The organism is Saprospiraceae bacterium (assembly GCA_016710235.1).
Classification (GTDB): domain Bacteria; phylum Bacteroidota; class Bacteroidia; order Chitinophagales; family Saprospiraceae; genus Vicinibacter.
In genome coordinates this window covers 951,200-1,008,870 of sequence record JADJLG010000001.1, presented here as the reverse complement: position 1 = coordinate 1,008,870, position 57,671 = coordinate 951,200, and the positions used below count along the sequence as shown (strand labels likewise).

The following is a 57,671-nucleotide window of genomic DNA, read 5'->3' as shown; positions in this document are numbered from 1 at the left end:
CGATGTCCATCAGGGAGGATATCGACACTATGAAAAAGTTGTTTTTGATTACCAGAATAATGTAATGCGCTCTTATCTGGGAAAAACAATGGCTACAACGACGCTGAAGGAAATCCCATTTACAGAGACTAATCTTTATGATTTGGTTTCAGTAATGTACTTTCTGCGAACTATAGATATGAATGAATTCCGAAACTCCAAAAGAATAAAATTTAATATGATACTCGATAATGAGAAATACAATCTCGCCATTCAATTTTTAGAAGATGTTCAAAAATTATCTGTCAAGGATTCTGGAAATTTTCGCGCCGTATCCTGCAAAGCAGAGGTTGTAGCCGGGAAAGTGTTCGAGGAAGATGCAGAAATGAAAATATTTATCGGCGATGATGAAAACAAGTATCCGGTGATGATAGAAACGCCAATAGCCGTAGGATCTATCAAGGCTGTACTGAAAGGAGTAGAATGGCCTAAATTCAGACAACACTCTAAATTGTAGATTGATTGCAGAAATTGAAATTCAGCTTAAATAAGCTCAACACCAGGGCAGCTATTAAAATGGGCTGTGATGTTTTAGAATGAAATATAAAATATTAAATAGCACTCAAATTCAAGGGAAGGTTATTTTTGTAAAAATTTGGAACTCGTTTCTCTTATAAAACAAACAGCCGGACTTGAAAATATATATTATCCTATTCGCAATGTTGGTGTCATTTGTAAGTGGATTGTTTGTCTGCAAAATGATGACGCAAAAAAAAAGCAATCAGGTCGTAGAATCGACTGTGATGCTTGAAAAACTCCGCAATGTTTTCAAAATAGCGGTTATTGAATCAGACTACAGTGAACTCATCACAGTCAAAGACCATTTTTGGGTGGACATCAGCCCTTTTCGCAAGCAAGCGATTATCCGTGTGAAAGCTACCGTTATGGCCGGAGTAAATATGGATTCATCTTCTGTCAATATATTTGAAAAGGAAAAGAAAATCGTGCTCAGTTTTCAGAGCATGCCGGATATTTTATCGATAGATCATCAGATAGATTATTATGATTTACAGCAAGGGACTTTCAATCAGTTTACACCAGAAGAAATGACCAAATTACAAACCTTTGCTAAAGACAAGATCCGATCTGCCGCCATCAGCTCGGGTTTACTAAATAAGGCAGAAAAGAGAAGAGATGAAATGTTGCAACAACTAGAACTCCTTTTTAAATCTTCGGGTTGGAAACTGGAAGTCGTTAAAGTACAACCCCAGTATTATAAAGGATAAGGTGAACGTTGGCACTGGTTATTCTATTCGTGCACATACTGCGCTCATTATCGTTGCCGTCATTTATGGTGCGAATTATACCATAGCAAAATGGATTATGGATCCGGGCTACCTGAGTCCAATAGCATTTGTTGCATTAAGGATCTGGTTTGCTGCGACGTTATTCAGCATCTTGTTCTTGAGAAAGTCTTTGCTGGAAAGAAAAGACCTTTTCACCCTTTTCGTTTGTACCCTGACCGGAGTATTGTGCAATCAGTATTTGTTTTTTGAAGGTTTAGCCAATACATCTCCTTTACATGCTGCACTAATAATGGTCACCACGCCACTGATGGTCCTGTGGATCATGGTATTGAGAGGAAAGAAACTGAATAGTTACCAGGTTTGGGGCAGCGTATTGGGTTTCGCCGGAGCGGGCTTGCTTATTTGGAGTCGGGGGAATAGAAGTGACAAATCCTTTACCGTTTGGGGTGATATATTAGTTATGATCAATGCATTCATTTATGCATACTACCTTATTCGCGTACCGGAGCTTATCAAAAAGTATGGCGCATACAAAGTTTTGAGCTGGATGTTTGTGCTTGCAGCCATACTAGTGATACCATTTGGATGGAGAGATATTGTCTCTGTGCAATGGGATAGCTGGGATGCTAAAAGCTGGTTTGCACTAGGATTTGTCTTGCTGTTTACTACAGGAATAGCCTATTTTCTCAATACATATGCATTGTTGCACGCTAGTCCGGCGCTAGTATCCAATTATATCTATCTTCAGCCTGTTTGTGCAATTTCAATATCAATAAGTTTTCAAGGGGATCGACTTGACCTTGTCAAATTGTTGAGTGCGGGGATGATTTTTACAGGAATAGCAATTTCTTCTTACAAAATTCAAAATTCTCTTAACAGGTGAAATAGAAGCGATTATAAAAAATAAATTTTTACATGAGTAAAAATGTTAATTTATAAAATATTCGTTTCTAAAAAATTAAAACAAATAACTGAAATTTTGAATATGAACGCTTAGAAAAAATTTATTTTCATATTGCAGCACCAATTTGAACGAAAGCCTTACTTTTACCATCTATTTAATAATCCCCGCGGTAAACATGTCAAATAAGACGAAGCCAGACCTCATGATTTCAAAACTCATCCAGGAGTTTGAACATGTGAACTCAAACAGAACCAGGATACAGTGGGAAGAAAAAGCACTCTTAAAACTCATCAACCATTACGAACGGATAAATAACTTTGAAAAAGCATTAGAAGTAATTGACTTTGCTTTATTGACATTTACTGTTAAAAGTGAATTTTATTTACATAAAGCTCAAATTCTGATAGCACTTCAAAAACCACTAGCAGCAATTGATATTTTAGAGCAAGCTTTGAAAAATAATCCACAAGACAGCAATCTCATTTTGTATAAAGCGAAAGCCTTCTGCACGATGGGAGAATTTGCGACTGCCTTAAATTTAATCGAAGACATTAAGCGATCCCAGCATAAAGCCGACGACGTCGAAATACTATTAGTAGAAGCGTTTATTCAGGAATCCATGAAAGATTACGATCAAATGTTTTATAAACTTCAAGAAGCTTTAAAACTAAATCCAAACAATACTGAAGCTCTTGAACAAATTTGGATCAGTGTTGAGATATCCAAAAAATTTGAGGAAAGTATCAGATTACATAAAGAATTGATAGATAATAATCCATATTCTTACCTTGCCTGGTATAATCTTGGACATGCATATTCTTGTTTGGGAATGTATCAACAAGCGCTTGAGGCGCTGGATTATTCTTATTTGATCAATCCACACTTCGAACAAGCCTGCATGGATTGTGCGGAATTGGCTTTGCAAGAAAATCTATTCGAAAAAGCACTGGAGTATTTTACTGAAGCCAGTGAAAGATTTGGTGAAGATTCAGATCTCTCCGTAAACATAGTCGAATGTCTGATTAAACTCAAAAGATTTAAAGAGGCAAAATCAAAATTGCACAAGGCAATCACGCAAGATCCATATAATGATGAATTGTTTTATTATTTAGGAGAGTGTTATTCTGAAGAAAAAAACTGGACCAAGGCAATTAAATACTACAAAGAATCTCTCGAAATTGATCCAGAAAGAGAAGAGTTTCATTTTGGAATTGCAAAGGTATTTGAAATGACTGGAAATCTGCGCAAAGCCGAATTTCATTATAGAAGAGCATCATATTGCGGACAAGAGCAAAGCCAATACTGGGCTAGATATATTAGTTTTTTAATCAAGAATAATTTACCGGAAAAAGCACAAAAAGCTTTGTTAAAATCTGACAAAGTAAGTACCGGTGCAGACCTATTATATTGTAAAGCTGCTTTTCATTATTTGCAAGGTGACGAGAAAAAAACGATATCAATTTTGGAAGAAGCATTGGTAGATGATTTTCCTCAACGACATATCTTTGAAGAGTTAGCTCCCGAATTTGCTTCAGGACAACTCTATACTTCTATGTTGAAATATTTCATAGCGGAAATACAGTAGAAGCTAGAGATTTTTTTCACAAATTTCCTTTTTTTCTTTCCAAGATTTAAGTTTTCCTTTACACAAGGAATTCTGAGTAATACTTATTGATTTTGGGAGATAATTTTTTTCCGTACATTGGTAAAATAACATCCCCTCAAATCTTTTCACGATGTGAGACGTTTTGAATTGAACGAAATCAATTTTACATGAACGTTTCATTTATTGGAGTAGGTGATGAGCTTTTGCTGGGTCAAGTGGTAGATACAAATTCAGTAAGAGCAGCAGAGTATTTATTTTCTTTAGGTTTATCCATACAAAAAAAGTATTGTGTACAAGACCGCCAAGAGGAAATTATTAAAGTACTTGCACAAGCTTCTTTAGACTCTGATGTGATTTTGATCAGTGGGGGATTAGGTCCGACCAGAGATGATATTACAAAAGAAGCGTTGGCAGCATTTTTAGCTGTACCACTTGTCTATAGCGATAGATGTGAACTCCATGTCAAACAATATTTGGAAAAGCGTGGAATATCTATGAATGAGATCCAGAAAGTTCAGTGTTATATACCTGAAAACGCTGTATTGCTGGAGAACCCGCTTGGAACAGCTTTAGGAATATTCATAGAGCATGGCGGAAAAGTTTATTGTGCAATGCCGGGTGTACCTTATGAAATGGACTTCATATTACAGAATAGTCTGTCCGAGCACTTGGGCTGGCTAGGTCGTCAGGGTGGCTTATTGCATGAATCAATTCTGATCGGTGGCATGGGAGAAACAGCTATTGCTGAAATCATTGAACCCCTTTTGACAGACTTGCCGGAGGCGATTAAACTGGCATATTTACCTTCTATTGGCACAGTAACGTTGAGATTAACAGGAGATGAAAAGCTTGGGGTTGATTTGAAAGAGAACATCAAGCACTACATGGAGCGGATTAAAACTGCACTGGACAAAAATGTGTTGGCAGACAGTTCATTGCCCTTAGCACTAATATTGGGAAGAAGATTGAAAGCATTAGGATTGACTTTGAGTACGGCGGAGAGCTGTACAGGAGGATTGATTTCTCACAGAATAAGCTCTCACTCCGGATCCTCAGATTATTTTCTTGGCGGAGTAGTTAGCTATAGCAATTTAATGAAGGAAAAAGTACTGTCCGTTCCGGAACAAACAATCGAAGAACGTGGTGTTGTAAGCGAGGAAACAGTGAAAATGATGCTACTTGGTGCATGCAGTGTCTCCGGATCGGATATAGCGATTGCGTCAACAGGAATAGCAGGACCTGGTGGAGGTACAGAAGAAAACCCGGTCGGCACAATCTGGATTGCGGTTGGAAACTCCAAACAAATGAGAGTCAAAAAATTACAACTCAAAAGTGATCGCACCAGAAATATTGAAGCTGCGACAAACCAATCCTTCCTCTTGGCATTGGAGCATCTCCAATACCTCCAATAATCGGTCAAGAGGCCTTCATTTTTGATTACCTTTGCCTCAGAAAAAGCTGAATATGGCAAAGTTGGAGTTGATCATGCCTAAAATGGGAGAAAGCATCATTGAAGCGACTATCCTGAAGTGGCTTAAAAAGGAAGGAGATCCGGTTGAAGCAGAGGAAACAATCCTTGAAATTGCAACGGATAAGGTAGATAGCGAAATACCATCACCCTCAAAAGGAGTCATGGGTAAGTTGCTTTTTGATGAGAATGCTGTGGTTCCGGTTGGTGCAGTCATCGCTCATATATTGACCGGGGATTCAAGTCCTGAAAGTGAAATATCAAGCAAACCTGCTCCGGCAGTAAGCGCTTCGACAACACCCACGCCAGCTCGGTCAATTCAGGTTTCAACAGATCAGCAAGCTCAAATTGAAACAGAGAATAGATTTTATTCACCACTCGTAAAAAGTATTGCCAAACAAGAGAATATCAGCAGGCAGGAATTAGATTCGATTCAAGGTACAGGAGAAGGAGGCCGCGTAACAAAGAGAGATGTGATACATTTTCTGGAAACAGGAAGACCACAGTCGAAACCAAGCGTTCCAACTACTATCATTGAAACAAAATCGAGCAAGAGTATTTCGGCTTCTTCAACACCGACATTCAGTTCATCAGCTTCGATGAGCGGAGCTGTTGAGATCGTTGAGATGGATCGCATGAGGAAGCTGATAGCAGATCACATGGTGATGAGCAAGCAGACTTCGCCCCATGTTACTTCATTCGTAGAAGTAGATGTTACCGGAATGGTCAAGTGGAGAGATAAAGTAAAAGATGAGTTTGCAAAAAAATATGGTCAGAAGATCACCTTTACTCCATTATTCATCGAGGCAGTTTGCAGAGCTATCAAAGATTATCCAATGATCAATGTTTCTGTAGATGGAAACAGGATTTTGGTGAAGAGAGATATCAATATAGGGATGGCAGCAGCTCTACCCAGCGGAAATCTTATTGTTCCGGTGATCAAAAATGCAGACAGACTCAATCTTGCCGGCTTGACTTATCAGGTCAACGATCTAGCCTCTCGAGCTCGAGCCAATAAGCTTAAACCTGAAGAAATTCAAGAGGGCAGTTTTACATTAACCAACGTGGGTACATTTGGAAATGTAATGGGCACACCGATCATTAATCAACCCCAAGTTGCAATTCTAGCAACAGGAACCATAACAAAAAAACCGGCGGTAATCGAGACAGAAGATGGAGACGTCATCGCTATACGGCATATGATGTTCCTATCCCTTTCTTACGACCATCGCGTAGTTGATGGATCACTCGGAGGATCTTTTCTGAAAAGAATCGGAGACTATCTCGAAAAATTTGATACCAAACAAACGATCTAATCTTCAGGATGAAGATCACTTTTAACTTGCAGTTTGTGCTTTTATCGGTTGTAATGTTGACCTCAGCATTTCTTCAGGCGCAGTCATTGAGTAGATTTAAGGAGTTAGCAGAAGAAGCATTCAAGAGGGGGAATTATAACGAAGCTGCGGATTATTACCAGAAATCCTGGCCAAAAGTCACAAAAGACAAAGGAGATATTTTCAAAGCAGGCATCAGTTATTTTGAGGCCAACAGACTTACAGAAGCGATTCAAGCCTTTTCTATCTCCTCAGAGAAAAAGAAGTATAGAAAAGCGAGTTTTCTATACTTAGCAAAAGCATCTGTTCATCAGGGAGACTTTCGTTCAGCGATTCAGTATTACAAGAAGTACTATAAAGATCTTTCAAAAAAAGATCTTGAAGCTAAAAGAGAGATCCAAAATGAGGTGTTGAGATGTTCTAATGGTATAGCCATGCGCAAGAAAGAAGCCGTTGCGCTAATAGAAGCTATTGGAGCCGGTGTAAATACAGTCGAAGATGAATATGCAGTAGTACCAAGTAAATCGCGCCGATCCAGGATCTATTTCAGTGCTGTAAGAGAGGATAACGAAGGTGGAAAAAGAAACGAATCAGGAGAAATAGATCTCAAGGATGGAAAAGACCGGGCAGATATCTTTTTCAGTAGCCTGGAGCAAGGCTCATGGACTAAGCCACAAAAAGCAAATTCGCTGATTCAGAGTTCTAGAAACGATCAGATCATTGACTTGGTGCAAGATGGGCAAACTTTGATTTATTTCAGCGGTTGGTCGGACAATCAGGGACTCATTTTATCAGATACATTTCATGGGGAGAAAATTCAAAATTTACATTATCCAATCCAAATACCGATGTTAGGCGAAATCGGAGATTATTCGGGATGTTTTTTCAAAGATTCTCTATTGGTGTTCAGCAGTAAAAGGATGGGCGGATATGGCGGATATGATCTTTATTTGTCTTTACTTACAGATAAAGGCTGGTCCAGGCCCATTAATTTAGGACCAAAAGTAAATGGTCCTTATCACGAAATATGTCCTTATATCGCGCAGGATGGCAGGACTGTATATTTTTCTAGCAACAATCTGCAAAGCATAGGAGGCTTTGATGTTTTCAAAACGGCATTTTTACCTGAAACCGGGGGTTGGTCTTTTCCAGAGCAGATGCTTATGCCAATAAATTCGGGGGGAGACGATCTGTTCTTCAGACTAGGAGACGATGCCATCACGGCCTTTATGACTTCTGACCGAAAGAATCTGAGTAAAGGCAAGAGGGACGTTTTTTCAGTTTACTTTAAAGAAGAGAGGCCTGAACAACTTTATACTGCGGAGATCTCTGCTTTGCAAGAATGGTACAATCTTTCAGATAGCGCAAGGCTGTCTATCAGCGCCAATCTCACTGTATTTCAAGATGAAAATTTAAACCCGGCCTTGATTAAAACAATAGACTACCAGGTAGATGCGCTTTATTACAAAACAGATAATATTCTGGATGAAAATAAAAATCAATCTCAGCTGGATAAAATTATTGAAATACTCAAGCTCCATCCAGACCTCAAACTACAGATTATAGCCCACTCTTACGATCAAATCCAATCCGCAGTCAATTTGTATTCTTCGCTCAAACGGGCGGAATTGATCAGAGCTGCTCTGATTCAGAAGAGAATTGATGAAAAGCGCTTAACCATAGTAGCTGCAGGTAATTCATACCCAATCGCGGTCTCGGATCGCTCAGATCACGTGAATACTGCACTTTCAGATCGATGGAACAAAAGGATAGAATTTCGTTTTTTTGCTCCGGATTCAAGTCCGGTACGTGTCCATTATACTTTGCCGGCCATGCAGGGAAATGTCAAATATGCGTTCAATTCCGGATATCCGGAGTCGCAATCCGGGATCCGATATTCAATCCTGATTGGTGAATCAGATCAGCTATTTACTCATCCGCTCATTGGGAATAATCTGTATCCTCAATTTGCAATCCAAGAACCCAACCGAAACAAAACACAATATTACATTGGCAATTTCACCAGCTTTCGCGAAGCAGAACAAGTTCGACTCAAAGAACTGGGCGATTCTGAGGCTGTGTCACGACTGGTAGTTTTTTATCAGGGAGAAAAACCGGAAAGAAAGAAACTAATAGATTACGTATTAAAACAACCAGACATTATACTTTACATGGATTATTTGAGACGGAATTAGGATAAAAATGGGAATTTCATTTGTTAGACAAGGATTGAAGCACTTAAAGGAAGTTGGGACTATTACCAGGTCTTCATCATTTGTCAGCAAGATGATGGTAAAGAAAGCACAGATAAAAGATGCAAAATTTATTTTGGAGCTTGGAGCCGGAGACGGAGCAATCACACAACATATTTTGGATGCTATGCAAAAAGATGCAAGATTGATGATATTCGAAGTCAATCCGGAGTTTTGCAAACAATTGAGGAAAATTCCTGACAATCGTTTAATTGTGGTTGAAGATACCGCCGAGAGGCTACAAGAATATATGCAGCAATATCAATTTCCGATAGCAAATAGTGTTGTGTCTGCTATTCCTTTTGTCATGTTGAGTGATCAAGAATGTGAAAAGATATTAAAAAAGTGCCAAGATGTAATGAATTCTGGATCTTATTTTGTTCAAATCCATTACAGTCTCATGAAAAAGAAATTGTATCAAAAAGTTTTCGGGGAGGTTAAAGTCAAATTTCAGCCTTTGAATTTGCCACCTGCATTTATCCTGTGTGCACAGAAGAGTTAGGAAGAACTTTCCGGATTCTAGTCAAAATTAAATTCTCAAAATTTTATCATAAAAACTGAGTGACAATAATCGTCACGGTTTATTAGCTGACAAATTTTCTTGAAAGAAAATAACCGGCAGTGACAGCTATTACGCAAAGGCAAACACTTAAAGCGACATAGGAGAGTAGAAGTGTATATTTTTCCTGCCGAATAAAATGAAATATTTCTGAACTAAAGGTAGAGAACGTGCTCAGACCGCCACAAAATCCTATAATGACCAAGTACAATATCCAACTGCGTTCAGGATGAAGGATAAGTATAGAAGAAAAAATTCCAAGCACAAAACTACTCAGAATATTCGCTGATAATGTAGAAACAAATGGATAAGGAGTGAAAGGCACCCAAAGATTGATCAGGTATCGCAATACGCTTCCAATACCTCCACCCAACATCACTAAAATTATTTTTTGGATCAAATTTTTAATGATTAATTTGTTGTAATGATGTCCTTTTGCGAATGATGGTCCTGAGGACAAAAGTCATCGTCAATCCAAAAGAAAATAAAATGATTAACAATTTCATGTTGCCGAGGTCCCGAAATTGGAGAACAAGGAAAATGCTTAATGCATTTATGCTAACCAAAATTAAACTCGCCTGCATATGGCTACATCCGGCATCCAGCATCATATGATGTACATGAAGTCGGTCTGGATGAAAGGGAGATTTGCCACTGATGATCCTGACTATGAATACGCGTAGCATGTCGTACAAAGGAATGAATAGAATGCCTATCGCGACAGCAGGAGCAGAGATAAATTTATATTCTACGGACGGGATGTCTTTATGCAATTCGATAAAACGAATGGCAAGTATGCCACAGATTAATCCTACCAGCAGCGATCCGGTGTCACCCATAAAGATTTTTGCAGGTGTGACATTGTACTTAAGAAACGCGGTGAGGGAGCCGATCAGAGAAAAACTCAGCATACAAAGTATGATCTGATCAGTGATGTAAAACCAAAGACCAAAAGTCATACAGATTAAAATCCCAAGGCCGGCACTTAGACCATTTATACCATCTATCAGGTTGAAAGAATTGACAATAACAAGTAAAGTGAAGATAGAAAGACTAACAGCAAGCCACTCCGGAATCCAGTAAAATCCAAAAATGCCATACATTCCGGTAAGCCGAATTTTAGCTATAAAAACCAATATGCTGCAGGCAAATAGTTGACCAAGCAATTTTTTGTAAGGAGTGATCGGAATGATGTCGTCCTTGGCGCCAATCAAGAAAATGATAATGAAAGCACAAAGGATGTACTGAAGGTTTCCAAAAACCTGAAAAGGGGTCCAGAGAATAATGGAAAAAATCACACCTGCGAAGATTGCAATTCCGCCTAAGGTAGGAATACTGTTCTGGTGAACCCGACGGCCTCCCGGTTCATCCATTAGACGTTTTTCCTTCGCTATTTTAATGATAGAAGGAATAGCCACATAGGTCAGTATAAAGGAAGTCAGAAAACTAAGGACAATGTGGTACATGGACTTTGAAAGTACTGTGAGAAAAACAAATGTACAAGATTTCACAATATTCGGAGTCGAAGGTCGGAAGACTTTAATAAAATCGTATTTCCAAAGCGAGTCTACTTTCGTAAATTAAGCCTTCCAGAGCAAGATAGAACTATGAGTAAGATTACAATTAGAACATATAAAGTTATTGTTCCATAGGATTTTGAAGCGTTATTCCAATAATTAATCTCAAAATAGATTCAAACTGGCAATGGACCTGAATTCTCTTTATTAATAAAGGAAGCCTAAAATTTTTTATTAATCAAATTTGGAGAAAATATTTTGTATAATTGTATATTAATTTCATAACTTATGAGTGAAGCTAATTATTGCTATCCTATTAAAATTAATAATTTATTGAACAGAATTTAAAATGTTCAAATTTAAATCAATAATAGTTCAATTATTAACACAAATTTAGTAGTACAACATTAATAAGCAATATTGTCATCCAATCCTTGTCCCAATATTTATTTTTTCCAAGTATAAAATTATAAACAATGGATTGATTACAACAAATTTTCATCTCCACACCAGTAGGTATTTGCATTTTTATTATAAGAAACAATTTAATGAACTGCAACAGTTGGAGAGAAGACAGATCCAACAATTCACCATTTACAGTCTTGGATCAAATCTCCAAAAATAATATAACTTTGGGCTATGGACGACCTCAAAAAGCAGATACAGGGTGCCATCCCGAAGCATATTGCTATCATCATGGATGGAAATGGTCGATGGGCAAAACAATCTGGACAGCCTCGGCTATTTGGTCATAAAAACGGAGTAAAATCTGTCAGGGAGATCACAGAAGCTAGTGCAGAACTCGGCGTTCAGTTTCTTACCTTGTACGCTTTCTCAACGGAGAACTGGAATCGCCCCATGGCAGAAGTCATTGGTTTGATGTCTCTCCTTGTGGATACAATAGGTCTGGAGTTGAATACACTTCAGAAAAATAATATCAAACTTAGCTCCATTGGTGATCTTAGTAAGCTTCCTGATACCACACGTCTCGCACTGCAGGCAGCCATCAAGCAGACCAATGCAAATACAGGAATGAATCTAATTCTGGCTTTAAACTACAGCGCTCGGTGGGAAATTGCCCTCGCCGTCAACAAAATCGTTGACGCAATCCAAAGAGGCCAACTCGATAATCCCATCGATGAAAACAACTTTGGGAATTATCTAGATACCAAGGGGATTCCTGATCCGGAGCTTTTGATTCGCACGAGTGGCGAACAACGGATTTCCAATTTTCTGCTTTGGCAGATAGCTTATACTGAATTGTATTTTACCGAAACACTTTGGCCTGACTTTAGAAAAGAAGATTTATATCGCGCAATCCTCGATTTTCAATCGAGAGAAAGGCGTTTTGGCAAGACTTCTGAGCAGATCCGTCAGAACTGATAAAAAATCATTAAAACTCTAAAATAATCCAATCAATGCTCCGTTTAGGCAGCGGTGGTACAATCGGACAGATTGATTACCTTTGACCCCTGATTTCACAAATCTGAAGAAAGCAAGCGACTATCGTTTGTGTTGTTTACAATGTCTGATATGATAAAATTTTACGTTTTCGCATTGGGGATCCTGTCTTTTAGTCTGCTTTCTGCGCAGGGAAGGTTTGTAGAATACGATCGTGAAAAGGCCTATGAAATAGGAGGAATAAGTGTATCGGGAAACCAAACCAGTGATGAAAAAGCCATCATCGCCGTTTCGGGCTTGAGAATAGGCAAAAAAGTAAGCCTTCCGGGACCGGAGATTCCAGCTGCTATTAAGGCAGTTTACAGGCAGAAACTTTTTTCTGACGTAGATATCGTGTTTTCTAAAATAACGGGAGATGTTGCCTTTGTCGAGATCAGGGTCAAAGAAAAACCCAGATACGCCTCACACAAATTTAAAGGAGTTAAAAAAAGTGCACATGACGATCTCAACGAAATCGTGAACAGGCAACTCATCAAGAACAGCATCCTGACTGAGGATGTCAAAGAGAATGTCATTAGGGGGATTGAGGACCATTATCGTGACAAAGGCTACTTAGACGTAAAAGTCGCTCTGACGGAAACTATCGATGACAAAAAAGACAATGCTGTCAAACTAGGAATAGACATTCGCAAAGGCAAAAAGGTAAGAATATCCAATATCACGTTTGATGGAAATCAGTATGCGTCCGACAGAAGTCTTCGCAGGAAAATGGATAAAACTAAACGGCTATGGAAGATATTTTCGAAATCTAAGTTCATCGAAGAGGATTACGAGAAGGACAAGGACCTGATATTGGCATATTATCGAAACAAGGGCTATAGAGATGCAAGTATAGTCAGCGACTCAGTCTGGAGAACAAAATCTGGGAGGATCAGAATTCACATGAATGTAGAAGAAGGTGACAGGTATTACTTCCGCGACATCAGTGTCAAAGGAAATACACTGTACACTGAGGAGCATATCAAGAATGTACTGGGAATACAGAAAGGTGACGTGTACAATGAGGAACTTCTTCAAAAACGACTTTCTTTTAGTCAGGACGGAAGAGATGTGAGCAGTCTGTATATGGACGAAGGGTATTTGTTTTTTAGAGCGGAGCCAGTTGAACTTGGAGTTTACAAGGACAGCGTAGATATTGAAGTGCGCATCACTGAAGGTTCTCAAGCGACAATTGACAGAGTAACGATTCAGGGCAATGACCGTACTCACGAACACGTGATTCGCAGAGAGCTGCGAACCAGACCAGGTCAAAAGTTCAGCAGAACGGATATCATTCGCTCCCAAAGAGCCATCATGGCTCTGGGCTATTTTAACCCAGAAACTATAGGGATCAATACTCCCGTAAATCCTAAAAGAGGTACTGTTGACATAGAATATACTCTGGAAGAAAGACCTTCAGATCAGCTTGAGCTCTCAGCAGGCTGGAGTGCTTATGGCCTGATTGGGACTTTGGGTGTAGTATTCAATAATTTTTCGACACGAAATCTTTTTAAAAAATCCAGCTGGAGCCCGCTTCCTCAGGGAGACGGACAGAAATTGTCTTTGCGTGCACAGTCCAATGGTAGATATTTCCAGTCCTATACTTTTTCATTTACTGAACCCTGGCTGGGAGGCAAAAAACCAAACTCGTTCACTGTGGGAGCTTCTTATTCAGGGATCAACTATGAAAGTACCGGTGGAGGAAAATTCAACATTATTCGCGGATTTGCCACTTTAGGATCTCAGCTTAAAAAACCTGACGACAACTTCATCACAAGTACTACCCTCAACATGGAAAGGATCCGTCTGAGTGATTACTATGGGTTTAATTACAGAGGAAGTACGGTAAACAACGGTGACTTTTACAATATCAGTATCAAACAAACTCTGGCGAGAAATACAGTCGCCGATCCGCTTTTTCCAAGATCCGGCTCGAGATTCAGCGTGAGTGTGCAATTGACACCACCCTACTCACTTTTTAGACAATCCTGGGATCCTTCGCAAGGTACTCTCAATGAAAGATTTAGATGGGTAGAATACCACAAATGGCGCGTTGACGGTGAATGGTATTTCAATCTTGTGAACAAACTCGTCCTGGCTTGTAATGCCAAACTGGGATTTCTGGGAGCTTACCAGACTAAAGTAGGAACTCCTCCATTTGAAAGATTTGTACTGGGAGGAGATGGACTCAACAATCAATCCTATACCATTACCGGCCGCGATATCATCTCAATGAGGGGTTATACTGTAAATGATATCTGGGCTCGCAACTCCGCAGATAAATCCACTGAAAACTCTTCTACACGTGATGATGCAACGGTGTTCAACAAATACACTGTCGAACTTAGATATCCTCTATCACTCAACCCGAGTGCGTCCATTTATGTCTTGGGATTTGTGCAAGGAGGAAATCAGTGGCAGAAACTGAGCCAGTTCAATCCGTTTGACATGAAGCGTTCTGCCGGGATCGGCGCCAGAGTATTCCTTCCGATGTTTGGACTCCTAGGATTCAACTATGGCATTGGATTTGACAAGCCCTGGCTCAAGGAGCAGGGTGCAAGCTGGAAAAGTTACGGAGAGTTCAACTTTATCCTTGGATTTGAACCAGAATAAGCATTTCTGATGCTCCCACTATTGTGTCAAATCATAGATTTTCATGATTTCTTTAAGGATTTTCGGATAATCTATTTTAAGGTCGATGATCCTACCACAATAGATGTCAAACACCCATCCATGTACGGTTAGTCCATATTCAAGATAGGCCTCTTGCACTGCAGCTGTTTTAATCAGATTGGTACATTGTTCAAGTACATTCAGCTCTGTGAGACGATTGATTTTTAGCTGAGGGTCCGTGATCTGGTCCATATCCTCCTGATGATGTCTATAAACGTCTCTGATATTCCGCAACCAGGGATTGAGGATGCCCATGTCTGTAGGAGTCATAGCTGCCTTGATACCACCACACTCATAGTGACCACAAACTACAATATGCTTTACTTTCAGGTTGCGGACTGCAAAGTTGATCACTGCCATCACGTTGAGGTCGATAGAGATGACCATGTTGGCTATGTTGCGATGGATGAAAATTTCCCCGGGTTGGGCGCCCATAAGTTCTTCAGTAGTCACCCGACTGTCCGAACAACCAATGTAGAGGATTTGCGGACTCTGGCCCTGTGATAGTTTTGCAAAATAGTCAGGATCAAGATTCAGTTTATCTTGTATCCATTTTTCATTATTTTGAAATATTTTTTTGAAATCCATAAGTTTTTATTTGAATAACAAAATATTATTTGGCTTTGCCGGGTAAAAGAAATTTGATTTTCGATTCAATTGCCCATGCCACAAACCTAAACAAGCCAGGGCATTTGAACCCACTGAAGCCGTCCCGAGGCATCTCCATGCGAAAGTTAATCTAAATTGAGCTCGTCCAGGAATTTTTCTACAATATAGAAATTGGAATCTACAGCGGTCTGTATGTATTGAAAGTTAGCTAACTTGCCTGCGGTTTGAAAAAAACAGCTCTTTTCGGGATTTTGCTGTTGCTGATCTTGCAGACAGGAGGACTTGTCATGATCGGAAATCTCCACCAATGGTTGATTAAAGCTGAGGTTTGGCTTGCTTTGGAGCAAGAAGACGAGAATATGAATAAAATCATCCTATCACTGGACGAGTTTGAGAAAAGTCGTATCAATACATTTGAGTTCAAATGGAAAGGTGAAATGTATGATTTCAAGTCGCATCAGATTCAAGGAGATTCTATTTACCTGATGGCACGAAAAGATGATGATGAAAATCATGTACTGAAGTGTTTGATGCATCTGTTGAGGGAAAGTCAAGGCAATGACCAATGCCTGCTTTTGCAATTTGTCAAATGGTTATCTATACCCTACACTTGCCCTGATGCCGAATGGCTAGTCTTCATAGAACATTTTAAACCAAGAAAAAATTTCTGGTATATTGATAGATTGTACTTTGTATTGACTGAATTGAACACGCCTCCGCCAAAATACTTATGGGCTTAATTTAATATTAAAAAGTTTTGTTCGAGTTACTTTAAGATCTACTTTCTTATACTTCTACAAATGAGTGGTATGTTGAAAGAGCTTTTTATCAAGCGAGACCAATTCTTTTTATTATAATCTGAAATTTAATTTCGACAAAATATTTTTTTTGATACTTCGGTGATTTATTACTTAGGGATTGACCATTGGTCAATCTGTGTGCGATGAACGAAATAGATATAAATGAATCTGAAGTCAAATTGGATTTTTGTCCCTACCAAATTATTTTAATATTCATCATGAGATTCTTTATTGAATCTCACAATTAATTAAGCTGTTTTTAAAAAATGAAAAAAATTATTTTAACAATAATATTGAGTATAGGCGGCATTGGTGCAGGAGTACAGGCTCAGAAAATTGATAGCATCGATCCTTTAACGCTCAACGAAGTGGTGATTTCGGCAAATAGAGACGAAGACATCGCAAAGAATGTAGCTCAAAGCATTAAAACCATCAGGGCTAAAGAAATTCAAAGATCGCAAAGTCATACTACAGCTGACTTGTTATCCTCTCAGGGAGTATTCGTCCAACGCAGTCAACTAGGCGGGGGAAGTCCTGTCCTGAGGGGCTTTGAGGCGAGCAGGATCATGCTTGTCCTCGATGGTGTGCGAATGAATAATTTGATCTATCGTGCAGGACATTTGCAGGATATAGTCAAAACCGATCCCAATAGTTTGGAAGCTGTAGAAATAATGTATGGACCGTCTTCTACGATATATGGAAGTGATGCTTTGGGTGGCGTCATTCATATGCAAACCAAAGATCCGAAATTGTCATCTGACGATAGTGCTAATACTTCTCTTGGAATTTTAGCCAGATACGAAAGTGCAGCAAAAGCTTGGACAACTCATGCAGAATTCAATTACGGGAAAAGAAAGTTTGCCTCACTGACTTCATTTTCGTATTCTAAATACAATGATTTAATGGGAGGAAAAAATCAAAATCCTTTTTATGATACATCTTATGGCACAAGAAATTATTATTCGGAATATTTGGGAGGAGGAAGAGATAGCGCAATTTTAAATGACAATCCATACCTCCAGATTGGAACCGGATATTCTCAGTATGATATCCATCAAAAATTTGTGTACATGCAGAATTCCTTTTTATCCCACAATTTGAATTTGCAATATTCAAATACTACTGATGTACCTCGTTACGACAGACTCACTGATCCGGGTTCCGGCACTCTATTGAAATCAGGAGAATGGTATTATGGACCTCAGTCTCGGGCTTTGGGAGCATATGATTTGAATTTTTACAAAGGAAATTCTTGGTTTGATGTGATGCGCCTAAGTCTCAACTACCAGCAATTGCAGGAGAGTAGGCACAATCGCAATTTCAATAGTTCCAACCGTAATAGTCGGACAGAAGACGTGAATTTGGGTGGATTAGTATTACATTTTAATAAAAAAATCAGGGCACATCAAATCAGATATGGTATTGATGCGCAGATGGATAGACTGAAGTCATCTGCATTCAAAAAGAATATCGTAACCGATGTGGAAAGTAAACTGGATACCAGATATCCTGACGGAACCAATCGGATGGACCAGATATCTCTATATATAACTCATAACTGGAAAATCAATAATTATCTATCCTTGGTTGACGGTCTTCGTGGAGGTTATACAAAACTTCATTCCACATTGAAAGACACTGCATTGTTGTTTCATCTACCATATTCTGATATCGAGCAAAACACACCGACTTATTCAGGAAATCTGGGTTTGATTCATACTCCTGACAATGATACGAAGTTTTCATTGTCAGTGAGTACCGGTTACAGAGTACCCAATGTTGATGACCTTTCTAAAATATTTGCTTCTTCTCGAGGAAATGTCATTGTGCCCAATAAGGATTTGAAACCGGAAAGTACCATCAACTACGAGTTCTCATTCACCAAAATCATACACAGCCATTCACAATTTGATGCGAGTATTTATTATACGGATTACAGAAATATTGCGGTAGTGGACAAGTTTACTTTCAATGGCCAAGACTCAATATTGTATGATGGTACATGGAGTCAAGTGCTTGCGAATCAAAATAAAGAAAAAGCCTTCATTTATGGATGTAATGTTCAGTGGAAATCTAAATGGGGAAAACATTTTACCGGGACTGCAGGAGTGAACTATACATACGGTCGCATCAAAGCGGAAAATGAAAATTCACCCTTGGATCATATTCCACCACTCATGGCTAGAGGATCCATGCAGTATCAGTTTGGTAAAATGGATGGCGAAATCTTTTTGATCTATTGCGCTGCAAAAAGGCTTAAAGATTATTATCTCAACGGAGAAGACAACGAGCAGTATGCTACTCCTGACGGGATGCCGGCTTGGATGACTTTAAATCTGAGATTGTCCTATTTGTTGAGTAAGCAGTTTACAATCCAATGTGGAGTTGATAATTTGTTTGATACACAGTATAGAGTCTTTGCGAGTGGCATCAATGCTCCGGGTAGAAATTTGATTCTAGCTTTGCGAGCAAATCTTTTGTAGTTTGAAGTACATTTCACTTCCATTAGTGATTAATAAGTTAACTAAATTTTGTAGTTGAAATTCTATTCTGAGTCCAAGCATCTACAAACGCATTGATTTGTGCTTTGCTTAATTTGCAAGAATGGATTTTTTGAAAAAGCCATGCAGCTGTACTAGTTTATTTTTAAAATTGATGCCATAATAATATAAAAAGAAACTAGTTTCCTTTCTTAAAAACCTTCGTAATGACTGGCAAAGTATTGCCCGGTTCCCTCGTTATGGAGTGAAATCGAGCACTCGATTTTCACTTGAAGGAACCATTCGGTCGTGTCAAAATTCTTGATTTTACTACCAATTTGATTCTCATTGCGATCCCAAACTCGAACATCCGGGTTTAATTTTTTCCAAAGGAAGAAGTCATCCAAACATGAATTCCCAATCAGAAATCCGTTTGCGAAAATCAGGTCTTGGGTGCCGGGTCAAGACCAAATTAGGCTTTAATCCTTTTGATACGATGACCTTTTTCATCAAACCACAACTCAGCTTGGGTGCCGGGTTCACCATGATAGTTGATGGTGATTTCTTCTCCGGCAGTGATATTTTTTATCGCACGGATGTCTATGGTATTTTCTGCCATGTCAAGCACATAAGAAGCATTTGGAAAGTCAGCATGATTGTACAATGAGCCATAGCCAAGCGCGATTGCGGCTTGATCGTCATCATGCCCCCAGACAAAGTAATAGTCGTGTAAATCAGTATGATGAATGATGTCTACCTCATGACTAGGGATGATGATTACAGGGCAGATCTCTATGATACTGCCGGCAGATATTTCCTCCCTACAATACACGCCCCTGCCGCTGGTTACAGAAGGTGCGAAATACAGTCCGGGAATTTGTTGCATGACAGTTTGAAAAGTTCAATTAAAATTCAACTTCATATGTCAACTGTTCGCCCTTGCGATCTACTGTTACTTTGGTTTTATCACCCTTTTTATAGTTGCTCAGAGCTTTCATATAAGCATAGATATCTTTGATGTCCATATCCCCGACTTTGACGATGACATCACCACCCAGCAACCCCGCTTTTTTAGCAGGTCTGTCATCCAAAACGGCGTCCACACGCATGCCGTTACCACTGTATGAATAATCCGGCATCACGCCCAGAGTGACTTTAAATGCCGCGGCTTGTTCTTTATTTTCGTCTTTTGTTTTTTGAAAACTCAACATAGGTTCTGAAGATAGTTGTAATACAAGGTTATAGATAATTCCCGAAATCTGGTAAATACCCTCATAGTTGACCAATGGGGAGTCGTCACTTGGTTTATGATAATCCGTATGAACTCCTGTAAAAAAGTGTAAAACCGGTATTGATTTCAAGTAGAAGGAGGTGTGATCTGAGGGCCCGACGCCGCTTTCGCTCAAAGTAAAACTGAATCCTTCGGGTTTTACTTTTTCGAGGAGCTGATTCCACTCTTTTGCAGTACCTGATCCGCTTATGGCAAAGCTTTTTTCAGCTTTGAGACGTCCAACCATATCCATATTGATCATGGCTAATACTTTTTCCATAGGGATCACCGGATTTTCGCAGTAAGCTTTGGACCCAATAAGGCCCAGCTCTTCTCCTGAGAAAGCGATAAACAAAACATTGACCCCTAATTTTTTTTGAGTGCTCAATTGTTCAGCCAACCAAAGAAGGCTCGATATTCCGCTGGCATTGTCGTCTGCACCATTATGAATGCTGTGGTCATTAGCAGCTAATGAGCCTGTGGCTCCGAATCCCAGATGATCATAATGTGCTCCTATGATGATGGTTTTGTCTGCATTTCTATTGAGAAAACCGATGACGTTGGTTCCTTTTTTGTCTTTTACAGACTTTTCATGGGGATTGGATGCGAAATCGAAGCTTTGGTAATACTTGGAATTTCCTTTTGGTTCCAGGCCAATAGCTTCCATCCTGGATGAGATATACTCCGCAGCCAGTTTTTCGCCACGAGCTGCCGTTTCTCTACCTTCGAGGTCGTCAGAGGATAGATAGACTACATCCACATGGATTTGTTGCCAGGGTCTTTGGGCCATAAGAGACCAGCAACTTAGAAAAGCAATTACCGTGATGCGTATTTTCATAAGAGATCTGATTTTTTTAATTATTTTTGATCAAGAGGGAAACAAAAATATAACGAAAAGAGTCTTTCAGAAAAAAATTGTGACATGAGGTGGATTATTGTATTGTTATCAATGCTTGTGATGGCTTCTTGTAAGCGAGGTTCCGAGGGGGATAAGCAATCTGTACTACAAAGCAAAAATGCCGGGTCTATTACCCTGCCAACCTATTGGAAAGATCCCAAGGTATTCGAGTTTCACCGGGAAGCGAGTCGCACTGACTTTTATCCATTTGAAAACACATCTCTAGCAGATGCGGGTATGATGCAGAACTCTGACCGTTACGAAAGTCTGAATGGGTTTTGGAAACACAAATATTTTTCCGGACCGGAAGAGGTGCCCGCGGGAGTAGAAAGTCAGGCTTTTGCCAGTTTGGCCTGGAGTGAAACGCCCGTACCCTCCTGTATGGAGCTCAAAGGTTTTGGGGTGCCACTATTTCGATATCACAGATTGCCGGATGGATTTCATTTTCCCTATCCACCGGAGAAAGATAATGGAGTTCAAGTGTTCAAGAGAACGTTTAAAGTGAAGGATACCTGGAAGGACATGGATGTGTTTGTAAACTTTGAAGGAGTCAGCTCAGGTTTTTTTGTTTATGTAAATGGCCTTCTAGCAGGATATTCTGAGGACTCCAGAGCCGGTTCAGAATTTCATATCACACCTTATCTGAAACCTGACCAGAACGAAATCACGGTCGTTGCATTCAGGTATTGTGATGGCAATTATTTTGAATCACACGCGCAGTGGTTTTTATCAGGAATATTTAGAAAGTCATTTCTTGTCGCAAGACCGAAGACGAGGATAAAGGATTTCTATGCCAAAACCGGATTGAAAGACGCATATAAAACGGGTACACTGGATCTGGATGTCTTGGTCCACAATAATCTCGCCGAATCCAGGAAAATGTCAATACAAGTTTCATTAGTGGATGAGTCGAAGTCTGAGGTCTTCAAAACCATCAAGGCCATTGAAGTGCCCAAAGAAGCAGAGCAATCGTACAATTTCAAAACGGATATCAGATCTGTCAAGGCCTGGTCAGATGAAATGCCGGGATTGTACAATCTTCAAATCAGCTTAATGGAATCTGACAAGATTGTCGAGGTATTGCAGTATCCTATCGGTTTCAGACAATATGAGGTGAAGAATGGTGTCTTTCTCGCGAATGGAAAACCAGTTAAACTTCATGGTGTCTGGAAAAATGAGCACCATGCTGCCTCGGCCTATACTTTGCAGCCTGCCGACATTGAAAATGAGGCAGACTTGATGAAACTCAACAATATTAATGCCGCTATGCCGGCACAAGGATCCGCCGATCCTCATTGGTACAAGACCCTTCAGAAGTTCGGCATTTACATATTGGATCAGGCTAATATAGATCTGGCCGGAGTGGACTCTTCAAGGACAGAACTGATCTCGCGCGCATATTACAGCGAAGCTTTTTTGTTTCGTATCAAAAACATGTTTGAACGAAACAAGAACCGTTGCAATATAATTGCTTGGAGTCTGGGCCGCAACTGTGGTGAAGGTGACAACCTGATCAAAGCCTCCACCTGGCTGAAGGAACAAAATAAAACCGCTTTGGTATGTATCGACGATGAAGGTTCTTCGTTTGGTGATATCATCCTGGGACCAGCTAAAACGGCTTTTTCCAATTATGGAAAACCTTATCTCATCCAGCCTATGGCATCAGCCTTCGGCAATGCTCTTGGTGATCTGGAGCCTCTATGGCAACGCACGCTCAGTGCGCCTTCTGTAATGGGTGGATTCATCGATAGTTGGAATGAACAAAGCTTAGTTCGGTTGAATCAAAGAAATGCAAGTTACTATGCATACGGTGGAGAATACGGCGAAGCCTCTGACAGTTTCTTGTGTGTAAGGGGTTTGATGTCGTCCGATTTCAAGACGGGCCCTTGCTTCAATGGCTTCAAAAATGCGTTCAAACCCTTTCTGATCAAGGCAATTGATTTGGAAAAGGGCGTGTTTGAGATCAGCAATTTGCTCCAATTCAAGATAGCCGATAATTACCATTTGTTTTACACTGTAGAAGAGGAAGGCCGAGTGCGCAAAGAAGCAAAAATTGAAGATTATCCAAGCAAACCCGGCGAGAAAAAACGAGTAAAAATTGATTATCAGACTGATAATGTGGCACCAGGCAGTGATTACTATATCAAATTTAGTCTTCAAGAGCTGACTACGAGCAGGGGTATGCAACGGATGTTGAATCCGGGAGTTGAGCAATTTAAATTGCCTTTATATCAGGCAGCCCTACGAGCTGATTATAAGGCTTATCCGGAACTGAAACTGGATGAAACCGGTGGCGAAATCCTCGTGAGCAGTCCCTATTTTTCTGCTTCTGTTAGTCGGAAGAATGGTTTTATTTCAACAATGAAAGTGGGACCACAGGCGATGATTGAGAATGCATTGACGCCTATGTTATGGCGGGCGCCTACCCTGTCGGACAGATATTGTGGGCGTGCAGCAGAACAAGCCGCATTGAGACATATCGCCGACGCCCCAGCTGTAAGGGAGATCAAGGTTATAGAGAAGTCCGCAGAAATCGTGAAGTTGCGTGTGGAATCTACCCTTCCTCTGGCATCAAATGCACCCATGGTAATAGAATACGCTTTCCACAAGTCAGGCGATATGAGTATAGTCCTGAAGTTGGACTGGTCCTTAGCCAAAGACTTACCGGAGCCGGAACGATTGGGATGGTTTGTAAACACGCCTTTCAATCTGTCCAGAACAGATTGGTTTGGTTTTGGTCCGAGCGATACATATGCTGATCGAACGACAGGGATGACGATGGGACTGTACAGCCAGGCTGTCAAGAAAAACTACATCCCATATTCTGTTCCGGAGGAAGGAGGAAATAAAAGCGGTGTGAAATGGGCAACGCTGACTACATTCGAAGATAAGGTTTGGAAAATCAGCAGTGATGAGCCTTTTCATATCAACCACATGGCCATCGACTATTACGCATTGGCGGGAACAACAAGGTCAGCATTTGAAATTCCCTATTCACGAAACAATAGTTTGATATTGTCCGCCTTTTTGGCTGATCTCGGCGATGGACAAAGCTGTGAAAGTGTCCGATCTTTAAACCAGAAAGACAGAAAATATGAATACAGCTTTTATTTCAGTCTGTATGATGAAAGAAATGACCCAATAAAGAACCGGTGGAATTATTTTTTGCTCCAAAAAAAGCAGAACCTCTAGAGGATAATGAAAATCTGTGTCGAAGCAGACGACTTGTAATGCTACTCGAGGGTTGGTCGTTGAAAGGATTTTTCAATGGAGGAGCAAGTCAAAACAGACAGGAAAAAAGTGTAAGAATGCATGATTTTGCCGGATTTCATGCATAAAATCAAAATAGAAGATAATAAACTCCTGAATTTAGATCATTTATTTATAGATTTGCCTAAACAAACACAACAAGTTGTTCTCTAAAACATGTGAATACGCGATTAAGGCCATGATTTTTGTAGCGCAAAAATCAAGCGGTGACCTTCGTATTGGTATCAAAGAAATAGCAAGAGGAACTGACGCTCCGGAGCATTTTATTGCCAAGATCATGCAGGATCTCAGTCGCCGCAAACTGGTTCATTCTGTCAAAGGACCAAACGGGGGTTTTTTTATGGATAAGAGTGATCTCAATGTCACATTGGCGGATATCGTCAAGGCCATAGATGGAGAAGCTATCTATCTGGACTGTGTGCTTGGTTTGAAGACGTGCAATGAGGCAAAACCTTGTCCGGTGCATTTTGAATATCGCGAAATCAAAACAAATCTGATCCACATGATTGAAAGCAATACTATAGGAGATTTTAAGGGTAAGCTGGACTCAGGTAAATATTTTTTGAAAAATGAATAATTTTTTAAATCAAAAAAGGGATAAAAGGGTGTTTTACTATATTATATTTGTGCCTCATTTTGGTAAATCAACTGATGATCAGAGTTGCTAAAATGATATAAACAGCAGATTATGAAGGAGTTGAATCAATCCGGCCCGGAAGGGGACCGAAATCCAAAGTTAAACCAGGAGATCTTGCAGGAGATGATGCAGTTGGGGGAGAAAGCAAAATCATGTTGTGGTAGCTGTAAAGGAGGAGGACTTTGCTCTTCTGACAAAACAAATTCTGAAAAACTTGATCATCCACATAGTTAAGATTAGGTAAATTCGTGCTTTGGGTATGGAATCCGTTAGGCAAGCAGTAGGGTGTTTTCATTGTGGAAGCGAAACTTCAGGACAAACCTACGTTTTGGAAGGCAAGTCATTTTGTTGCAATGGCTGCCGAACGGTATTTCAGATCCTTCAAAAAAATGACCTTGGTGAGTATTATCAACTCAATTCCTGTCCGGGTCTGAGCCAGCGCAATGAAGTCAGACAAGATAAATACGCTTTTTTGGATGACGAAGAGATCGCTCGCAAACTGGTGCATTTCAGCGACGGAAAACAAGCGCAGTTGATTCTTTACTTACCCCAGATTCATTGCTCCAGCTGCTTGTATATTCTCGAACAACTCAACCGGCTCAACGAAGGCGTGATCGCCTCCCGGGTCAATTTTGAGAGGAAAGAAGTTTTCATCAGTTACAATCTCAGTAAGACCAGCCTGCGCAAAGTGGCAGAAACTCTGGATAGCATCGGTTATGAACCACATCTCAGTTTGAACGACATCCAGAAATCAGGCACAGCATATACTGACAAGTCGCGTATCTACAAAATTGGAATTGCTGGATTTTGCTTTGCCAACATCATGATCTTCAGTTTTGCGGACTATCTGGCCATCCAAAACACCATCGATACGAAGTTGCATTTCGTTTTGAAATTTCTGAGTATTGCTTTGTCCTTTCCCGTATTGTTTTATGCCGCTACGGAGTTCTTTACTGCGGCATGGAAAGGCCTTAAAAACGGCTATTTGAATATTGACTTTCCGGTGGCTCTGGCTCTGAGTATAACCTTCATCAGGAGTTTGTTTGAGATCCTGTCAGGGACCGGAGGCGGATATTTGGACAGCATGAGCGGTATTGTGTTTTTTATGCTCATCGGGAGATGGCTCCAGTCGAGGACACATAGCGCGATTTCTTTTGACCGGGATTACAAATCATTTTTCCCAATCGCCGTAGTCAAGCTATCTGAGGGTCAAGCAGTACCCACAGAAGTGTCCAAACTCAAAGAGCATGACCTGATCCGAATCCATTCCAATGAAATTATTCCCGTAGATGCTATGGTTTCAAAAGGCAAGGCGAGTATAGATTACAGCTTTGTAGTAGGGGAGAGTCAGCCCTCACCTGTCAGCATCGGTGAGATCGTTTATGCCGGTGGCAGACAGACAGGAGGTATGCTGGAACTCGTTGTCCTTAAAGAAGTGTCTCAAAGCTATTTGACTAATCTCTGGAACCAATCCGCTTTTAATGACAAATCCTCCCTCAACCGGACGACTTACGACCTTGTAGGGGCTTATTTTACTTATGCAGTTCTTCTGATCGGTATCGCAGCAGGAACTTATTGGGGTATGAAGGGTAATACGGCATATATGTGGAATGCCATCACCACGGTACTTATTGTGGCCTGCCCCTGTGCTTTGCTCCTTTCCCAAAATTACACCAATGGCAATATCCTACGCATCTTTGGCCAAAACAGATTTTACCTAAGATCTGCAGAGATCATCGATCGAATAGCAAATATCAACCACATCGTTTTCGACAAAACGGGAACATTGACACAGTCAGGATCCGCACAAGTGATGTACTTTGGTCCCAAAATGGCGGAAAAGGACTTACAAAATATTGCTTCGATGATCAAACAGTCCACTCATCCTGTCAATAAAAGTATATCTGAATTTATCAATGTCAAAGACTGTCGCAACATCGAACATTTTGTCGAACACGAAGGACTGGGCATGGAAGCCTGGATTGATGAGACACATTATAAAATGGGTTCTCCCACATTTATTGGAGGCGAGTATCAGACTGATCAGTCAGGCAGTAAGGTGGTACTGTACAAGGACGGCCTGATCACAGGCGAATTCGTATTGAGGAATAAATACCGTTTTGGTATGCAAAACCTGTTTAAAGGATTGAAATCCAATTTTTCCTTGTCCCTGCTTTCGGGGGATAATGATTTTGAAAAACAAAATATCACCCGCCTGATGGGGCCGGACTGTGAAGTGCTCTTCCAACAAAGTCCCCAACAAAAGCTTGACTATGTAACTGCCTTGCAAAATGAACACCATCTCAAAGTGATGATGATCGGTGATGGTCTGAATGATGCCGGAGCGCTCAGGCAGAGCGAAGTCGGCATTGCTGTAGTAGAAGACAACAATGTATTTACACCTTCATCCGACGGAATAATAGAAGCTTCCAGACTTTCTAAATTAGCTTCTTACATCCAATTCGCAAAATCAGGCAAAAAGATAATCTTTGCAACGTTTTGGATCAGTGTGGCATACAACCTGATCGGTCTTTTCTTTGCGGTGCAAGGGATACTTTCCCCGGTCATTGCAGCAATTCTCATGCCTTGCAGCTCCATCACCATTATATTTCTCACCTATGGCCTTACTGAGTGGTTGTCCCGCAAGTACGGACTCCGTGAAGATCAAAATGTCAATCCTATTCTATCCACGCAAAGCATTACAGTATGAATGTTGTGATTCTACTATTGATCATCAGTATGTTGATTTCGGGAGGATTCCTGGCTGCTTTTTTGTGGAGTGTCAAAGACGGACAGTACGACGATGAGAAAAGCCCGGCACAACGCATATTATTTGAAAATAAAACAACCAATAAAAATAATGAAGCATGAATAATGAAAGATTTATTTACGACAACAAGCTTCCCAAGCTGTTTGCGATAGCAACCATCACCTGGGGAGTTGTAGGGATGTTATTGGGCGTCATAGCCGCCTTTCAGCTGGCTTTTCCGGTGCTCAATTTCAGCGAGTATTTGCCTCATCTGGCTTTTGGCAGACTCCGTCCTGTACATACCAACGCTGTGATCTTTGCCTTTGTGGGCAACGGTATTTTTACAGCGGTATATTATTCCCTGCCGAGATTGCTCAAAACAGAAATGTGGAGCAATACTCTGGGCAAGATTCACTTTTGGGGCTGGCAGCTGATTATCGTTCTGGCGGCGGTCACATTGTTGAGCGGTATTACCACAGGTAAGGAATACGCCGAGTTGGAATGGCCGATAGATATCCTCATCACTTTAATCTGGGTGGTATTTGGTATCAATATGTTTGGGACCATCCTCACCAGGAGGGAAAGACACCTTTATGTAGCCATCTGGTTCTTTATCGCTTCGTGGGTGACAGTAGCAATGCTGCACATCGTGAACTCTTTTGAAATTCCTGTCAATTTGTTCAAAAGTTATAGCTGGTATGCCGGAGTGCAAGATGCCCTCGTTCAGTGGTGGTACGGCCACAATGCGGTAGCTTTCTTCCTCACCACACCCTATCTGGGACTAATGTACTACTTCCTGCCAAAAGCGGCAGACAGACCGGTTTATTCGTACCGCTTGAGTATAGTACACTTTTGGAGTTTGATATTCATTTATATCTGGGCCGGACCACATCACTTGCTTTACACAGCACTACCTGACTGGGCGCAGTCCCTGGGTACGGTGTTTTCGATCATGTTGATCCTTCCGAGCTGGGGAGGTATGCTCAACGGTTTGTTCACACTTCGGGGAGCATGGGATAAGGTAAGAGAAGATCCGGTACTCAAGTTTTTTGTGGTAGCGGTGACATGTTACGGTATGAGTACCTTCGAAGGTCCGATGTTGTCATTGAAGAATGTCAATGCCATCTCCCATTACAGCGACTGGACAGTGGCACACGTACATATCGGCGCTTTGGGATGGAACGGATTCATGACTTTCGGTATGTTGTATTGGTTGTTCCCGAGACTATTCAATACTAAATTATATTCCCAAAAACTAGCTTCTACACACTTCTGGATAGGCACATTGGGTATCATTTTGTATGCGATTCCGATGTATTGGAGCGCGTTCAGATCCTACTTCATGATGAAGGCATTCACTCCAGAAGGTCAGTTGCAATATCAGTTTATAGATATCGTCCAGACTGTGGTTCCATTTTATATCATCAGAGCTATAGGGGGTACGATCTTCCTGGTGGGAGTGCTCATCATGGTTTACAATTTGATTAAAACTGCTAAATCCGGCAAATTTGTGGAAACCGAAACCGCAGAAGCACCGGCATTGGCAAAGAATTATAATCCTGGCCCAAACAGCTTCTGGCACTCATTTATCGAGCGCAAACCATTGTTGATGTTGGTAACCAGTTTGGTTTTGGTAGCTATTGGAGGATTGGTAGAATTGATCCCGACTTTTTTGATCAAAGAAAATATTCCGACCATTACATCTGTAAAACCTTATACGCCACTTGAACTTCAAGGACGCGATATTTATATTCGCGAAGGTTGTTACAACTGCCACTCACAGATGATCCGACCATTCCGCTATGAAGTGAAACGATACGGAGACTATTCCAAAGCAGGCGAATTCGTTTATGACCACCCGTTCCAGTGGGGTAGCAAGCGCACAGGACCGGACCTTGCACGTATAGGTGGAAAATACAATGACGCATGGCATTTCAACCATATGTTGGAACCGAGCTCTATGGCACCGGGTTCGATCATGCCATCTTATCCTTTCTTGTTTACTACAGACCTGGACAAAGGAACGACTATGTCTAAGATCCATGCGATGAGAAAGCTCGGCGTCCCTTATCCTGAAGGATACGAAAGCATAGCAAACGATGACATAGACAAGCAAGCTGCCAGCATTGCAAATAGTCTCAAAGAAAATAAGATCGAAATCGAAAAAGGCAAGGAAATCGTAGCCTTGATCGCTTATTTGCAGAGATTGGGTAAGGATATCAAACTTTCAGACAAATAATTTAAATTAAGAGAAAATGAAATTTGGTACTTATCTGGAAAAGATCACCGGAGTCAGTATATATCCGATTATCTCCTTGTTGCTTTTTATTCTTGTTTTTTCATATGTCATCTACATGATATTCAGGATCAGCAATAATGAAATAGAACATATGGAAAGAATCCCTTTGGATGATCAACCGGAAAACAAAAACTAAATATTTCGAAATTCATCAAATATTAAAAAAATGAAATCCTTCAATTTTATAAAAAAGATAGTTCTGCTTCTACCTGCGATGATGCCCTTGCTTGTCCAAGCACAGACAGCAGCGGCTGAGCCGGCGAAAGCACCTTCACTGGATATGACATTTGTGTTGTTTGTCATTGCGTGTTTATTGTTTTTGCCTTTAATTTATGTCAGCAAAGTATTTGTCAATCTTTCTAAAAAAGACATTCAAAGCAAAATCACCGGCGAGCATAAAAAACTGAGTGCTTTGTTAGCCCTGATACTGGCTTCTCAAATTGCGCAAGCTCAAACTGCTGTGGTGGAACAGCCTTCATTCTTTTCTGCAATCAATACACAGTCCTGGATATTGCTCATCATTATATTCATAGAGATTATTCTGATCGTATTTTTTGCCATGCAGGTAAACCGATTGTTGATGCCTCACTACGTGAGAGAAGACTATGTCGAACAAGCGGGTTTGTGGGAAAAGATCAATGCATTCAGACCTATGTCAGATGAGGCCAAGATCGACCTTGGACATAATTATGATGGCATTAAAGAGTTGGACAATATCACGCCTCCTTGGTTTACGACGACCTTTATAGCGTCGATCATTTTTGCAATGGTCTATATGTACCGATACCACTATGTACATGCTGCTCCGCTCATGATCGAAGAGTATGAAAATGAAATGGCTCTGGCAACAAAAATGGATCAGTCAAGACTCTCAGGACAGAAAAACCAAATCGACGAAAACACTGTTGTTATGATGTCTGCAGCCGATATAGAAATGGGTAAAAAAACCTTTGCGGAAAAGTGCGCAGCATGTCACCAGGCTCATGGAGGATCGATGCCTGGAGGTGTAGGCCCAAATTTGACAGACGACCATTGGATTCATGGAGGTTCAATAAAAGATATATTCAAATCAATCAAATACGGATGGCCTGAAAAAGGGATGATCTCATGGAAAGATCAGATGTCAGCCAATGAAATGTCCCAGGTGACCAGCTTTATCAAATCCATCAAGGGTTCGAATCCGCCGAATGCCAAAGAGCCGCAGGGAGAGGTGTATAAAGAGGAAGCTGCTCCTGAAGCTGCTGCACCTGTAGCAGCAGACAGTACTGCTAAAAAATAAAATTCTTGAAAGAGAGCGATAGTCATCACGAAGATTCATTCCGGGACCGGATCAGTACGGTCAATGCATCCGGAAAAAGAAACTGGGTTTACGCATTAAAACCCTCAGGCAAATGGTACAAGTACAGAATCGTATTTGCGGTTCTGTACTTGGCATTTTTTATACTGGTGCCATTCATCAAGGTCAACGGTAATCCGCTGATGTTGATCAATCTGGTCCAAGGCAAATTTATCCTGTTCAGCAAGATATTCTGGCCCCAGGATTTTTTCATATTTGCCCTGGGAATGATCACCATGATCATTTTTATCGTATTGTTTACAGTGATTTATGGACGACTTTTCTGCGGGTGGGTCTGCCCCCAGACGGTGTTCATGGAGTTCATCTACAGACCTATCGAATGGCTGATAGAAGGATCTCCTTCTCAACAACGCAAGCTCAACGATGGTCCTTGGACCGGTGAGAAAATCTGGAAAAAAACGGTCAAGCATCTGCTGTACTTTCTGATCGCCGTCCTGATCACACACGTCTTTCTGGCTTATATCGTGGGAGTGGACGAAATCGGGAAATTCTATTCAGAACCACTGGGAGATCATATCGGATTGTTTTCCGGTATTTTGTTTTTTTCATTACTGTTCTATGGTGTGTTCGCCTTTGTGAGAGATATCGTCTGCACGACAATTTGTCCTTATGGCAGACTTCAGGGAGTGATGTTTGACAAGGATACGATGCAGATCGCCTATGACTACAAGCGCGGTGAACCGCGAGCTAAGTTTCGCAAGAATGTGGAGCGTACAGAGGGTGATTGTATCAACTGTCTGAAGTGCGTCCAGGTCTGTCCTACGGGTATCGATATCCGCAACGGTCTGCAGATGGAGTGTGTTGGTTGTGCGGCTTGTATCGATGCCTGCAATGAGGTCATGGATGCGGTTCACTTAGACAGAGGCCTGATCCGCTATGCCTCTGAGAACGAGTTGAAGACCGGTGTGAAGTTTCATTTCAACACCAGGATGAAAGCTTATACCGGACTACTTATGCTCCTGATCGTTGTCATGAGTGCTTTTGTGGCCACGCGCAAGTCAGTAGATACCTATATCTCCAGAGTGAAAGGTCAACTTTATCAAGAGACCCAAGATCAAAAAATCAGCAACCTCTTTGAAGCAAAAATCATCAACAAGACAAAGAAAGAAATGCCTGTAAGCCTGAAAGTACAGGGATTTGACGGCAACTTCAAGTACGTTGGTGTAGATGGCATTGTGCTCAAAAAAGAAGCCATCACCGACGTCACATTCTTCCTCGAGATCCCCAAGGATCAGGTCAAGCTGCACAGTACGCCGATCAAGATAGAAGTGTACTCAGGAGAAGAAAAGCTACAAACGGTCAAAACCAAGTTTTTGGGACCATTCAATTGATTCGGCTGTGAGCCGGAGTACATGAAAAAAGAAAGACAATGAAGTGGAATTGGGGTACGACGATCGCCTTGGTGATCATCTTGTTTCTCGCCATCATGGCTGGGATGGTGTATGTAGCTATGCGACAGACGAACGAAATGATGGACGCCAATTACTATGAGAAGGAAATCCAGTATCAGCAGCTCATCGACGCATCCCGGCGCTACGAACAGCTACCTCAAGACAGCTTGCTAAAAGTGGCTCCGGATCATATTGCGATCTACATACCTACAGCACAATTGCAAGATTTCAGAGGAGGGGAGCTTGAACTTCTACACCTCAATGACGGAGCAGCGGATCACAAGATCGCTCTCCAACCAGATGCTGCGGGTTTGTGTCTCATTCCTCTAAACGCGTTGAAGAATGGCTCTTACAAAATGAGACTGTCCTGGACCGCAGCAGGAGAGAAATATTACAAAGAACAAGAAATACAAATTTGGAACTAGCGATACTCTGGAAGGCGTTTCTGGCCGGATTTGGCATAGGGATCCTGGGGAGTTTACATTGCGTTGGGATGTGTGGGCCTCTGGCTTTGTCACTACCTGTCGTACAAGGCCGAGGGATGCGTTTTGCGGTGATCAAGATTTTGCTATACAATGCAGGCAGAGTAATGAGCTACACTGCGATCGGCCTCGGTATGGGAATCATCGGCTTCAGTTTTGCACTATACAACCTCCAAAGGTGGCTGTCGATCGGGTCGGGATTGATTATACTGGGTATTGCTGTGATGCAGTTCAGGCAAGTGCGACATATCGTGCTGCTGGAGGGCTTGTACGAAGGCGTCAGCCGGAAGATCTCAGGCCTCCTGAGCGGCAAAGAAAGCCCGGGCAAGTACCTGAGTCTTGGCATCGCCAATGGATTTTTGCCCTGTGGGCTGGTTTATGTGGCTCTGGTGACGGCTTTGTCAACGGGCAGGTACTTCTCTTCGGCAGCGGTGATGATGGGCTTTGGGGTCGGTACGGTGCCACTGATGTGGACACTGATGTTTTTAGGCAGGAGATTGCCTGCGAGTGTGGGGCGGATATTTCAGCGGAGTGTGCCGTATGTTTTGCTGGTATTGGGATTGTTGTTGATCATGCGGGGGATGAACCTGGGGATACCTTTCATCAGCCCTGAGATCAACGAGTATGACACTGCGAAAGGCATCCGACACTGTCTATGAGCTTAGTCTGTTCGTCGGCCTCGTGGCAAAGATTTCGATAGAAAAGGCATATTTAGCCGGGAGTGCCCCCTGCGTACGAAGTCCTTGGGGTCGCCGTCCTGCGTGGTTCGCTCTTCGCTCCGTCAGCCGGCTGCGGCTGACCTGCTGCGCAGCTCTCCGGCCGGCTCACTCGAAGGAAAGAAGTCTGAGAAAATAATCCTGAATCCACCCGGCAAAATGGGACAAAATCCTCCTTATATTTGCTTGCCAAAGCTCAAACCGCCCTTAAAAATGAAAGGAAACCCTGGTCACATAGAAGATATCTACGCCATAAAATATATACGCCATATGGCGTATATATTTTATGGCGTAGATAAAGATGTTGTGCGTCATTCTATGGCGACATTGCAAACATGAAAATTTAGAACATAAACTGATAGTCAAAAAATGAAACATCCATTACAATGTCCGAACTGTGACGAATTCAGATACCTTGAGTATATCGGAGTTCGTTTTGAAGAAGGCAACAAAGGTTTTGGGGTAAAACTTCCAGTTTTTATGTGCAAATCTTGTGGACAACATGACTGTCAAGTTCCACAAGAGCAATGCATGAAATTCAAAGATGAAATTATGCCGACCATTAATGACGGAGAATTCTTTGACATGGATTTGAAATACATTTTTTCCAAACTTGACCCTCAAAGAAAATTTACTTACTACGACCATTTGGGTTTTGACTATGACTCTCGGGACTATTATTTGATACCCGGAATTTATCGTGAACACGATGATGGTTATTTAACACCGGTTTTCTTTGACAAAGACATTTTGCTTTATTACAACAACCATCCTGACTATTCTGTAAAGCTTTACTCTTTTTCTTCGGGTAACATATATCACAAAGGAGAGAGAATGTTTAATTGGGGATTTGGTATAAATAGGAATGGAAAAATATTTAAGTGGCTTGGCGACCTTTCAGAAGATTTTGAAGAAGACGAAATGAAACCACACCTTAAAAGATTTCAAGCATCAAATGTTCCATCTGACCACGACATAGTTTCTAAATTTTATTTCAGCCAAAATCCATTTTCAATTAAGGATGCATTTCAAAAATCAGATAATGAGTATAGACTGTTCAATATCAAAAGTGAGTTTGAGCATAAAATAAAGAATGACTTTAAAATTAATCTTTCCAAACTTGACATTGATGCGGTGATTGCTTACTACAAACACCCAATACTTGATGACAGAAATCAAATCTTTGAGGCATATCTTAAACTTGACAAACTGATAGTTGAAAATCTTGAACAAACAGAAATTAGAAACCTGTTACTGGCTAACGGGCTGACAACATCAGACCTTGAAAAAGACGGCAAACCCTTTAGAAGTTTAAAACTGTTTTCGCTTTTCATTCAGCATTTTCAAAAAATTGAAAACGCTGACAAGATTGTTACACCACTTTTTGTGGTTAATGATTTACGGCAACTACATGGACATTTATCTGACACAAGTTTTGATAAAAGATATTCGTCCTGCAAAGAACGACTTGATTCACCAAATGATATTTCCGACCTTGAGTTTTTTAAAGTTGTTGTGAGTGCTTTAATAAAAATGTTTGAAATGTTACACCCAACTAAAGAAAATGATGAGTAATTTCAAACTAAATCGCTACATAGGAAGAGAAGAACGAACGCACAACAGCACCTACCCAAAAGGCGGGTTTTCGCGCTTCGCAGACAGTTTTGTGGAAGCCGAAAGTTCAGTTCTCCGAATGAAGTTCAGTGGTAAAAATCCCGCCCTTCGGGTAGCTGCAAAACGTTATCAATAAGTAAATAAAATATATTGTATGAATCAAGAAATAATTATTGCCGCAATAGATGCATTAAAAATTATTGGCCCAAGTGTCATACTACCCATATTTATTTTGTGGATGACAAACAGAAATGCTAGAAAAAATCGTGAAATAGAACAAGAATTTGAATTAAAAAAACTTCAAAAAAATAAGGAGTTAGATGTTGATTATTCAATTGAGTTGAACAGAAAGAAACATCATATAATTGTTCATTCCGCATTAGTAAATATTTTATTTGATATTCAAAAACTTCACATTAGTCTTTCAGGACATTGCTCTGATGTATCATGTATTGATGACGCTATGAAAGAGTTTCAAAATAAGTTTACAGAACAGCAAGCCAAAATATCTGAATATCAAATATTCCTATCATCAAATATTACAAATCGGCTTTATAAATTTTATAGTCTACTTGGAGAGTTAGCAGTAGAATTAAGGGAAATAAAGGAATCAAAACAATTTGAGATAGCTATAGCATCTGTTTATAATTATTCTGTCCGACTTGCTGAAGAAATAATATATATCCAAAATGAAATATTGGCAAAGAGAAAGGAGCTCAATTCAGATTTTAATACTTTAGAGTTGCCATATTTTAGAAGTTGCTGCGGTCAAGAACCACCTGATAATATAAAACAACAATATGAAAATATCAGAAAGAAGAAAATGGCAATTGCTAGTGCTTTAGATAAATTACCACTTGAGTTACCTGTTGTATTAGAAAAGGAAATAATTTTGAATCAATAATGATAAGACCAGATCATAAAAAATATTTAGCCTTTTTTGATATTTTGGGCTTTGAAGCATTATATAACGAAATTGGGATTGAAGAAATTATCATCAAATACGAAGAATTTATCAGTTTAGTAAGCAAAATGGAAAAAGAAGCAGGTTGTTGTTTAGTCAACGCAGGGGGAATGCAAATGAGTATTATGATGAGTATCCCGATTAATTATGGATATTTCAGTGATACGATTTTGTTTTGGGTAGATGCAGATAAAGCACCTACTCAAGTGCAATTAATAAATTTAATGGAAGAAGTATTGTGTCGATCTATTGAATTAGGCATGCCACTTCGTGGATCACTTAATGCTGAAGTTACACATTTTGATAAAGAGAAAGGTATATTTTTGGGGAAATCTTTAATTTGTGGAGCAAGGGCTGAATCAGCTCAAAAGTGGATAGGTGCTACGTTATCTAATTCATACTTTTCATCAGGTGCAGCTATTGATGTAGAGAAAGTGCTACCCTACAACAAACATATTAAACCTGATAAGAAAGAATTTGTCACAAATTTTGTTATAGACTTCCCAAAACATTGGAGAAAGACAAGAAAAGAAGATCTTATTACAGAAATTAATAGATTAAATAAAAAACTAGAATACTCAATTATTTATGAAAATACAATTGATTTTTGCAGATTTTCAGAAGATATGGAAAATAAGAAATGGTGGGACACTTCAGACTTTGATGAAATAATACATCCGTTTAAAAGAATTACCAATTGATAACAATGCACTGGACGTACAGACTTGCTATCGCTACGTCCGTCGCCAGTGCTAAACGTTGGTGGCAAGCATAATATGACGACACAAAAGAAAATATTGACTGGTGGACTAATTATTTTAATGACAATTTTTCTGTACTTCTGGTATGCGATTTATACCTGGGACAGTATGGGGGAATGTGGTATGGACACTGGGCCTGTTTACGGACAAAAAATTAACATTGAGATTAACAAGATTATAATTGATGAATATTTAACAATTCCGGGTGGGCAATTTGGGATCTCCAATACAAATAATCGCAAATTGTCGACAGACACTATTCCACCGATACTCGTAAAACTTGACAACAAACGAAATTTAATTTGGGCTGTAAAATTAGACTCTGAAAGTTCTGGAATTCCACTGTACGAAATGGACAACATTAAATTATTGGACGACAAATACGGAAAAAGAATTACATTTTTTAATTCAAGTTACTCTGAACCAGGGACAATATATTTGACAGACGAATTTGAATTCGACTATTTGTGTTTAAAAGCATTTTAATTATGCATTGCAGATGTTGACTTATAACTCTTTCATTTGCTGGCCCTAAATAGGAAGACAAGTATGCCTGCCACCAACATAGTCTTTGTGCAAGCGGGGGAGCAGTGCTAAATTGAGCATTTGGAATTCTAAGAGCAAAGTACTATTTTTGGGAATTGTGCATCAAGAGCCCCACCTGCACAAAGCCAAGATCGTTAGGCACAAGCATAAGACAACGACAACATAATTATTGATTAAATTTAAAATGGAAATAGAAACCAATTTACAAAAAGAAATAGCTGAAAAAAGAACAGAGTTCAAATCTGAAAGTTATCCTATGTCAATAGGGGAACTTATCAATCTTTATGAGAAAGGTGAGATTATGATAAACCCAGACTTTCAGCGTTACTTTAGATGGACTGATATTCAAAAGTCTCGCTTAATAGAATCAATTCTTTTAGGGATACCAATTCCTTCAATATTTGTATTTCAACGCGAAGACGGAATTTGGGAAGTTGTAGACGGTCTTCAACGGATTTCAACACTTATTCAATTTATGAGCGAACTTCCCAAGTTGGAAGACATACCCCAGAAGGGACGATTAAAACTTCAAGCAACAAAATACCTTCCAAGTCTAGAAAGTGTAGTTTGGGAAGCTAAATCAGCTGATGAAATAGAATTGCCTACTTCGCTTAAACTCTTTATTAAGAGAGCCAAGTTGAATTTTTCAATTATTCTTAGTGATTCAGGCAAAAATTCGAAATTTGATATCTTCCAGAGATTAAATACAGGTGGGACATACGCTTCTGACCAAGAAGTGAGAAATAGTGTGATGATAATGGTCAATAAACCAACTTTTCTATGGTTTAAAAAATTAGCCTCGAACTCAAACTTTTTAGAAACTATTTCTTTATCCGACAGATTAGCAGATGAGCAATATCCAATGGAACTTGTTTTAAGACACATTGCATTAACTCATTTCGAATATTCGAATAAAAAGGAATTAAGCGACTATTTTGATGATATAATAGAGATTATTTTAGCAGACCAAAGTTTTCCGTTTGACAAGTATGAAGAACAGTTCAATCAAACTTTTGAACTGTTAAATTTACTGGAAGGTGAAAATGTATTTAAAAGATACGATGGTAGTGCTTTCAAAGGGAAATTCTTGGAATCAGCCTTTGAAGCCATTTCTGTTGGTATTGCTACAAATTATAGTAGTTATGATTTGCCAAATTACAATGATTTTTTAAAGGAAAAAATCAAACAACTACATACACGAGAAGAATTTAGAAAGTATACAGGTTCGGGCTCTAATGCCAGAACGAGAATTCCGAAAGTGGTTCCATTTGCAAAGGAATTTTTCTCCAAATAAATGGCAAAAAATTTATTTACATATGATGGCTTATCAAAAAAGCTTTATGACGAATTTTCTTGGAGAAGAAAGGAGTTAACCCTATTAAAAAGTAAAATACCTTTAGAACGAAATTCTTTACAATGTGCAATGCTACGTTCTTCTTTACCATTATTATATGCTCATTGGGAAGGATTCGTAAAACTAACGATGTCTTACTATTTAGAATTTGTTTCAAAAAAGCATTTGAAACATAATGAGTTAAAAAGCACATTTATAGCCCTTTCATTACAAAATAAGCTTGGTGATTTGAACAATAGTAGTATAGAAAACAGGACTAAAATAATTGACTTTGTATTTAACGAAATTGATAAGCAGTCAAATATTCCTAAAAAGAATATTATAAATACCAAATCAAATTTAAAGTATGAAGTGTTGAAAGAAATTTTATTCATACTTGACCTAGATGACCCACATATTGACAGTAAAAAAGACTTAATAAATGACTTGGTAACTCAAAGAAACCATATTGCCCACGGTGAACAACAGCTTATAGACTACGAAACTTATGAAAACTTTTTTAATGACATTATTGCTTTGATGGACTTTTTAAAAACTACAATTGAAAATAATGCAGTACAAGAGAAATATAAAAATGCCAGTGCCTAACAGCACCTACCCAAAAGTGGCGGTTCAGTGGTTAAATCAAGCTTTGTGCTTCTATCAAAGTTTGTGCTTGGTTGACAGTGAAGTGCTTCGAAATCGCCACCTTCGGGTAGCTGCAAACCGTTGTAGGGCATTAGAAATAAGTAAAAATGGAAGAAAAGGAATATAAAATTGGCAATGCCACAGAGTTTTCAAAGGATGAAATTGCAGCTTTTAAGAAAATTGTCATTGAAGCTGGCGAAGTGAGCTCTGAAACTTTTGACGGTTTAATTTCTAAAAACCCAGTCTTATTATTTTATCCAGATACAAAAAAAATTGAAGCCATTGGAGCCCTTAAGATCCCCAATGAATCTTATAAGAACAGGGTTTTGGCAAAATCTGAATCTACTGTTAATATGGATGACTATGAATTTGAACTTGGCTGGATTGTTTGCTTGAATGAAGAGAAAGGAATTGGACAAAAAATAACAAGTGCTTTAGCAACATACAATTCAAAACAATATGCCACCGTAAGAAAAGAGAATGCAAAAATGAATCATATCCTTCAAAAATTTGGCTTTAGTCAAGTCGGAAAATCTTATAAGTCTGATAGGGGTGATTATGAAAATAACCTTTACATAAAAGATAATTCAAATGGACAATAGATTTTTGAAATTGGAAGTAATCTGGAAAGATGATGATATGTTTGAACTTCAAATTTCTGTTGATAATGGTAGGTACTCTGGTCGAACTGAAGTTTATGAAACCAAGGACTCGCTACTACCATTTGCTATTAGTTTAAAGGGTTACCCAAACAGTTTGGAAAGTCTAATTCATAGGTGTGGGGAGAAAGATAGCTATGCATATTTTGAAATGAAGTTTTATCAAATAGGCTCTACTGGAATTGTAGGGGTTCATATTTCAATTGAAGAAAATGTTACCACAGAATACAGAGAAGAAGAAAAGGATAAATTGAAATTGGAACTAATTGTTGAACCTAATGCAATTGATAAATTTCAGAAAGAGCTTGTGAATTTGGCTCAAACAGAGCAAGGAATTGCTGAGTTAATAGCAATTAGCAGGTACACGAATAATATTAAATGAAAAGAAAACGCCCTACAACATTGGCTATGACGACAGACTCCCTATCGGTCGTCCGTCGCATAGCCTTGACGTTATGTGGTATAAAAGAAGAAATGGGAGTATCAAGAACTATTACAATCAAAGTATATTCGAACATTGAAACATCATTTGAGCTAACTGAGAAGTTACTTGTGGGATTTTGGATTAGTTCTCGTTCAACATCAATAAATACATTTTATAACGATGATACGGATAATGACATTCTTCCAAAGACCATTCGATTTGATGAACTAGAATCACTTTTTAACAGAAGATCGAATTTGAAAAAGGTGAATACCATTTCATTTTCGGTAGAAAAAATAGGTGAAGAGTTAATATTATCTATAAAATGTCTTGAGAACACATTCAACGATGACAAAAAGTATGAAATATGGATTAGTCCAGGTGGTGCTCATAAACTAGAGAAATATGAACGGAACACCGATTTTTCATACTATCTGAACTTAATATTGCCAAGGTTTAAAGAAATAGGTTGTTATCCAATCGAGATAAAATGCGAAGATTTTGGCTAAAAGCAATTTTAAAAATAAAATACACCACATAACAATGTACATGACGATCATGTCGGCTAAACGCCGCCACGCCGCATGTACTTGCCGTTATGTGCCATTTTAAAAAACAGATATTTGAGTTGGTTTGACAAAATAAAAAAGCAGACGACAATGGTCGACAATTCCCCTGAATTAAGAAAGGGAGAAATCAAGACTATTTTATTAAATCAAGTCGACAAATTTTCGCCAGACTTCTCATTCCACTCATATAAAAATGGACAATATGTTTTCTGCCGACAAAGAACTTATAAAAATCATATTGTCCTTGAGACATTGCAAATATCATTTGGACTGAAAGACAAGAACTTTTCCTGCTCAGTAGCTTCTCGTCTTAATCATGCCTATTTAAATTCTGGGAATTATAACGGCGGACTTATTAATCCCCATGTGGACTTAATTGCCCTAAAAAGAGACAAGAGTTTAATTCCAATTGAAGAAGCTTATTATTTTCACAATGGACATGTTGCCACAACAACAAAAGTGACAGAACAAATACTTAACGATTTCGTTTCGTTCGGCCTTTCCTTTATTGACGGACAATACAAACAACTTCAGAACAACGAACTTATCAATGTAGGCCTCGAAATTATAAGTAAACTTAAATACGATTCCGCAAAATTGAAAACTGAAATCGAAGCAGAGTTACAAAAAGGCGGACACTTAATTTCCTGCATCAAACACCCTTTATATATCGACCTTAAAGAGGCTCTTCAGGCGATTCCAAATCAGACCCGAGAGGATAGAAAAGAAATTCCTCGACTAGCATTCGACTTGATTGAACTTTATTATGCAGACAACAAAAACGGCACATAACATTTAGCCGTATAGAAGAAAGCCCAAAGGAAAAATACAATAGAAAGCTAATCGTCACTTACAGATAATGATAAAATAAAACTACAACGGGCTTTCTGCTATAAAGCTGAGAGAAGGGTCTCTCAGTTCTCTCATCAGATGCATCTCTATGCATCTGGTCTTGAATAAAATTCAAGACTTCATTCGTTCATTTTCAACGAGACCTCTTCTTAGGTGTCATAGTATATCAATTGAGTTTTTTTTAGGTCAAGCTTTTACTTTTTTAGTAGTACAATTATTAGTTTTTTTTATAGCTTCGCCACAGAAAAATCTACATTAATTTTTCTGTAAGTAAATGTATAACAATATTTATTTAGGGTAATTTTCATGGAATGTCGATGTTTATTAATGGAGAGCCTTTGTTTTGTATGGTCTGGACATCGATCAAAATGCCGTTGATGCAAATACTTGTTTTGATCAGGATTAATTTTCCAGTTTTGCAGATGGGACATAGACTTATGTCAATTCCTGTTTTGATCAATACGCGCAAAAGAACTGGTACTTCAACTTTTGGAATTGGTGATGGCAAATCAGTTGATCATACAAGTTTACTATACGCAACTTTTTTCCTCGGTGTGACAAATATCCGGCAGGACGTGTATAATCCGGAGCAAGGCTTACCACCAAAGAAAGTTCACTTTTGGATAAGCAAGTAGTAAGTTGATTAACAAAATAGTCACAAGAAAGACCCGAATTTTTCTCAAAACTGGCTTGTTTTATGCCTGTGGGAGCTCTTATATTTTGTGCAAACTATTCGGCGGTACATAAAAATCTTGTCTTTATCACGTCCAAAATTCGGTTATATGAAATTTTACCGGGTGATTTATGCATTTGAAAACAAAAAAATGGTATTTTCACAGTCTGACGTTCCCTGCTATTTTAACATGACATTTTAAACATAACGATATGCAAAAAAAAATAACATTAAAAGTATTAATCTTTTTAGCTTTTGCTCAAACTGCAAAAGCACAATTCAACTATCCAACAACAAAAGAAATCCCCGTAGTTGACAATTATTTTGGCACCAAAATTACCGACAATTATCGGTGGCTTGAAAACCTTGAAGACACTGCTGTTATGACTTGGATTAAAGTACAAGCCGACTTTTCAAATAATCTAATTAACAAAATAAGTGGCAGAGATATTTTACTAAAAAGATTAAAAGAATATCAACAAATGGGTGGTGATGTTTTTGGTAAAATAATTCAGTGTGGCAGCACTTACTATTATGCAAAAACTACAAAAGGGGCAAACCTTAGCAAACTATATTTAAGAATGTTACCCGATGGCAAGGAAGAACTTTTGTTTGACCCAGAAAGTATAGGCAAGAGCACACAACTTATAGATTTTATTGCTGATGATAATGGTAATAAAATAGCAATAAAACTTTCAAGTGGTGGTGCAGAAATTTGCCAGGCAAGAATATTTGATATAAAAACCAAAAAGTTATTAGATGATAATTTTGGTCCAATTTGGAGTGAGTTTCCTATCCAATTTACATCAAATGCTACTGAAATTATTTACACTAAAATGAAAAGTACGGACAATAAAAGTGATGATGTTTTAAAATATATGGATGTGTATTTGCATACAATAGGTACTTATGCTACAAACGATAAACTTTTATTTTCAAGAGAAAAATATAAAGAACTGAATGTATTGCCCGAAAGATTTCCAAGTATTATTGTTTCTGATGACAATAAATATTTATTTTTAAATATAGGTTCAGTAAAAAGAGAATCATTGGTTTATTTTGCACCTGTTGACGAATTGCATAAAGAGAAAATTAATTGGAAGCCCTTAATAAAATATGAAGATGAGATAACCGAGTTTTATCCAATAGGAAATCAACTTTTCTTTTTATCGCATAAAAATGCACCCAAGTTTAAGGTAGGTGTAACCAGTTTACTAAATCCAAATTTTGATAAAGCAAAGATAATTGTAGTAGAAGGCAAAGACGTGATTACCGGTATTCAAAAAACTAAAAACTATATTATTTATGCAACAAGCAATGGACTTACCAAAGAAAAACATTTGATAGACCCTAAAACCTTAACAACTAAAAAATTGCTATTACCTCAAGGAATAAATGGCTCATCGCCTTTTAATGAAACTTCAAACGACAGATTAATTGTATACAATACTAATTGGCTTTCGCCTTATTCGATTTACGAATATGATGTAGCAAAAAATACAATACTTAAAAGTAAATGGTTTGATATGAATGGAAGCTATCCTGATTTTGCAAAAGACATTGCAATTAAAGAAGTTGAAGTAAAAAGTCATGATGGAGTTTTAGTACCACTTTCAATTTTATACCCAAAGAATATTAAATTTGATGGTAATGCTCCCTGCTATCTTACAGGTTATGGTGCTTATGGCAGTTCTTCTCAACCAAGCTTTATTGACATTATGGCAATACTTTTAGAGCAGGGTTGCAGCATTGCTTTTGCACACGTAAGGGGTGGCGGCGAAAAGGGAGAAGAATGGCATCAAGCTGGAATGAAAGCTACAAAACCTAACACTTGGAAAGATTTTATAGCTTGTGCAGAATATTTAATTAAAGAAAAATATACATCACCGCAGAAACTAATCGGAGAAGGAATGAGTGCAGGTGGAATATTAATTGGTAGAGCCATTACTGAAAGACCTGATTTGTTTGCAGTAGCAATAGATGAAGTTGGAGTAACAAATGCTTTAAGGTCAGAAACTACGCCAAATGGCGACAATCAAATTCCAGAAATGGGGTCAATAAAAGTAGAAGAAGAATGCAAGTCTTTAATAGAAATGGATGCACAAAGCAAAGTGGTTAAAGACACAAAATATCCTGCTGTCTTTGTAAGAAGTGGGATGAATGATGCAAGAGTCGTTCCTTGGATGCCAGCAAAGTTTGCAGCAGTTTTACAAAATAGTACTAGCTCTAATAAACCAGTATTGCTCTATGTAAATTATGGTAATGGACACTTTACATCAGATGTAGATGAAAATTTTAAAGAGTTTGCTGATATGGTAAGCTTTTCGTTGTGGCAAGTTGGACACCCAAGTTTTAAGAAAGCAGACTAAGAAAAATATCAGGCAATATTGGTTCCTATGTAAAGCAGTATTCCCTTTGCAAAAGTAAATAATGCTGCGATATGTATATTTTTTTAGTTCATGTTTTTTTAGTTCATATTATTTTAAAGAAGGCAGCAAAAAAAATGTGGTAAACTATCTTGGGCATTTGAAAGAAATATGCAAATTTCAAGCAATTTAAACTGTGATTTACGACTGCTGGATCTTAGAACTTTCTGCCTACTAAGATGCTAAGCAGCTATTTGTACCTTCAGCACTTTTTTATACCTTTAAAGCTGATTGACGCATCAAATTGAGGGATGATTTGATATCCAATATATGCAGTCAGCTCTGATTCTTAAATTACTCAAAACTACTGAAATTTATACCCCGATAACAGATGTAAACAATACAAAATAATCAGTAAAATTAAAATTAGACAAATTTATAGCAAATAACCTATATTTGTCAACTGTTCTAAATCAATACATATAAAAAAACAACATAACCAATTTCAACTTCATAGCGCAAAGCTCTCCTACAAAAAGAAACTTGCGTATATTTCTCGGATAATAGTAGATTGCCGCAAGTTTAAACTTGCGTAAAGCAGATTGTTATGCTACATTAAAATAAAATTTAAAATCTATGAGTAAACAAATAGACGATAAACTTTACCTTAGAATTTTACAACTTGGTCGTGAAAATTTGACCAACGGATTAAAATTCAATTCTTTAATATCAACACTTCAACAAGAAGGTTACACTATTAACAACTGCACTAATCGTTCTATAAGAGAATGGTTTTACAATTCTTTCTTTCACGAAGAAGCTCATTGTCAAAACGGAAACTTCAACAACGTTCAAGAACTTGACAATCATAAAAATTGTGGATTTGTTCTTAAAGCTGATACATGTATGAAACTTCTTCAATTTGAAGAATCAGAAAAATCCAATAAACAAATTGAAGTATTAACAAGCCAAACCGAAATATATCAAAAACAAGTTGAACTTCTTCAAGTTCAGCTTTCACTTAGTCAACAATTATCAACCGAATCGAAACAAGAATCAACCATTGCTAAAAATCTCGCTTATGGTTCAATTTTTATATCACTTTTATGTGGAATCCCTGACTTATTGTCTCTCACCAAAGATAATGATATAGATCATTTACCCACAAAAATCGAAGAAACCATAAACCAATTACCGTCCACCACAACCAAAACCAATCAACTACTCGAACATTTGGTTGTTGATAGTCAAAAGGATAGTATGTATTTAAAAGCCATAAACGAATCTTTGAAAACATTGAATAACAATTTAAAACGTGATAAAAAATAAACTAAGCATAACATTGTATTCCTGCCCATAGCTGCATTCAGCTTCGGTCGAGCCTACTTTTTTAATTTTGTATTCAACTTTATCGCTGCCTCCTTTGGCAGCTACGGCGTGAATACTTCGCCGTTATGGACGATCTAAGCCATTACATAACGGCATGTTTAAACAAAACGAAATAAGGACGCCTAAGCGATTTTGCATTACTATAGTCAAGCAAATCATAATTGCAATACTTTATTATCCTTAACGAATTCAAGAGTTCAAACATGACGAATTAATAATGCTTCACATTGTATAAATTAACAAAAACTAGACATTCCGTTCAGGCGTCCTTTACGTGATGGCATAAATTATTGCAAACCATTGTAGTAATATTCAAACAACATGAAGTGTGATGGCTTACAAAATGGCAATCGTTTCTTGCTTTACAAACTTCGCTTAGACCGGTCCATAACAGCGGTTTGTCTCAATGGCGATCAATAAAAACTTAAGTGAAAAATAAAGTTGACTGTTTAAATAAAAACTAATAAATTTGTTCTCGGTAAATCGCCACTGCGACAAGCCGCGAAGCGTCAGGTTGTGAAAAAACTACCATAAAAATTAATATAAATAAATCGTAGCTATATTCATTGTAATCTGTATTTTTATACATTATGAATCATGTTACCGGCATACCAAGATTACAAATGCAAATGAGTTCATTGGAAGACTCAATAGGACAGGATAATCCCGTTCGATTTATTGACGCATTTGTAGAGCAATTAGATTTGTTAAAACTTGGATTTGAAGTAAAGACTTTAAAGAATGAGGGTCGACCAAGTTTTGAATCTGCTACACTTCTTAGAATTTATTTGTATGGCTATTTAAATGGTTTGAGAAGTAGTCGCCGATTAGAAACAGAATGCTGTCGCAATATCGAACTTCAGTGGTTAACATTAGGCTTGAAACCAAATTATCATACCATTGCTGATTTCAGAAAAGACAATCCTAAAGCATTAAAAAACGTGTTCAAATTATTTGTTTCATTTTTGAAGGATATCGATTTAGTCAGTGGACAAGTTGTTGCTATTGATGGCACAAAGTCAAGAGCCCACAACAGCAAAAAGAATAATTACAATCAAAAGAAAATTGAGAGACATTTAGCCTATATTGAAGAGAAAAGTACGGAATACATCAATCTACTTGAACAAAACGATTCCCAGGACGACTTAATCAAAGTTTCTGACATCCAAGAAAAAATAAATAGACTTAAGAAGAACAAAATTAAGTATGAAATTCTTCAGGAACAACTCCTTTCTACAAACGAACCACAGATAAGTACTACTGATCCGGATTCCAGAGCATTGTTGGTTCATGGACAAGTCGTAGAGGTATGTTACAATGTCCAAACTGCGGTTGATGAAAAACATAAATTGGTCATTGCCACTCATACCATAAATCGCAATGACCGGAATGCCTTAACCGATATCGCACTCGAAGCAAAAGCAAATTTAGCTGCAGATAATTTTATTGCTATTCTAGATAAAGGCTATCACAATGGGCGAGAAATTCAGCAATGCAAAGATGCAAATATTGTTACAATCGTTGCACCTTCTGAAATAGTGAATAGCAACACACATGGAACCACACCAGAATACGTAGTAACGAATTTCATTTATAATGAAGAAAGCGATTGTTATACATGCCCACAAGGAAATATTTTAAATACAACCGGTTCCTGGCATAAAAAATCAAGAGATAATCATAACAGTTATAGATTTAAAAAATACCGAACACCCGACTGTAAAACATGTCCGGTAAAACATCTCTGTACAGGTAGAGCAAGTGGAGGCAGAGAAATAGAGAGAAGTGAATTTGCTTCTGCGGTGGAAGAGAACAATAAACGCTATAAAGACAATGCAGTATTGTACCGTAAGCGACAAGAAATTAATGAGCATATCTTTGGAACCATAAAAAGAAAATGGGGATATTATTACACCAACCTTAAAGGATTAGTAAAAGTCAATGGTGAACACAGTTTAATAATGCTTGTATACAACATCAAACGATGTTTCTCTATACTAGGGGTTCCGATGCTTATCGAAAAATTGAGAAATTGGGTTTCTCCTTACAAGAAAGACCCTAATTTTTCTCAAAACTGGCTTGTTTTAAGCCTTTGGGAGAGCTTATTTTTTTGTAACCTACTCGGCGGTCTATAAAAATAGTGCCTTTATCATGTCTAAAATTAGGTTATATGAAATTTTACCGGGTGATTTATGCATTTGAAAACAAAAAATATGGTATTTTCACAGTCTGACGTTTTCTGAATATAAAAATCAATAAATGAGACTTATTCTCCTATTATTTATAATTAATATCAGCAGTCAAGCACTTTGTCAAAAATTATTATTTGATACCTTATTAGTTGATTCTACAACTAAAATAATAGGCAGATATCCGCATAATGACGATGACAAGACCTTTGGTATGTTTAATTTTATTCTTGAGGATTCAATCGAAATTGTTAAATTTATCAAGAATACTAAATTAGGGAAAGAAGTTGAAAATTCTAGTGAAGTGCCAAATTTTTGACTTACTGTTGTGAAAAACTACAGAGAAATTGGAATGTGGACTATAAATCCAACATTAAAAAGCGCCATGACCCATGATGGAAGTACATATAAATTCGATTTCAAGCAAATTAAATATTTAAATTCTCACTTTCCGTTCGATTATTATCTCGAAAAAATAGTATTTGACAGTAAGTTAATGTACAATATTTATTTTCAAGAGCAAAAAAACAACCCGAATTTTCTGTTTGTTTATTGGCCAACATTTAAATATGAGGGCAGTTTTGAAATTGAGTTTATAAAATCAACAAAATTTCCTAACCCAAAAGCAATTAGTGAATTTTTAGATCCACATATTAAAAAAATTGTCAATACTGAAGATTATAGAATTGAATATATTGTAAATGAAAGAAATACAAACAATGTAAACCAATTCACTATGACAATTTCAGGCTCCAAAAAGCTTTTCAACGAATTGAAAATTCCCGGATTAAATAATGATAATTGGCAGCCAACGCAAGAAACTGGTTATTTCTTCTATAAAAAATGAAATTTCAGATAACATGAGATTGATTCAAGCAGAGCAAACCAGTTTTCAATTCAGAAAAAGTCGTAAATTTGACTTGAAATTGTTACTTATGGCAGCCATCGAAAAATGCTCTGCCTGCATCAATCTCAGAACCGTTATGGGAGATATCAAAAAATTCACTAAATTTGCTCTATGCACAGAAAAATAGAATTAACAGCAGTAATAGAAAAGGAGGACAATATGTATATATCTCTTTGTCCTGAATTAGATATTGCAAGTCAAGGTGATACACCAGATGAGGCAAAATCAAACCTTGTTGAAGCTCTTGAATTATTTTATGAGACAGCCTCCGAAACTGAAATAACTAGAAGATTGCACAACGAATTGCAAATTTCAAGGGTTACAGTTAATATCTAATTTTTAATGAGAACATTATCAGGTAAGGACATCTGCTTAATATTGTCAAACCATGGGTTTATAAAAGTCAGGCAGAAAGGAAGTCATGTAATAATGCAAAAACTTACGGAGAATTCAACGATAACTGTTCCAGTACCGGTGCATAAAGAAATTAAAATTGGAACATTACATTCGATAATAAGACAATCAGAACTTACAAAGCGAGACTTTGAATGATACCTCCCATAACATTTAGCCGTATAGAAGAAAGCCCAAAGGAAATATACAATAAAAAGCTAATCGTCACTTACAGATAATGATAAAATAAAACTACAAAGGGCTTTCTGCTATAAAGCGGAGAGAAGGGTCTCTCAGTTCACTCATCAGATGCATCTCTATGCATCTGGTCTTGAATAAAATTCAAGACTTCATTCGTAAGCTGAGAGAAGGATCTCTCAGTTCTCTCATCAGATGCATCTCTATGCATCTGGTCTTGAATAAAATTCAAGACTTCATTCGTTCATTTTCAACGAGACCTCTTCTTAGGTGTCATAGTATATCAATTGAGTTTTTTTTGGTCAAGCTTCTACCTTTTTAGTGGTACAATTATTAGTTTTTTTTGCATCGCTTCGCCACAGAAAATTTTGCATTAATTTTTCTGGAAGTAAATGTATAACAATTTATTTAGGGTAATTTTCATGGAATGTCGATGTTTATTAATGGAGAGCCTTTGTTTTGTATGGTCTTGACATCGATCAAAATGCCGTTGATGCAAATACTTGTTTTGATCAAGATTAATTTTCCAATTTTGCAGATGGGGCACAGACTGATGTCAATTCCTGTTTTGATCAACATGCACAAAAGAACTGCTATATCAACTTTTGGCATTGGTGATGGCAAATCAGTTGATCATACAAATTTGCTATACGCAGCATTTTTCCTCGGTGTGACAAATATCCGGCATGACGTGTATCATTCGGAGCAAAGGTTCCCACCACAGAAAGTTCACTTTTGGATAAGCAAGTGGTAAGTTGATTACCGGAATAGTCACAAAAAAGACCCTAGCTTTTCTCAAAATTGACTTGTTTTAAGCCTGTGGGAGTTCTTATTTTTTTGCAAATATTCGGCGGTCTATAAAAATAATGCCTTTATCATGTCTAAAATTCGGTTATATTAAATTTTACCAGGTGTTTAATGCATTTGAAAACAGAAAATATGGTATTTTCACAGTCTGATGTCAGGTTGTGAAAAAACTACCAAAAAATTAATATAATTAAATCGTGGCAATATTAATTGTAATGTATATTTTTATACATTATGAATCATGTTACCGGCATACCAAGATTACAAATGCGGATGAGTCCATTGGAAGACTCACTAGGACAGAATAATCCTGTTTGATTTATTGACACATTAGTTTTGATTTTGCTGACATGTTTACTGAGATTATTTTCTACTATTATTTATCCTAATTTATCAATTCACTAAAACACTAAAGTTTTTTGGGGACCATTCCGGAATCCAGCTGGCTGAATACTTATCCATAAAGGAACTTCCTTGGTGGAATTCTTATCTTCAAATTGGTTGGGAACATTTTTTCAGAATTATGCTTATAAGCATAAGAATACCTGGTTTTAACTTTCAACATTAATGATAATCAGGAAAAATTGAATAAACTTGTCTGAATCACCTTGCCTTCCATGAAAGCTTAACCTTATAAAATATGCAAGCAAGATTTCTTATGGACATTATGGCCTCTCTAATTAAAATATTGATACCTTTAATGTACTTTTACTCAAGAATATTAATGTCTCTAATCAAAATAGATATTTATGTTTAGAAGTATTATATTTAAGTTACCAAGAACCTCAAGAAACAACAAAGTTAATAGTGAAACAATATCAATTTTATGCTTTAATCTCCATGCTTTTTGCAGGTTTGACCTCTGTTGTGGCAAAAGCAGGGCTTAAAAATGTAAGTGCTGACACCGGCCTTGCGATTAGAACAAGTTTTGTATTCGCATTTATTTGGATAAACATTTTTGTGTTCAATCAAATAAAGGACTTTTTGAACTTAACTCTAAAAGACGTTTCCTTTTTAGGAGTATCTGCTTTGACAACGACAGTTTCCTGGATATTCTACTACAAAGCTATAAAAATTGGCCAAGTTTCAGAAGTTGCACTAATTGACAAAGCAAGTATTATAATAACAATAATCCTTTCATTCTTATTTTTACAGGAACAATTAACTTGGAAAATTTGTATAGGAGCAATTTTGATTTTAAGCGGGTTAATCACTATAGTTTGGAAATAAGATTTTAAATAGAATTGAAAATAGTCCAGTTTATAGGGGGTTAGTGCATTTCTTTGAAAGGACTTCCTGGTAAGTGTATCTCTTATTGAAGCAGGGATGATGACTTATCTCATTTTAGTGATCATGAATTGTAACCTTACTTATATATAATATTTTTACTTTTGTATAAAGTTTGGCAATTTTGCCATTGTAATTAAAGCATGGATTTGCTTTATTTTAGGTTGAGTTAATTATAGTAAAGATGAAAATTAAAAGACCAGAGCAGCAAGAGTATGATCCTTATTTTAAAGCTTATATTGATTTGGTCGATTTAGGTGATTTTGAGACAATGTTTGCAGATAATACAAAAAGGACGATCGATTTTTTTGCAAATATTCCACCGGATAAGCATAATTATAAATATGGAGGTGATAAGTGGACAATAAAGGAGGTATTAATGCATATTATAGACACTGAGCGAGTATTTGCGTATAGAGCTCTTGTTTGCATCAGAGGAGATTACAAAACAGTTTTTTATAGTATGGACGACAAACTTTACGCATCAAACGTGAACGTAGCATCTAGGAGCATGAACAGTTTAATTAATGAATTCCAGGTCGTGCGGCAGAATTCCGGGCTTCTGTTTCAAAATATAACTGAGGAGCAAAGCAAATTTTTAGGAAAAGGTGTTAGCAGTAATTTCAGTGCGAGGGCCCTGGCATGGATTATGATGGGACATATCCTACACCATATAAATGTCATTCAAGAGCGATATTTGTAATGAAAGTTTAGCATGATAGGATTGAATTTGACTAAGGAATCTATTCTATTTTAGATCGGCAGGTTTAATATTCCCAATTTTAAGCTACATTACACACAAACCGAAATCCATAGAATATTAGGCGCTCCAACCGGAAGTTTGATGTATCACGCACAGTTTTTACCGGAAAAGTTAGATGATTTAACTATGCTAGCGGCAAGCTGAGAAACCCTTGGATAAGATTATTTAGCCTGAGCATGCAGCGAACAACAGTTTATTTAGTGACTAAATACCCGAGCAACAAGGATTTATAGTTAGAATGGACCTTCAGTCTGCTGATTGTAACTTATTGATTCATAATTTCTTGAATTCTAAAAAACAGCGTGTTGAGGTTTGCAACTCTTCTAAAAATCATTAAATTTGCCTTATTAAATGGAAAATGTAGCTGTATGAGTGATATCTAAAGAGGAAGTGGATATGTATGGTAGCCTGTAATTTATTACAGGTAAACTTTATTTAAAACTTGCTGAATTATTTAAAATTATCCAAATGAGAATATTTATAAGTCTATTAGTATTAGTGGTTTTCATCAATCAAAATGTGAAAGCTCAAAATGAAGAACGTAAATCAAGCTTAAGTGAAATAAGGAAGAACAAATATCAAATCGAAATCGGATTTCGAACATTCAAAAGTGTTTTTGATAATACAGCTTCTGCATCTATCATTTTTAAGACGAAGTTTAGCCGAGGTAAATTGATTGACTTGAATTCAGTAAATTATTTGAGAACTTATCTTACATTAAGTTCTCAAATCAAATTCAAAAATGACACTTTTTTGCAAGTTACTAATTCATTGAATTTTCGATCCAATATTGATTTTACTTTGGGATTTGGTCTGGAAAAGCAATTTCAAAATAAGCGATTTGTTCACTATTTTGGATGTGACATTTATGGAAGTTATTTTAAAGGTGGATATAATCAATATTATATTATTATATTGAATAGTAATTCTGAAAAGTTTTTATATACATATGAAAAGAGAGTTCAAGTCGGGGTTATCCCTTTTTTAGGTTTGAAATACTATTTTACAAGTCAGTTCCATTTGGGAGTAGAAACAGGTTTGTCAGTTGCTTACTATGATTCAAAATTTGAAAATACGTATTATGAAAAATACATTGTGCTCGGAAATGCAACTATTACAGCAACGGATTTTCATTCAAATCATGAAAATGGATTAAAGATTAATTATTTAGGAATTAGAAATTTATTAATTGGATATTCATTTTAGTTATTGCCACTTAGACAAATATTTTTTTTTGCATTCATTCAATTTAAAGACAAATGTTGACTATTTCTGTCATTTACGCTTAAAGAATAATTGTTTATAATTTATTAATTAAAGCTCAGGTATTTGTCAGCTGATTTTGAGCAATTCGTAAGGATATCTTTAAGATTGCTCCGATTCTGCCGCTTTGAAGGGTTCTATGACTATAATTATGGAACAGAGTATTGGTTCAACAGCATATATTAGATAAAAGGATATTAATATTTTGAATATGAGGAGCCAAAAATAGTTGGAGAAATAAAATAATTGTAAATGTTAGGATAACTAACTATATTTGCGTGGACAATTTCGTCGAACCATAAAAATTAGTTAAAAATGAGTAAATCAGTATTCTATCATGCCGGATGTCCAGTGTGTATTAGTGCAGAACATGACATTATTGGATTGCTTGGTGCGGACAAAGTAGAGGTAGTTCATTTGGGCAGCGAAAAGTCCCGTGTATCCGAAGCCGAAAGTGCCGGGGTGAAATCGGTACCGGCATTAGTGACGCCTAATGGAAATGTGTTGCATATTAATTTCGGTGCGTCAATTGTAGACGTAAAAGCATAGTATTTCTGCCCAATAAAAATGGAATCATTATCTTTATTGGGAAATATTTTTTCAGTTAGGTGGTAAATGTTCTAACTACAATTTTCCAATTTCAGTAAAGAACCAATACCGCTATTAAGTATTAAGTAGTATGAAGGTAGCAGTTTGGGACAGCTATGTCACCAAAACAAATGGCATGATAATGCATTTTGATATTCTGGTTCCTGTAGAAATAAAAGATCAATCAATAGTTTATAATTATGGAAAAGAGTATTTGAAATCCAAGGGGCAAGGCTCTCAGGAATTCACAGCAAAAGAATGTAGTTTTTGTCACGTTGAAGTCTTAAAGCCAAGCTGGGAGGCAGATATTTTAGTCAAAGGGTATATTATTGTTGAATTAGATAATTGTGAATAAATCAATAGATTTCATTATATAACTTAGAATTACATTGGGTTTTAAGTGAGATCAAAATCACAACATTTTCATGCGACAAATTTTCAAGATAAGTTTGGGTAAAAATGGGAAATATTATATATTGTGCATGTTAGATTTTTATGTTTACCGGATTCAAAGAGTTAGAGACAGATCAGATTAAAAAAACAAAATTTTTGTGATACCGAGAAATATTTTAGGAGTAAGTTAAACGGATTAAAGACACGACAACTTTAAACATTATAACACATATATGAGTAAATCAGTATTCGATCTGAATAATCAGAATTCCAGCATTGAAAATAAAATCGTTTGTTCATTAGAAAGAGTTTCGCAAGCTTTTAGGGTATTACTATGGAATGAAAGTAAAGAATATTCTTTAAGTCCAATACAGGTACAAGTTCTTATATTTTTATTAACCCATTCGGACGAAAAGCATAAGGTGAGTTATTTGGCAGATGAGTTTAATATGACCAAAGCAACTCTAAGTGAAACAGTCAAAACTCTGGAACACAAAGAACTTATCTACAAAGTTTTTGAACCTTATGACTCTAGAAGTTACATCATTCATCTTACAAAGAAAGGTCGTGTAATTGCAGAGAAGTCTTCGGTGTTTTCTGAGCAAATACAAGTGCCAATTGACAAATTGTCGTCTGGCGATAAAGAACGTCTGTTATTGAGCTTATTGGATATCATTCGCCATCTCAATAAGGCTAGAATTATCACTATTCAACGTATGTGTTATACCTGTCACTACTATGAGTCGAACGCAAAAGGCCAAGATCATTTTTGCAGGCTCATGAATATAAAGTTGTCGGAAATAGATTTGCGGATAGATTGTCCGGAACATAAACTCTTATCGCCAGAGTAACATGACTTCGGACGATAATAATAATGTTTCCGACATTTAAAGAGTTTAATGCATGAATTATCGGGTATTGACAAAAGCAAAATATAACTTAAAACAGAATATTCTTTTATTAGAATGGCATTATATTTTCCAAGCGGAAAGAATATTATTTGCAAATTCTAACTTGTCCATAATTGAGAGGCATACATAGAATTGGAGATCAATTAAAATATTCTGGCGGCGAGTTAAGTAATAATCCATAATGCAACTTTAGGAATGTGTATTATACCTTAAAGCAAAAACATTTAAATTTTGGTATTTGCACCTGTAAAATAGTGCTTATTTCAGATTACAAAATTCCAATTATTTTCATTTGAGTTAACCTAAATTCAGCGTTGAACTAAAGAACTGATTGAAATAATTGGTGGTAGAAGTAGGATCATGATTTTGTTCGGAACATTGAGTTCCATTATCTTTAGGATTTTACTTAAAGTAGGTGATTGAAATTTTATTGTGAATTTTTGAAAGTCAGAATCTTGAGATATTTAGTCAACAAAATAAATATATTATTTCATCCTGTGTACAGTTAATTTAGGAAGCTTTATCTTTGTAGTATAATTGATTTTAAAAAAATATATCTTACTTTATTCCTTGTTGGGGAATTCGTAAATGATAAAATGAATTAGTGTTAACAAAAATTAATCCCAAAATTTGAAAGACAATTTTTCAACACGGTCTGACAACTATGCAAAATTTAGGCCGACTTACCCATCTGAACTTTTTCAGTTCATTTATTCTAAGTTAGAAAGCAGGAAAAATGCCTGGGACTGTGGAACAGGAAACGGACAAGTTGCATTGGAACTGGCCAAGTCATTTGAATCCGTATTTGCGACTGATATAAGTAAATCACAGATTGAAAATGCCTTTAAAGTTAACAATATTCACTATTCAGTTCAGCCGGCAGAAAAAACCAATTTTGAGTCTGGTATTTTTGATTTAATCATGGTAGCTCAAGCAATACACTGGTTTGATTTTGATAAATTTTATAACGAAGTTTATCGAACAGCAATTGATAATTCATGGATTTGTGTGGTTGGTTACGGAAAATTGTCAGTTTCTAAGGAAGTAGATAGCATCATAGATGATTTATACCATAATATTTTAGGACTATATTGGGATAAAGAACGAACTTATATTGAAGAGAAATACAAGACCATTCCTTTTCCTTTTGCCGAAATCAAAGTCCCGGATTTTTCCA

General features: G+C 37.7%; 54 protein-coding genes and 1 pseudogene (2 of these 55 running past the window's edge). 50 read left to right on the top strand and 5 right to left on the bottom strand.

Translation table 11 applies throughout. From position 1 onward, the window contains the following. The 8 genes from IPI99_04205 to IPI99_04170 all read left to right on the top strand — a co-directional run. On the top strand, positions 1-496 hold the 3' portion of the coding sequence (locus tag IPI99_04205; GenBank protein MBK7339716.1) for a DUF3108 domain-containing protein. It extends 332 nt beyond the left edge of the window; 496 of the gene's 828 nt are visible here — the last part of the coding sequence; the start codon falls outside the window, past its left edge; it ends in the stop codon at positions 494-496. A 241-nt stretch (positions 497-737) separates the two neighbouring features. After that, complete coding sequence (locus IPI99_04200) at positions 738-1,265, top strand: DUF4230 domain-containing protein (GenBank protein MBK7339715.1); 528 nt, start codon at positions 738-740, stop codon at positions 1,263-1,265. Position 1,266: 1 nt separating this feature from the next. Continuing rightward, positions 1,267-2,169 carry an EamA family transporter gene (locus IPI99_04195; protein ID MBK7339714.1) on the top strand — a complete coding sequence of 301 codons (903 nt, stop codon included), beginning with the start codon at positions 1,267-1,269 and terminating at the stop codon, positions 2,167-2,169. Positions 2,170-2,365: 196 nt separating this feature from the next. Next, on the top strand, positions 2,366-3,775 hold the full coding sequence (locus IPI99_04190) for a tetratricopeptide repeat protein (protein ID MBK7339713.1): 1,410 nt from the start codon (positions 2,366-2,368) through the stop codon (positions 3,773-3,775). A 188-nt stretch (positions 3,776-3,963) separates the two neighbouring features. After that, positions 3,964-5,208, top strand: coding sequence for a CinA family nicotinamide mononucleotide deamidase-related protein (locus IPI99_04185; protein MBK7339712.1), 1,245 nt, complete (start codon positions 3,964-3,966; stop codon positions 5,206-5,208). Positions 5,209-5,260: 52 nt separating this feature from the next. Next, the gene (locus IPI99_04180) at positions 5,261-6,580 is read left to right on the top strand and encodes a 2-oxo acid dehydrogenase subunit E2 (protein ID MBK7339711.1); all 1,320 of its coding nucleotides are present in this window, start codon (positions 5,261-5,263) and stop codon (positions 6,578-6,580) included. 8 nt (positions 6,581-6,588) lie between these two features. After that, positions 6,589-8,793 (top strand): OmpA family protein, encoded by a 2,205-nt coding sequence (locus tag IPI99_04175; protein MBK7339710.1) that lies wholly within the window; start codon positions 6,589-6,591, stop codon positions 8,791-8,793. A gap of 7 nt (positions 8,794-8,800) precedes the next feature. Continuing rightward, positions 8,801-9,352: a hypothetical protein gene (locus IPI99_04170; GenBank protein ID MBK7339709.1), complete on the top strand. Its 552-nt coding sequence runs from the start codon at positions 8,801-8,803 to the stop codon at positions 9,350-9,352. An 82-nt stretch (positions 9,353-9,434) separates the two neighbouring features. On the opposite strand, the gene IPI99_04165 is transcribed toward IPI99_04170, so the two are convergent. Both IPI99_04165 and IPI99_04160 read right to left on the bottom strand, forming a co-directional pair. Further along, a complete protein-coding gene (locus IPI99_04165; GenBank protein MBK7339708.1) occupies positions 9,435-9,809 on the bottom strand; it encodes a CrcB family protein in 375 nt (124 codons plus the stop codon). A gap of 4 nt (positions 9,810-9,813) precedes the next feature. Next, positions 9,814-10,875 carry an undecaprenyl/decaprenyl-phosphate alpha-N-acetylglucosaminyl 1-phosphate transferase gene (locus IPI99_04160; protein MBK7339707.1) on the bottom strand — a complete coding sequence of 354 codons (1,062 nt, stop codon included), beginning with the start codon at positions 10,873-10,875 and terminating at the stop codon, positions 9,814-9,816. Between the two features lie 690 nt (positions 10,876-11,565). Between IPI99_04160 and IPI99_04155 the strand changes: the two genes are divergently transcribed. Together IPI99_04155 and bamA are read left to right on the top strand one after the other, a co-directional pair. Further along, complete coding sequence (locus tag IPI99_04155; protein ID MBK7339706.1) at positions 11,566-12,309, top strand: isoprenyl transferase; 744 nt, start codon at positions 11,566-11,568, stop codon at positions 12,307-12,309. A gap of 150 nt (positions 12,310-12,459) precedes the next feature. Continuing rightward, positions 12,460-14,979 carry an outer membrane protein assembly factor BamA gene (gene bamA, locus IPI99_04150; GenBank protein ID MBK7339705.1) on the top strand — a complete coding sequence of 840 codons (2,520 nt, stop codon included), beginning with the start codon at positions 12,460-12,462 and terminating at the stop codon, positions 14,977-14,979. Positions 14,980-14,997: 18 nt separating this feature from the next. On the opposite strand, the gene IPI99_04145 is transcribed toward bamA, so the two are convergent. Further along, positions 14,998-15,627: a carbonic anhydrase gene (locus IPI99_04145; protein ID MBK7339704.1), complete on the bottom strand. Its 630-nt coding sequence runs from the start codon at positions 15,625-15,627 to the stop codon at positions 14,998-15,000. Positions 15,628-15,872: 245 nt separating this feature from the next. On the opposite strand from IPI99_04145, the gene IPI99_04140 reads away from it, so the two are divergent. After that, entirely contained in the window at positions 15,873-16,388 is a 516-nt protein-coding gene (locus IPI99_04140; GenBank protein MBK7339703.1) for a hypothetical protein, read from the top strand. A 326-nt stretch (positions 16,389-16,714) separates the two neighbouring features. Then, positions 16,715-18,931 carry a TonB-dependent receptor gene (locus tag IPI99_04135; GenBank protein ID MBK7339702.1) on the top strand — a complete coding sequence of 739 codons (2,217 nt, stop codon included), beginning with the start codon at positions 16,715-16,717 and terminating at the stop codon, positions 18,929-18,931. A gap of 469 nt (positions 18,932-19,400) precedes the next feature. On the opposite strand, the gene IPI99_04130 is transcribed toward IPI99_04135, so the two are convergent. Beyond that, complete coding sequence (locus IPI99_04130) at positions 19,401-19,814, bottom strand: SET domain-containing protein-lysine N-methyltransferase (GenBank protein ID MBK7339701.1); 414 nt, start codon at positions 19,812-19,814, stop codon at positions 19,401-19,403. A gap of 19 nt (positions 19,815-19,833) precedes the next feature. Beyond that, positions 19,834-21,036, bottom strand: coding sequence for a M28 family peptidase (locus IPI99_04125; GenBank protein MBK7339700.1), 1,203 nt, complete (start codon positions 21,034-21,036; stop codon positions 19,834-19,836). 84 nt (positions 21,037-21,120) lie between these two features. Here IPI99_04125 and IPI99_04120 point away from each other — a divergent pair, with 84 nt between their 5' ends. The 38 genes and pseudogenes from IPI99_04120 to IPI99_03935 all read left to right on the top strand — a co-directional run. After that, positions 21,121-24,288, top strand: a complete 3,168-nt coding sequence (locus IPI99_04120) for a hypothetical protein (GenBank protein MBK7339699.1) — start codon at positions 21,121-21,123, stop codon at positions 24,286-24,288. A gap of 220 nt (positions 24,289-24,508) precedes the next feature. After that, positions 24,509-24,943, top strand: a complete 435-nt coding sequence (locus IPI99_04115; GenBank protein MBK7339698.1) for an Rrf2 family transcriptional regulator — start codon at positions 24,509-24,511, stop codon at positions 24,941-24,943. Positions 24,944-25,054: 111 nt separating this feature from the next. Then, positions 25,055-25,237 carry a hypothetical protein gene (locus IPI99_04110; protein ID MBK7339697.1) on the top strand — a complete coding sequence of 61 codons (183 nt, stop codon included), beginning with the start codon at positions 25,055-25,057 and terminating at the stop codon, positions 25,235-25,237. Positions 25,238-25,262: 25 nt separating this feature from the next. Beyond that, entirely contained in the window at positions 25,263-27,713 is a 2,451-nt protein-coding gene (locus IPI99_04105; protein ID MBK7339696.1) for a heavy metal translocating P-type ATPase metal-binding domain-containing protein, read from the top strand. Further along, positions 27,710-27,874, top strand: a complete 165-nt coding sequence (gene ccoS, locus IPI99_04100) for a cbb3-type cytochrome oxidase assembly protein CcoS (GenBank protein MBK7339695.1) — start codon at positions 27,710-27,712, stop codon at positions 27,872-27,874. Before IPI99_04105 ends, ccoS begins: the two co-directional genes overlap by 4 nt. Then, positions 27,871-29,991 (top strand): cytochrome-c oxidase, cbb3-type subunit I, encoded by a 2,121-nt coding sequence (ccoN, locus tag IPI99_04095; protein ID MBK7339694.1) that lies wholly within the window; start codon positions 27,871-27,873, stop codon positions 29,989-29,991. Before ccoS ends, ccoN begins: the two co-directional genes overlap by 4 nt. A gap of 16 nt (positions 29,992-30,007) precedes the next feature. Beyond that, a complete protein-coding gene (locus IPI99_04090; protein MBK7339693.1) occupies positions 30,008-30,187 on the top strand; it encodes a CcoQ/FixQ family Cbb3-type cytochrome c oxidase assembly chaperone in 180 nt (59 codons plus the stop codon). Positions 30,188-30,217: 30 nt separating this feature from the next. Continuing rightward, the gene (locus IPI99_04085; protein ID MBK7339692.1) at positions 30,218-31,330 is read left to right on the top strand and encodes a c-type cytochrome; all 1,113 of its coding nucleotides are present in this window, start codon (positions 30,218-30,220) and stop codon (positions 31,328-31,330) included. A gap of 5 nt (positions 31,331-31,335) precedes the next feature. Next, entirely contained in the window at positions 31,336-32,739 is a 1,404-nt protein-coding gene (gene ccoG, locus IPI99_04080) for a cytochrome c oxidase accessory protein CcoG (GenBank protein MBK7339691.1), read from the top strand. A 38-nt stretch (positions 32,740-32,777) separates the two neighbouring features. After that, entirely contained in the window at positions 32,778-33,224 is a 447-nt protein-coding gene (locus IPI99_04075; protein MBK7339690.1) for a FixH family protein, read from the top strand. Beyond that, positions 33,215-33,940: a sulfite exporter TauE/SafE family protein gene (locus IPI99_04070; protein MBK7339689.1), complete on the top strand. Its 726-nt coding sequence runs from the start codon at positions 33,215-33,217 to the stop codon at positions 33,938-33,940. Before IPI99_04075 ends, IPI99_04070 begins: the two co-directional genes overlap by 10 nt. A gap of 102 nt (positions 33,941-34,042) precedes the next feature. Further along, the gene (locus IPI99_04065) at positions 34,043-34,336 is read left to right on the top strand and encodes a hypothetical protein (protein MBK7339688.1); all 294 of its coding nucleotides are present in this window, start codon (positions 34,043-34,045) and stop codon (positions 34,334-34,336) included. Between the two features lie 30 nt (positions 34,337-34,366). Beyond that, a complete protein-coding gene (locus tag IPI99_04060; protein MBK7339687.1) occupies positions 34,367-35,572 on the top strand; it encodes a hypothetical protein in 1,206 nt (401 codons plus the stop codon). A gap of 193 nt (positions 35,573-35,765) precedes the next feature. Further along, positions 35,766-36,515, top strand: a complete 750-nt coding sequence (locus tag IPI99_04055) for a hypothetical protein (GenBank protein MBK7339686.1) — start codon at positions 35,766-35,768, stop codon at positions 36,513-36,515. After that, positions 36,515-37,276, top strand: coding sequence for a hypothetical protein (locus IPI99_04050; GenBank protein ID MBK7339685.1), 762 nt, complete (start codon positions 36,515-36,517; stop codon positions 37,274-37,276). Before IPI99_04055 ends, IPI99_04050 begins: the two co-directional genes overlap by 1 nt. A gap of 75 nt (positions 37,277-37,351) precedes the next feature. Then, a complete protein-coding gene (locus tag IPI99_04045; protein ID MBK7339684.1) occupies positions 37,352-37,822 on the top strand; it encodes a hypothetical protein in 471 nt (156 codons plus the stop codon). Positions 37,823-38,066: 244 nt separating this feature from the next. Next, positions 38,067-39,176, top strand: coding sequence for a DUF262 domain-containing protein (locus IPI99_04040; GenBank protein ID MBK7339683.1), 1,110 nt, complete (start codon positions 38,067-38,069; stop codon positions 39,174-39,176). Next, entirely contained in the window at positions 39,177-39,824 is a 648-nt protein-coding gene (locus IPI99_04035; protein MBK7339682.1) for a hypothetical protein, read from the top strand. It begins immediately after the preceding gene. A gap of 146 nt (positions 39,825-39,970) precedes the next feature. Beyond that, the gene (locus tag IPI99_04030) at positions 39,971-40,465 is read left to right on the top strand and encodes a hypothetical protein (protein ID MBK7339681.1); all 495 of its coding nucleotides are present in this window, start codon (positions 39,971-39,973) and stop codon (positions 40,463-40,465) included. After that, on the top strand, positions 40,455-40,904 hold the full coding sequence (locus IPI99_04025; GenBank protein ID MBK7339680.1) for a hypothetical protein: 450 nt from the start codon (positions 40,455-40,457) through the stop codon (positions 40,902-40,904). The genes IPI99_04030 and IPI99_04025 overlap by 11 nt, the downstream gene beginning before the upstream one ends. Then, entirely contained in the window at positions 40,901-41,455 is a 555-nt protein-coding gene (locus tag IPI99_04020) for a hypothetical protein (GenBank protein ID MBK7339679.1), read from the top strand. Before IPI99_04025 ends, IPI99_04020 begins: the two co-directional genes overlap by 4 nt. Before the next feature lie 150 nt (positions 41,456-41,605). Further along, positions 41,606-42,307 carry a hypothetical protein gene (locus IPI99_04015; protein MBK7339678.1) on the top strand — a complete coding sequence of 234 codons (702 nt, stop codon included), beginning with the start codon at positions 41,606-41,608 and terminating at the stop codon, positions 42,305-42,307. A gap of 437 nt (positions 42,308-42,744) precedes the next feature. Next, entirely contained in the window at positions 42,745-43,002 is a 258-nt protein-coding gene (locus IPI99_04010; protein MBK7339677.1) for a hypothetical protein, read from the top strand. Between the two features lie 250 nt (positions 43,003-43,252). Continuing rightward, positions 43,253-45,409 (top strand): prolyl oligopeptidase family serine peptidase, encoded by a 2,157-nt coding sequence (locus IPI99_04005; protein ID MBK7339676.1) that lies wholly within the window; start codon positions 43,253-43,255, stop codon positions 45,407-45,409. A gap of 633 nt (positions 45,410-46,042) precedes the next feature. After that, positions 46,043-46,735: a hypothetical protein gene (locus IPI99_04000; protein MBK7339675.1), complete on the top strand. Its 693-nt coding sequence runs from the start codon at positions 46,043-46,045 to the stop codon at positions 46,733-46,735. A gap of 650 nt (positions 46,736-47,385) precedes the next feature. Next, positions 47,386-48,846, top strand: a pseudogene (locus IPI99_03995) (IS1182 family transposase). A gap of 208 nt (positions 48,847-49,054) precedes the next feature. After that, positions 49,055-49,303, top strand: coding sequence for a hypothetical protein (locus IPI99_03990; GenBank protein ID MBK7339674.1), 249 nt, complete (start codon positions 49,055-49,057; stop codon positions 49,301-49,303). A 177-nt stretch (positions 49,304-49,480) separates the two neighbouring features. Beyond that, positions 49,481-49,831: a hypothetical protein gene (locus IPI99_03985; GenBank protein ID MBK7339673.1), complete on the top strand. Its 351-nt coding sequence runs from the start codon at positions 49,481-49,483 to the stop codon at positions 49,829-49,831. Between the two features lie 171 nt (positions 49,832-50,002). Further along, positions 50,003-50,227: a type II toxin-antitoxin system HicB family antitoxin gene (locus IPI99_03980; GenBank protein MBK7339672.1), complete on the top strand. Its 225-nt coding sequence runs from the start codon at positions 50,003-50,005 to the stop codon at positions 50,225-50,227. Positions 50,228-50,233: 6 nt separating this feature from the next. Next, the gene (locus IPI99_03975) at positions 50,234-50,443 is read left to right on the top strand and encodes a type II toxin-antitoxin system HicA family toxin (GenBank protein ID MBK7339671.1); all 210 of its coding nucleotides are present in this window, start codon (positions 50,234-50,236) and stop codon (positions 50,441-50,443) included. Between the two features lie 532 nt (positions 50,444-50,975). Then, on the top strand, positions 50,976-51,236 hold the full coding sequence (locus tag IPI99_03970; protein ID MBK7339670.1) for a hypothetical protein: 261 nt from the start codon (positions 50,976-50,978) through the stop codon (positions 51,234-51,236). An 860-nt stretch (positions 51,237-52,096) separates the two neighbouring features. Further along, positions 52,097-52,519, top strand: coding sequence for an EamA family transporter (locus IPI99_03965; GenBank protein ID MBK7339669.1), 423 nt, complete (start codon positions 52,097-52,099; stop codon positions 52,517-52,519). Between the two features lie 241 nt (positions 52,520-52,760). Continuing rightward, the gene (locus IPI99_03960) at positions 52,761-53,279 is read left to right on the top strand and encodes a DinB family protein (GenBank protein MBK7339668.1); all 519 of its coding nucleotides are present in this window, start codon (positions 52,761-52,763) and stop codon (positions 53,277-53,279) included. A gap of 528 nt (positions 53,280-53,807) precedes the next feature. After that, positions 53,808-54,545, top strand: a complete 738-nt coding sequence (locus IPI99_03955) for a hypothetical protein (protein MBK7339667.1) — start codon at positions 53,808-53,810, stop codon at positions 54,543-54,545. 372 nt (positions 54,546-54,917) lie between these two features. Next, positions 54,918-55,151: a thioredoxin family protein gene (locus tag IPI99_03950; protein ID MBK7339666.1), complete on the top strand. Its 234-nt coding sequence runs from the start codon at positions 54,918-54,920 to the stop codon at positions 55,149-55,151. A 130-nt stretch (positions 55,152-55,281) separates the two neighbouring features. Next, a complete protein-coding gene (locus tag IPI99_03945; protein MBK7339665.1) occupies positions 55,282-55,545 on the top strand; it encodes a DUF2024 family protein in 264 nt (87 codons plus the stop codon). Positions 55,546-55,816: 271 nt separating this feature from the next. Continuing rightward, positions 55,817-56,434, top strand: coding sequence for a winged helix-turn-helix transcriptional regulator (locus IPI99_03940; protein MBK7339664.1), 618 nt, complete (start codon positions 55,817-55,819; stop codon positions 56,432-56,434). 690 nt (positions 56,435-57,124) lie between these two features. After that, positions 57,125-57,671, top strand: partial view of a class I SAM-dependent methyltransferase gene (locus IPI99_03935; protein MBK7339663.1) — the 5' portion only. It continues 194 nt past the right edge of the window; only the first 547 of its 741 coding nucleotides appear in the window; it begins with the start codon at positions 57,125-57,127; its stop codon lies off the right edge, out of view.

Excerpts from the sequence above, each read along its gene's own strand:
- IPI99_04090 (MBK7339693.1), top strand. The coding sequence starts at position 30,008 with ATGAAATTTGGTACTTATCTGGAAAAGATCACCGGAGTCAGTATATAT.
- IPI99_04105 (MBK7339696.1), top strand. The coding sequence starts at position 25,263 with ATGGAATCCGTTAGGCAAGCAGTAGGGTGTTTTCATTGTGGAAGCGAA.
- IPI99_04000 (MBK7339675.1), top strand. The coding sequence starts at position 46,043 with ATGAGTAAACAAATAGACGATAAACTTTACCTTAGAATTTTACAACTT.
- IPI99_04040 (MBK7339683.1), top strand. The coding sequence starts at position 38,067 with ATGGAAATAGAAACCAATTTACAAAAAGAAATAGCTGAAAAAAGAACA.
- IPI99_04110 (MBK7339697.1), top strand. The coding sequence starts at position 25,055 with ATGAAGGAGTTGAATCAATCCGGCCCGGAAGGGGACCGAAATCCAAAG.
- ccoS (MBK7339695.1), top strand. The coding sequence starts at position 27,710 with ATGAATGTTGTGATTCTACTATTGATCATCAGTATGTTGATTTCGGGA.
- IPI99_03990 (MBK7339674.1), top strand. The coding sequence starts at position 49,055 with ATGAGACTTATTCTCCTATTATTTATAATTAATATCAGCAGTCAAGCA.
- IPI99_04035 (MBK7339682.1), top strand. The coding sequence starts at position 39,177 with ATGGCAAAAAATTTATTTACATATGATGGCTTATCAAAAAAGCTTTAT.
- IPI99_04135 (MBK7339702.1), top strand. The coding sequence starts at position 16,715 with ATGAAAAAAATTATTTTAACAATAATATTGAGTATAGGCGGCATTGGT.
- IPI99_04025 (MBK7339680.1), top strand. The coding sequence starts at position 40,455 with ATGGACAATAGATTTTTGAAATTGGAAGTAATCTGGAAAGATGATGAT.
- IPI99_04185 (MBK7339712.1), top strand. The coding sequence starts at position 3,964 with ATGAACGTTTCATTTATTGGAGTAGGTGATGAGCTTTTGCTGGGTCAA.
- IPI99_04180 (MBK7339711.1), top strand. The coding sequence starts at position 5,261 with ATGGCAAAGTTGGAGTTGATCATGCCTAAAATGGGAGAAAGCATCATT.
- IPI99_04010 (MBK7339677.1), top strand. The coding sequence starts at position 42,745 with ATGCAAATACTTGTTTTGATCAGGATTAATTTTCCAGTTTTGCAGATG.
- IPI99_03975 (MBK7339671.1), top strand. The coding sequence starts at position 50,234 with ATGAGAACATTATCAGGTAAGGACATCTGCTTAATATTGTCAAACCAT.
- IPI99_04005 (MBK7339676.1), top strand. The coding sequence starts at position 43,253 with ATGCAAAAAAAAATAACATTAAAAGTATTAATCTTTTTAGCTTTTGCT.
- IPI99_04060 (MBK7339687.1), top strand. The coding sequence starts at position 34,367 with ATGAAACATCCATTACAATGTCCGAACTGTGACGAATTCAGATACCTT.
- bamA (MBK7339705.1), top strand. The coding sequence starts at position 12,460 with ATGATAAAATTTTACGTTTTCGCATTGGGGATCCTGTCTTTTAGTCTG.
- IPI99_03945 (MBK7339665.1), top strand. The coding sequence starts at position 55,282 with ATGAAGGTAGCAGTTTGGGACAGCTATGTCACCAAAACAAATGGCATG.
- IPI99_04055 (MBK7339686.1), top strand. The coding sequence starts at position 35,766 with ATGAATCAAGAAATAATTATTGCCGCAATAGATGCATTAAAAATTATT.
- IPI99_04030 (MBK7339681.1), top strand. The coding sequence starts at position 39,971 with ATGGAAGAAAAGGAATATAAAATTGGCAATGCCACAGAGTTTTCAAAG.
- IPI99_04050 (MBK7339685.1), top strand. The coding sequence starts at position 36,515 with ATGATAAGACCAGATCATAAAAAATATTTAGCCTTTTTTGATATTTTG.
- IPI99_04175 (MBK7339710.1), top strand. The coding sequence starts at position 6,589 with ATGAAGATCACTTTTAACTTGCAGTTTGTGCTTTTATCGGTTGTAATG.
- IPI99_03960 (MBK7339668.1), top strand. The coding sequence starts at position 52,761 with ATGAAAATTAAAAGACCAGAGCAGCAAGAGTATGATCCTTATTTTAAA.
- IPI99_04075 (MBK7339690.1), top strand. The coding sequence starts at position 32,778 with ATGAAGTGGAATTGGGGTACGACGATCGCCTTGGTGATCATCTTGTTT.
- IPI99_03950 (MBK7339666.1), top strand. The coding sequence starts at position 54,918 with ATGAGTAAATCAGTATTCTATCATGCCGGATGTCCAGTGTGTATTAGT.
- IPI99_04200 (MBK7339715.1), top strand. The coding sequence starts at position 738 with ATGATGACGCAAAAAAAAAGCAATCAGGTCGTAGAATCGACTGTGATG.
- IPI99_03985 (MBK7339673.1), top strand. The coding sequence starts at position 49,481 with ATGTACAATATTTATTTTCAAGAGCAAAAAAACAACCCGAATTTTCTG.
- IPI99_04130 (MBK7339701.1), bottom strand. The coding sequence starts at position 19,814 with ATGCAACAAATTCCCGGACTGTATTTCGCACCTTCTGTAACCAGCGGC.
- IPI99_04085 (MBK7339692.1), top strand. The coding sequence starts at position 30,218 with ATGAAATCCTTCAATTTTATAAAAAAGATAGTTCTGCTTCTACCTGCG.
- IPI99_04160 (MBK7339707.1), bottom strand. The coding sequence starts at position 10,875 with ATGTACCACATTGTCCTTAGTTTTCTGACTTCCTTTATACTGACCTAT.
- IPI99_04015 (MBK7339678.1), top strand. The coding sequence starts at position 41,606 with ATGGTCGACAATTCCCCTGAATTAAGAAAGGGAGAAATCAAGACTATT.
- IPI99_04020 (MBK7339679.1), top strand. The coding sequence starts at position 40,901 with ATGAAAAGAAAACGCCCTACAACATTGGCTATGACGACAGACTCCCTA.
- IPI99_03955 (MBK7339667.1), top strand. The coding sequence starts at position 53,808 with ATGAGAATATTTATAAGTCTATTAGTATTAGTGGTTTTCATCAATCAA.
- IPI99_04190 (MBK7339713.1), top strand. The coding sequence starts at position 2,366 with ATGTCAAATAAGACGAAGCCAGACCTCATGATTTCAAAACTCATCCAG.
- IPI99_04155 (MBK7339706.1), top strand. The coding sequence starts at position 11,566 with ATGGACGACCTCAAAAAGCAGATACAGGGTGCCATCCCGAAGCATATT.
- IPI99_03970 (MBK7339670.1), top strand. The coding sequence starts at position 50,976 with ATGCAAATACTTGTTTTGATCAAGATTAATTTTCCAATTTTGCAGATG.
- IPI99_04170 (MBK7339709.1), top strand. The coding sequence starts at position 8,801 with ATGGGAATTTCATTTGTTAGACAAGGATTGAAGCACTTAAAGGAAGTT.
- IPI99_03940 (MBK7339664.1), top strand. The coding sequence starts at position 55,817 with ATGAGTAAATCAGTATTCGATCTGAATAATCAGAATTCCAGCATTGAA.
- IPI99_04145 (MBK7339704.1), bottom strand. The coding sequence starts at position 15,627 with ATGGATTTCAAAAAAATATTTCAAAATAATGAAAAATGGATACAAGAT.
- IPI99_04045 (MBK7339684.1), top strand. The coding sequence starts at position 37,352 with ATGACGACACAAAAGAAAATATTGACTGGTGGACTAATTATTTTAATG.
- IPI99_04120 (MBK7339699.1), top strand. The coding sequence starts at position 21,121 with ATGAGGTGGATTATTGTATTGTTATCAATGCTTGTGATGGCTTCTTGT.
- ccoN (MBK7339694.1), top strand. The coding sequence starts at position 27,871 with ATGAATAATGAAAGATTTATTTACGACAACAAGCTTCCCAAGCTGTTT.
- IPI99_03980 (MBK7339672.1), top strand. The coding sequence starts at position 50,003 with ATGCACAGAAAAATAGAATTAACAGCAGTAATAGAAAAGGAGGACAAT.
- IPI99_04125 (MBK7339700.1), bottom strand. The coding sequence starts at position 21,036 with ATGAAAATACGCATCACGGTAATTGCTTTTCTAAGTTGCTGGTCTCTT.